The 57671-nt window shown below is 68.1% G+C and carries 52 protein-coding genes (2 of these 52 running past the window's edge); 47 read left to right on the top strand and 5 right to left on the bottom strand.

What is annotated here, in order from left to right:
• The 8 genes in view from I6B53_RS07655 to I6B53_RS07620 are tightly spaced (at most 34 nt apart) and all read left to right on the top strand, a layout consistent with a single transcriptional unit that may run on beyond the window.
• Positions 1–289, top strand: the final stretch of a protein-coding gene (locus I6B53_RS07655) for a glycosyltransferase (protein ID WP_216763683.1). 923 nt of this gene lie to the left of the window's left edge; 289 of the gene's 1212 nt are visible here — the last part of the coding sequence; its start codon lies beyond the left edge, outside the window; it ends in the stop codon at positions 287–289.
• A complete protein-coding gene (locus I6B53_RS07650) occupies positions 286–1407 on the top strand; it encodes a glycosyltransferase family 4 protein (protein WP_216763682.1) in 1122 nt (373 codons plus the stop codon). The genes I6B53_RS07655 and I6B53_RS07650 overlap by 4 nt, the downstream gene beginning before the upstream one ends.
• Before the next feature lie 34 nt (positions 1408–1441).
• Positions 1442–3202, top strand: coding sequence for an ABC transporter ATP-binding protein (locus I6B53_RS07645; RefSeq protein ID WP_216765408.1), 1761 nt, complete (start codon positions 1442–1444; stop codon positions 3200–3202).
• A complete protein-coding gene (locus tag I6B53_RS07640) occupies positions 3192–4319 on the top strand; it encodes an aminoglycoside phosphotransferase family protein (protein WP_216763681.1) in 1128 nt (375 codons plus the stop codon). Before I6B53_RS07645 ends, I6B53_RS07640 begins: the two co-directional genes overlap by 11 nt.
• Complete coding sequence (locus tag I6B53_RS07635; protein ID WP_253954019.1) at positions 4319–5335, top strand: phosphotransferase; 1017 nt, start codon at positions 4319–4321, stop codon at positions 5333–5335. Before I6B53_RS07640 ends, I6B53_RS07635 begins: the two co-directional genes overlap by 1 nt.
• Before the next feature lie 5 nt (positions 5336–5340).
• Complete coding sequence (locus I6B53_RS07630) at positions 5341–6687, top strand: UDP-glucose/GDP-mannose dehydrogenase family protein (RefSeq protein WP_216763679.1); 1347 nt, start codon at positions 5341–5343, stop codon at positions 6685–6687.
• Between the two features lie 31 nt (positions 6688–6718).
• Positions 6719–8218 (top strand): cell wall metabolism sensor histidine kinase WalK, encoded by a 1500-nt coding sequence (locus tag I6B53_RS07625; RefSeq protein WP_216763678.1) that lies wholly within the window; start codon positions 6719–6721, stop codon positions 8216–8218.
• Positions 8219–8236: 18 nt separating this feature from the next.
• Positions 8237–8893, top strand: a complete 657-nt coding sequence (locus I6B53_RS07620; RefSeq protein WP_216763677.1) for a response regulator transcription factor — start codon at positions 8237–8239, stop codon at positions 8891–8893.
• Positions 8894–8950: 57 nt separating this feature from the next.
• On the opposite strand, the gene I6B53_RS07615 is transcribed toward I6B53_RS07620, so the two are convergent.
• The gene (locus I6B53_RS07615; RefSeq protein WP_216763676.1) at positions 8951–9301 is read right to left on the bottom strand and encodes a hypothetical protein; all 351 of its coding nucleotides are present in this window, start codon (positions 9299–9301) and stop codon (positions 8951–8953) included.
• 160 nt (positions 9302–9461) lie between these two features.
• Here I6B53_RS07615 and I6B53_RS07610 point away from each other — a divergent pair, with 160 nt between their 5' ends.
• The 3 genes from I6B53_RS07610 to I6B53_RS07600 all read left to right on the top strand — a co-directional run bounded on the left by I6B53_RS07610 (position 9462) and on the right by I6B53_RS07600 (position 14133).
• Positions 9462–10766 (top strand): deoxyguanosinetriphosphate triphosphohydrolase, encoded by a 1305-nt coding sequence (locus I6B53_RS07610; RefSeq protein ID WP_301554131.1) that lies wholly within the window; start codon positions 9462–9464, stop codon positions 10764–10766.
• A 55-nt stretch (positions 10767–10821) separates the two neighbouring features.
• Positions 10822–12795 (top strand): DNA primase, encoded by a 1974-nt coding sequence (dnaG, locus tag I6B53_RS07605; RefSeq protein WP_216763674.1) that lies wholly within the window; start codon positions 10822–10824, stop codon positions 12793–12795.
• A 258-nt stretch (positions 12796–13053) separates the two neighbouring features.
• Positions 13054–14133 (top strand): hypothetical protein, encoded by a 1080-nt coding sequence (locus I6B53_RS07600; protein WP_216763673.1) that lies wholly within the window; start codon positions 13054–13056, stop codon positions 14131–14133.
• Positions 14134–14359: 226 nt separating this feature from the next.
• Here I6B53_RS07600 and I6B53_RS07595 read toward each other — a convergent pair whose 3' ends face one another.
• Entirely contained in the window at positions 14360–14848 is a 489-nt protein-coding gene (locus I6B53_RS07595; RefSeq protein WP_216763672.1) for a hypothetical protein, read from the bottom strand.
• 119 nt (positions 14849–14967) lie between these two features.
• Between I6B53_RS07595 and I6B53_RS07590 the strand changes: the two genes are divergently transcribed.
• Complete coding sequence (locus I6B53_RS07590) at positions 14968–16389, top strand: amidase family protein (protein ID WP_216763671.1); 1422 nt, start codon at positions 14968–14970, stop codon at positions 16387–16389.
• A gap of 55 nt (positions 16390–16444) precedes the next feature.
• Here I6B53_RS07590 and I6B53_RS07585 read toward each other — a convergent pair whose 3' ends face one another.
• On the bottom strand, positions 16445–17416 hold the full coding sequence (locus I6B53_RS07585) for a hypothetical protein (RefSeq protein ID WP_216763670.1): 972 nt from the start codon (positions 17414–17416) through the stop codon (positions 16445–16447).
• A 241-nt stretch (positions 17417–17657) separates the two neighbouring features.
• On the opposite strand from I6B53_RS07585, the gene rimP reads away from it, so the two are divergent.
• The 7 genes from rimP (at position 17658) to I6B53_RS07550 (ending at position 25580) form a co-directional block, all read left to right on the top strand.
• A complete protein-coding gene (gene rimP / locus I6B53_RS07580; protein ID WP_253953820.1) occupies positions 17658–18140 on the top strand; it encodes a ribosome maturation factor RimP in 483 nt (160 codons plus the stop codon).
• Between the two features lie 7 nt (positions 18141–18147).
• Positions 18148–19203, top strand: coding sequence for a transcription termination factor NusA (gene nusA / locus I6B53_RS07575; RefSeq protein ID WP_216763668.1), 1056 nt, complete (start codon positions 18148–18150; stop codon positions 19201–19203).
• A 15-nt stretch (positions 19204–19218) separates the two neighbouring features.
• Positions 19219–19659, top strand: a complete 441-nt coding sequence (locus I6B53_RS07570) for a YlxR family protein (RefSeq protein WP_367880378.1) — start codon at positions 19219–19221, stop codon at positions 19657–19659.
• 72 nt (positions 19660–19731) lie between these two features.
• On the top strand, positions 19732–22584 hold the full coding sequence (gene infB, locus I6B53_RS07565) for a translation initiation factor IF-2 (protein ID WP_216763666.1): 2853 nt from the start codon (positions 19732–19734) through the stop codon (positions 22582–22584).
• A 317-nt stretch (positions 22585–22901) separates the two neighbouring features.
• The gene (gene rbfA, locus I6B53_RS07560) at positions 22902–23465 is read left to right on the top strand and encodes a 30S ribosome-binding factor RbfA (RefSeq protein ID WP_216763665.1); all 564 of its coding nucleotides are present in this window, start codon (positions 22902–22904) and stop codon (positions 23463–23465) included.
• A gap of 1 nt (position 23466) precedes the next feature.
• A complete protein-coding gene (gene truB / locus I6B53_RS07555) occupies positions 23467–24432 on the top strand; it encodes a tRNA pseudouridine(55) synthase TruB (RefSeq protein ID WP_216763664.1) in 966 nt (321 codons plus the stop codon).
• 134 nt (positions 24433–24566) lie between these two features.
• The gene (locus I6B53_RS07550) at positions 24567–25580 is read left to right on the top strand and encodes a bifunctional riboflavin kinase/FAD synthetase (protein WP_216763663.1); all 1014 of its coding nucleotides are present in this window, start codon (positions 24567–24569) and stop codon (positions 25578–25580) included.
• Positions 25581–25612: 32 nt separating this feature from the next.
• Here I6B53_RS07550 and I6B53_RS07545 read toward each other — a convergent pair whose 3' ends face one another.
• The gene (locus I6B53_RS07545; RefSeq protein ID WP_216763662.1) at positions 25613–26704 is read right to left on the bottom strand and encodes a DUF4432 family protein; all 1092 of its coding nucleotides are present in this window, start codon (positions 26702–26704) and stop codon (positions 25613–25615) included.
• Positions 26705–26895: 191 nt separating this feature from the next.
• Between I6B53_RS07545 and rpsO the strand changes: the two genes are divergently transcribed.
• The 15 genes from rpsO to I6B53_RS07470 all read left to right on the top strand — a co-directional run bounded on the left by rpsO (position 26896) and on the right by I6B53_RS07470 (position 44220).
• Entirely contained in the window at positions 26896–27165 is a 270-nt protein-coding gene (gene rpsO, locus I6B53_RS07540; RefSeq protein WP_216763661.1) for a 30S ribosomal protein S15, read from the top strand.
• A gap of 248 nt (positions 27166–27413) precedes the next feature.
• Positions 27414–29795, top strand: a complete 2382-nt coding sequence (locus tag I6B53_RS07535; protein ID WP_216763660.1) for a polyribonucleotide nucleotidyltransferase — start codon at positions 27414–27416, stop codon at positions 29793–29795.
• Positions 29796–29925: 130 nt separating this feature from the next.
• On the top strand, positions 29926–30090 hold the full coding sequence (locus I6B53_RS07530) for a hypothetical protein (protein ID WP_216763659.1): 165 nt from the start codon (positions 29926–29928) through the stop codon (positions 30088–30090).
• A gap of 373 nt (positions 30091–30463) precedes the next feature.
• Positions 30464–31789, top strand: a complete 1326-nt coding sequence (locus I6B53_RS07525; protein WP_253954017.1) for a pitrilysin family protein — start codon at positions 30464–30466, stop codon at positions 31787–31789.
• Positions 31790–31924: 135 nt separating this feature from the next.
• Positions 31925–32665 (top strand): 4-hydroxy-tetrahydrodipicolinate reductase, encoded by a 741-nt coding sequence (dapB, locus tag I6B53_RS07520; protein WP_216763658.1) that lies wholly within the window; start codon positions 31925–31927, stop codon positions 32663–32665.
• A gap of 18 nt (positions 32666–32683) precedes the next feature.
• Entirely contained in the window at positions 32684–33274 is a 591-nt protein-coding gene (locus I6B53_RS07515) for a GNAT family N-acetyltransferase (protein ID WP_216763657.1), read from the top strand.
• Positions 33275–33437: 163 nt separating this feature from the next.
• Entirely contained in the window at positions 33438–34334 is an 897-nt protein-coding gene (gene dapA / locus I6B53_RS07510) for a 4-hydroxy-tetrahydrodipicolinate synthase (protein WP_216763656.1), read from the top strand.
• 523 nt (positions 34335–34857) lie between these two features.
• Positions 34858–36195 (top strand): MFS transporter, encoded by a 1338-nt coding sequence (locus tag I6B53_RS07505; RefSeq protein WP_216763655.1) that lies wholly within the window; start codon positions 34858–34860, stop codon positions 36193–36195.
• A gap of 9 nt (positions 36196–36204) precedes the next feature.
• Entirely contained in the window at positions 36205–37173 is a 969-nt protein-coding gene (locus I6B53_RS07500; protein ID WP_216763654.1) for an alpha/beta hydrolase fold domain-containing protein, read from the top strand.
• 30 nt (positions 37174–37203) lie between these two features.
• Complete coding sequence (caiA, locus tag I6B53_RS07495; protein WP_216763653.1) at positions 37204–38337, top strand: crotonobetainyl-CoA dehydrogenase; 1134 nt, start codon at positions 37204–37206, stop codon at positions 38335–38337.
• A gap of 29 nt (positions 38338–38366) precedes the next feature.
• Positions 38367–39587 (top strand): L-carnitine CoA-transferase, encoded by a 1221-nt coding sequence (gene caiB / locus I6B53_RS07490; RefSeq protein WP_216763652.1) that lies wholly within the window; start codon positions 38367–38369, stop codon positions 39585–39587.
• Between the two features lie 6 nt (positions 39588–39593).
• A complete protein-coding gene (locus I6B53_RS07485; protein WP_216763651.1) occupies positions 39594–41189 on the top strand; it encodes an AMP-binding protein in 1596 nt (531 codons plus the stop codon).
• 28 nt (positions 41190–41217) lie between these two features.
• Positions 41218–42093 carry a MaoC/PaaZ C-terminal domain-containing protein gene (locus I6B53_RS07480; RefSeq protein WP_216763650.1) on the top strand — a complete coding sequence of 292 codons (876 nt, stop codon included), beginning with the start codon at positions 41218–41220 and terminating at the stop codon, positions 42091–42093.
• A gap of 115 nt (positions 42094–42208) precedes the next feature.
• Positions 42209–43549, top strand: coding sequence for an MFS transporter (locus I6B53_RS07475; RefSeq protein ID WP_216763649.1), 1341 nt, complete (start codon positions 42209–42211; stop codon positions 43547–43549).
• Between the two features lie 2 nt (positions 43550–43551).
• Positions 43552–44220 carry an MBL fold metallo-hydrolase gene (locus I6B53_RS07470; protein ID WP_216763648.1) on the top strand — a complete coding sequence of 223 codons (669 nt, stop codon included), beginning with the start codon at positions 43552–43554 and terminating at the stop codon, positions 44218–44220.
• Here the strand turns inward: I6B53_RS07470 and I6B53_RS07465 are convergent.
• A complete protein-coding gene (locus I6B53_RS07465; RefSeq protein ID WP_216763647.1) occupies positions 44109–44816 on the bottom strand; it encodes a TetR/AcrR family transcriptional regulator in 708 nt (235 codons plus the stop codon). The two genes, I6B53_RS07470 and I6B53_RS07465, sit on opposite strands and share 112 nt — an antisense overlap.
• 118 nt (positions 44817–44934) lie before the next feature.
• Between I6B53_RS07465 and I6B53_RS07460 the strand changes: the two genes are divergently transcribed.
• The 13 genes from I6B53_RS07460 to I6B53_RS07400 all read left to right on the top strand — a co-directional run.
• The gene (locus tag I6B53_RS07460; protein ID WP_216763646.1) at positions 44935–45696 is read left to right on the top strand and encodes an electron transfer flavoprotein beta subunit/FixA family protein; all 762 of its coding nucleotides are present in this window, start codon (positions 44935–44937) and stop codon (positions 45694–45696) included.
• Positions 45697–45713: 17 nt separating this feature from the next.
• A complete protein-coding gene (locus I6B53_RS07455; RefSeq protein ID WP_216763645.1) occupies positions 45714–46586 on the top strand; it encodes an electron transfer flavoprotein subunit alpha/FixB family protein in 873 nt (290 codons plus the stop codon).
• Positions 46587–46598: 12 nt separating this feature from the next.
• Positions 46599–47897: an FAD-dependent oxidoreductase gene (locus I6B53_RS07450; protein WP_216763644.1), complete on the top strand. Its 1299-nt coding sequence runs from the start codon at positions 46599–46601 to the stop codon at positions 47895–47897.
• Positions 47898–47924: 27 nt separating this feature from the next.
• Positions 47925–48221, top strand: coding sequence for a ferredoxin family protein (locus I6B53_RS07445; RefSeq protein ID WP_216763643.1), 297 nt, complete (start codon positions 47925–47927; stop codon positions 48219–48221).
• A 139-nt stretch (positions 48222–48360) separates the two neighbouring features.
• Positions 48361–50049, top strand: coding sequence for a ribonuclease J (locus tag I6B53_RS07440; RefSeq protein WP_216763642.1), 1689 nt, complete (start codon positions 48361–48363; stop codon positions 50047–50049).
• A gap of 50 nt (positions 50050–50099) precedes the next feature.
• Complete coding sequence (locus tag I6B53_RS07435; RefSeq protein ID WP_216765406.1) at positions 50100–50996, top strand: PfkB family carbohydrate kinase; 897 nt, start codon at positions 50100–50102, stop codon at positions 50994–50996.
• Between the two features lie 107 nt (positions 50997–51103).
• Positions 51104–54001 (top strand): DNA translocase FtsK, encoded by a 2898-nt coding sequence (locus tag I6B53_RS07430; RefSeq protein WP_216763641.1) that lies wholly within the window; start codon positions 51104–51106, stop codon positions 53999–54001.
• Positions 54002–54010: 9 nt separating this feature from the next.
• Entirely contained in the window at positions 54011–54634 is a 624-nt protein-coding gene (gene pgsA, locus I6B53_RS07425; RefSeq protein WP_216763640.1) for a CDP-diacylglycerol--glycerol-3-phosphate 3-phosphatidyltransferase, read from the top strand.
• An 88-nt stretch (positions 54635–54722) separates the two neighbouring features.
• Positions 54723–55037: a helix-turn-helix domain-containing protein gene (locus I6B53_RS07420; protein WP_216763639.1), complete on the top strand. Its 315-nt coding sequence runs from the start codon at positions 54723–54725 to the stop codon at positions 55035–55037.
• A gap of 17 nt (positions 55038–55054) precedes the next feature.
• A complete protein-coding gene (locus I6B53_RS07415) occupies positions 55055–55291 on the top strand; it encodes a DUF3046 domain-containing protein (RefSeq protein ID WP_216763638.1) in 237 nt (78 codons plus the stop codon).
• Between the two features lie 222 nt (positions 55292–55513).
• Positions 55514–56635 carry a recombinase RecA gene (gene recA, locus I6B53_RS07410; protein WP_216763637.1) on the top strand — a complete coding sequence of 374 codons (1122 nt, stop codon included), beginning with the start codon at positions 55514–55516 and terminating at the stop codon, positions 56633–56635.
• 19 nt (positions 56636–56654) lie between these two features.
• Positions 56655–57284 (top strand): regulatory protein RecX, encoded by a 630-nt coding sequence (locus I6B53_RS07405; RefSeq protein WP_216763636.1) that lies wholly within the window; start codon positions 56655–56657, stop codon positions 57282–57284.
• A gap of 47 nt (positions 57285–57331) precedes the next feature.
• Positions 57332–57671, top strand: partial view of a CinA family protein gene (locus I6B53_RS07400; RefSeq protein ID WP_216765405.1) — the 5' portion only. Its footprint extends 209 nt past the window's final position; the window shows 340 of its 549 coding nt (coding positions 1–340); the start codon lies at positions 57332–57334; the stop codon falls past the right edge of the window.

The following is a 57671-nucleotide window of genomic DNA, read 5'->3' as shown; positions in this document are numbered from 1 at the left end:
CGACGGCCTGCCCACGGTGGTCCTCGAAGCGATGGCCGTGGGCACGCCGGTGATCGCCACCAGCGTCACCGGGCTCCCGGAAGTCGTCCGTTCCGACACGGGAATCCTGCTGCCACCCGGTGACCCCGCGTCCTTGGCAAACGCCCTCGAAAAGGTCGCCAGAGGCGAGGTCGACCTGCGGGCCCTGAGCCGTGGTGCACGCTCGATGATCGAGACCGAGTACGACTCGGTACGCCAGGCCCGAGTGTTGGCAGCGTGGGAGAGCCCCGAGGCGGGTGAAGCGTCGTGAGGATCGCCTACGTGGTGGCCGATCCGGGTGTTCCCGTGTTCGGCACGAAGGGCGCCTCCGTCCATGTCCAAGAGGTGGTCCGTGAACTGCGCCGACGCGGCCATGACATTCGCGTGCACGCCCTGCGTCGCGGACAGTGCCCTCCTCGGGACATGGTCGACCTGCCGCTCGTCATCACCGAGGTCTCCGGCTCGGGGCCCGAACGGGAGGCAGCCCAACGGTGGTGCGCCGACAAGATCGCCGAGCAGGTGGCGGCGTGGGAACCCCACCTGGTGTGGGAACGGCACAGCCTCTTCTCCACCGTCATGGCGCAGGTCGTGGACGCATCCGGGTGCCCGGGGGTCCTGGAAGTGAACGCCCCCCTCGTCGACGAACAGAAGACTCATCGCCGTCTTCACGACGAAGAGGCCGCTTGGGCCGCCCTGGTCCGCCAAGTCGAGGCGGCCGACGTCGTCGCCTGCGTCTCGGAGCCAGTGGCCCGCTGGGTGGGTGAGCACACGGATGCCACACGGGTCCGCGTCGTGCCCAACGGGGTCAACACGCGGCGCATCCGCCCCGATGACGAGGCCGGAGGGCGCGTGGTCGTGACCTTCGTGGGGACCCTCAAACCGTGGCACGGGGTGGACGACCTGCTCCGGGCCGCAGCCTTGAGCCACGGCGGCTGGCAACTGCGCATCGTCGGCGACGGACCGCAGAGGACCCACGTGGAGACCCGGGCCCGCGAACTGGGTCTCGACGTCGACTTCCGCGGAGCGGTGGCACCCGATCAGGTGCCCGAACACCTCTCCGGCAGTGCGATCGCCGTTGCCCCCTACCCGCGGGTGCAGCGCACGGAGGAGCACTACTTCTCGCCGTTGAAGGTCCTGGAATACATGGCCGCCGGCCTGCCCGTGGTCGCCAGCCGCATCGGACAGATCCCGAGCCTGCTCGCAGGTGCGGGGCTCCTCGTCAACCCCTCGGACCCGCAGGCGCTGGCCGACGCCCTCGACTCACTGGCCGCAGACCCCGAACGTCGACGCCTGCTGGGCGCAAAGGCGCGCGCCACGGCGGTCTCCCTTCACGACTGGTCCCGAGTCGTCGGCACGGTCCTGGACCACGCGGGGGTGCGCGGTGGCTGAGAACCGACGCGCATCCGTGAAACGCATCTTGCGCATGGTCGGGCCGGACGTGCGGCCCCAGATGCTGCTGGTCGTCACGGGAATCATCGTCCTGCTGCTCGAGGTCGTCTTCCGCGTCCTGGAGCCCTGGCCGATGAAGATCGCCATCGACTCCGTTCTGAGCCCCGGGGCGACAGGAATCGGCATCGGCTCCTCACCTGCGGTCGACCTCGCCGCCTGCGCCGCCATGCTGCTGCTCACCGTCGTCATGCGAGCCCTGAGCAACTACGTCGCCACCGTCTGCTTCGCGGTGGCCGGCTCACGGGTGGCCGCTTCCCTGCGGGCGCGAGTCTTCCACCACGTCCAGTGCCTGTCCCAACAGTTCCACTCACACAATCGCAGTGCCGACACGGTCCAGAGGATCGTCTCCGACGTGGCCCGCATGCAGGACGTCGCCGTCACCGCCGGACTGCCACTGCTTGCCAACGGGGCGACACTGCTCGTCATGCTCGCCGTGATGCTGGTCCTCGAACCGGTCCTGGCCCTCGTCGTCCTGGCTGCCATGGTCGTCTTCGTCCTGGTCTCGCGGGGCAGTTCCCGAAAGATCACCGCAGCCTCCCGGCGCACAAGGCAAGGAGAAGGTCGACTGGCCGACGCCGCCCAGGAGACTCTCTCGTCCATCAGAGTCATCCAGGCCTACGGCCTCGAACCCATGGTGGAGCAACGCTTCGCGCGAACCAACACCCATTCGCTGCTCCAGGGAGTCAGGGCAGTGCGGATGGCTGCGGGTCTGGAACGCAGCACTGACGTGATCGTCGGGTTGGTCAGTGCGTCCGTGCTGGTCGGAGGCGGCATCGGAGTACTCGCCGGTTCGATGACAGTGGGGGAACTGGTCCTCTTCGCCAGCTACCTTCGCACCGCCATGAAACCACTTCGGGACATGGCCAAGTACACCGGCCGAATCGCCCGAGCCAACGCCTCGGGCGAGAGGGTGGCCGACCTGTTTGACATGCGCCCGGACATCGTCAGCCCCCCGCGACCCCGACCACTGGGCAGGGTCCACGGCGCCCTCGAATTACAGCACGTCACCACCCATTACGCGGACACAGAGGTGCTCCATGGGCTCGACCTGCGTGTCGCACCCGGTGAGTTCGTCGCCATCGTGGGGCCCTCGGGTGCGGGAAAGAGCACCTTGGTCTCCTTGGTCACCCGCAGCATGGACCCGACTTGCGGGCAGGTGCTCCTGGACGGGATTCCCCTGACCGACCTCGACCTGGCGCAGTTGAGAGGGGCGGTGTCCGTGCTGCACCAGGACGCCGTCCTCTTCGCCGGGACCATCCGCGAGAACATCCGACTGGGCCGACCCGGTGCCACCGACGCAGAGGTCGAGGCCGCTGCACGCGCCGCTCATGCACACGGCTTCACCGTCGAGCTGGCGCAGGGCTACGACACGGTGGTCGGCGAAAGGGGAGGAACCCTGTCCGGCGGGCAGCGTCAACGAATTGCCATCGCACGCGCACTGCTGCGCGATTCTCCGGTGGTCATCCTGGACGAAGCGACGACCGGACTCGACCACGAGTCCGCCGAACAGGTGCTGGATGCGATCCGCGAACTGGTCCGGGGTCGAACCACTCTTGCCGTCACCCACGATGCGCAGGTCGCCATCCGCGCCAGCCGTGTCGTGTGGATGGACAGGGGACGGATCCTCATGGATGCGCCGCCACAACAGCTTCTGGCGGGCAGTTCTCTCTTCCGCGACTGGGTCGCTGCCGGCGACAGGGCTCTTTCCCCAGCGGAGGTGCGCCGTGGACGCTGAACTGGTCGAGGCGGTCGACACGGTTTGCGACCCCGAGGCGCTGGGGGACCTGCTCGCCAGGCCCGTCGTGGCCACCCGGCTGCGGATCAAACCGCAGGTGTCCGTGAGCGCAGCCCTGGCCGACGCCTGCACCCTGGAACCTTGGGGCTGGGTGCAGGTCCTGTGGCCCCGCGCCTGGTCGAAGGGACGCCGACGTGGAGCCGAGGCGGCTGCTCTGGGCCTTCGGAGGCGGACCGTGAATCTTGGCGGCCTGCACCTGCACGCCGGTGGCGTGGCAAGTGACCCGGCATTGCAAGGGGTTGTGGCGGCACGGGGCCTGACGGCGGCGGTGGGGGCCACCGACCACATGCGGATCCTGCGCCACAATCCGCTGCGCCGTCTCGTCCTGGCCGACTCCGAACGGGTGATCCGCCTGACCTCCCTTTCCCAGTACCCTCCCGCAGCCTTGGAGACCCTCGTGGCGCAGCACTGCCCCGTGCCGCCGCGTCTGGACCGTGGAGACGACCCGCACATGAGTGTGCGTGCCAGGGTCGGTCACACGGACCTCGCCGGCAGCCGTGACTTCGAGGCCGTACGAAGGGCGGGCACGCTGCTTGCCCGACTGCACCGCACACCCCTGTGCGAGGTCGGCGCCGCACAAGTTCGCGAATTGCGCGGCAGGGCCCCCGACGTCGTGGCGCGAGCCCACGTCCACGCGAACCTCCTCGACCACCTCGCCCCCGACCTGGCCGCTCGGGTGCGTGCACTGGCCCCATGTCTGCGCCCGTGTCAGGGCCAGGCGGTCCTCAGCCACGGAGATGCCTCACCCGACCAGGTGCTGGTCGAGCGGGGAAGTCAAGCCACGTGGCTGACCGACTTCGACAGAATCTGCGTGGCGCCGCCGGCCGTGGACCTGGGCTCCTGGGTGGCCGATGCCGGCCCCTGGTCTCTCACGCCACTCCTGGAGGGCTATGCCGCAGGTGGGGTGGTGGTCCCCGAGCAGGAGGAGATGCGCAGGGGAGTGCGAAGCTCCTTCGTCATGCGCCTCATGGAGCCTTTGCGCAGTGCTCGACCCGATTGGCGCCCGGCACTTGAGCAGAGGATCGCCCACCTGGAGGAGGTGAGCGCGTGCGACTGATGGCAATCCTGGAACAGCTCCCGGGTGTCCGCCGTGCCTGGCCGGGCAGCGACGGCTCCCTCGTGTGGGAGGGGATCGACGAGGACGGTCTGCTGCGTGCAGGTCGGATCGACTCACAAGGGCGGGTCCATCGCCAACCCCATGGCGTCGACCCCGCCGTGCCATCGCCTCCTGCGGGCCTGCAGGCAACCCTGGTCGTCCACAGACTGGGCAGACGCGCGGTGCGCATCTGGTCCGACGGGGTCGTCAAGAGCGTACGGCCCGGCCGAGCCGACGCCCTCGCGGACGCAATGGAAGCCTTCCGCACACACGCCACTGATGCACTCAAAGTTCCCGCTCTCATCGACCACGACCACGCCCACCTCTTCACCCGGCGGGCACCGGGGGCAGAACTTCGCCGCAGCGGAGCCGAAGGCGTGGACGGATGGCGAACCCTCATGGAGGAGTGGCCGCTGGTCTTCCGCAGCACCGACGACGACCGGCTCCCGCTCCACGAGGGCGCCGACGAAGCCCGTGTCCTCAGACACTGGCTGGAACAGGTGCGAGTGCATGGACTCATCGATCCACACGCCCACGTGGAGACCCGCATCCGCCGTCTCGGCGAACTCCTGACCCGGGCCGGATCCCGGCGGGTCCTGGCCCATCGGGACCTGCATGACGGTCAGATCCTGTGGGACGGCGAAAAGGTCTGGCTGATCGACCTGGACACCGCCTGCCGGGCGGCCCCGGAAGTCGACCTGGCGAATCTACGGGCACACGCCGAGGTCTCCCACCTGTGCGGGCGCTCCGATGCAAGGGTCCACGGGGCGATCCTCGACGGCCTCGACGACCTCGCCACCCGCCTGGACCTCCGCAGCGCCGACATGGACGCCTACCTCGAGGCCGCCCGACTGCGCATCGCCCTCGTCCACGCCTTCAGACCCTCGGACGCCTCTTGGCTGCCGGCATGGGTCGACCACTGTCTTCGCCACACGGGCATCCGCTCGTGGACACACGCATCCACCCAAGGAGAGTGAGAGCAATGAGGATTTCAGTCATCGGCTGCGGGTACCTGGGGGCGGTGCACGCGGCGTGCATGGCCGGCCTGGGTCACGAGGTCGTCGGAATCGAGGTCGACGCCCGGCGCCGGCGTGCTCTGGCTGCCGGTCGAGCGCCCTTCCACGAACCCGGGCTCGACTCCCTCCTGGCACGCGAAGTGCGCCGTCGGCGACTCCGTTTCGTCGAGGACGCCGCCATGGCCGACCTGGACGCCGTCGATGTCCATTTCCTGTGCGTGGGCACGCCGCAGGGGGACCCCGAGGGCAGCGCCGACCTGAGTCACCTCGACCGGGCAGTGGAGGCCTTGGCCAAGGTGCTGCGCCCGGGCAGGCGGACCCTGGTCGTGGGCAAGTCCACGGTGCCAGTGGGCACCGCGCGCCGGCTCGCACAGCGCCTTGCTCCCACCGGAGCGGTCCTCATGTGGAACCCGGAGTTCCTGCGAGAGGGTTTCGCCATCGAGGACACCTTGCATCCCGACCGCATCGTCTACGGACTGCCCGAGCACCAGGATTGCGCGGAGTACGCGAAACAGCTCCTCGACTCCGTCTACGCCCCTTTGCTGGGCGAGGGCATCCCACGGCTCCTCACCGACCTGGAGACAGCCGAACTCATCAAGGTCGCGGCCAACTCCTTCCTCGCCACGAAGATCAGTTTCATCAATGCGATGGCCGAGGTCTGCGAGGCCGCCGGGGCCGATGTCACCGTCCTGGCCGACGCCATAGGACGCGATTCGCGCATCGGGAACCTCTTCCTGCGCGCCGGCGTCGGATTCGGAGGAGGGTGCCTGCCCAAGGACATTCGCGCCTTTCGCGCGCGAGCACATGAACTCGGGGTCGGCGATGCGCTCGACTTCCTTGAAGACGTCGAGGCCATCAACCTGCGTCGACGCCAAAAGGTCGTCGACCTGGTGCGCGAAAAGGTTCCCGGCGGCATCGTCGGGGCGAAGGTGTGCGTGTTGGGGGCGGCTTTCAAGCCCGACAGCGACGACATCAGGGACTCGCCGGCGGTCGACGTGGCCCTGCGCCTCCACGAGGCGGGCGCCCATGTGAGTGTGAACGATCCGAAGGCGCTGCCGACACTGGCTCGCGAGGTCACCGGGCTCGACCTTGAGGAGGACCTCGAAACCGCCCTGGCCGAAGCCGACGTCGTCGTGTTGCTCACCGAATGGGAGCACTTCGTCGCCCTCGACCCGTGGCGCGTTGCCGAGCTGGTTTCCACTCCGCTGGTCATCGACGGACGAAACGCCCTGCCTCGCGCACGCTGGGTGGACGCCGGATGGGAGCACGTGGGACTCGGACGGGCCGGTGTGCAGACCGTCCTCAAGGCGTGACACCCGGGTGGACAGCAGTGACAATGGGCCAATGGGGGTGGCACAGGGCGCGCGCGGAATCACCATCCGCACCCGCATCATGTGGGCGATGTTCGTCGTCGCAGCCTGCGCCCTGGGTACCTCCGGCACAATGGTCACCGTCCTGCATGTGCGCAGTTCGGACGCCGAGGTGACCGAGCACCTGCTGCGGGTGCGCACCCAGGTCCAGGACCTGGCCTCCGGCGGGGTCGACCCGTGGACCGGCCGGCCCTTCTCCGACCCGGCGGCCGTGGTACGCACTCACCTTGCCCACAGTGTCCTGGGTCCCGACGAAGGCGAACTCGGATTCCAAGGTGAACGCCTGCGTTGGGTGCCGGCCAAGGAAGGGCCCATGTCCGGTGAACAGGCGGCCCAGGCGCCTCCTGAGGGGTTCCAACCGGAGGGCGACACGGAACTCATGGCCGCATTGACGCCGATGCTGCGTGGATCGGATTCCGTGGTGGACTCCGTGACAACCTCGTCGGCCCATTACAGGGTGCTCCTGGTCCCGGTCCGGGCAGCGGGTGAGAGCGCGACCTTGGTGCGGGTGGTGGACCTGGACCGACGCAATGCCGAACTCAAGCGGATCATGGTCCTGTACTCCGTGGTCGCCCTGGCCACTTTGCTGCTCGAAGGCACAGTCGCCATGCTGGTCGTCGGCAGGTTGCTGCGACCGATCGGGGTCCTCAGGCGGGCCGCGGACGACATCGACGAGTCCGACCTGACCTCGCGTGTGACGGTGCGCGGCAGGGACGATCTCGCGGGGCTGGCCGGAGCCTTCAACAGGATGCTCGATCGGGTCCAACGGGCCGTGGAGGGCCGCAATGCGCTTCTCGACGATGTGGGGCACGAGCTGCGCACACCGATCACCGTCGTGCGTGGCCACCTCGAATTGCTCGACCCGAATGATCCGGCGGACGTGGCCGAGACCCGGGAGGTGGCCATCGACGAACTGGACCGGATGGGGCGCCTGGTCAACGACTTGTTGGTCCTTGCCTCCTCGCAGTCCGAGGATTTCGTGGTCCCGGTCGAATGCGACCTGGGCCAGCTCACCACACAGGTGGCGGACAAGGCGTGTGCCCTGGGAGCGCGCCAGTGGCAGACGGTGAGCATTGCTCAGGGCACTGTCGTGGTGGACCCGGCTCGTGTGACGCAGGCATGGCTCCAGTTGGCCGGCAACGCAGTGAAGTACTCCGACAAGGACTCGCTGATCCAGTTGGGGTCCCGTGTGGAGGACGGCCAGGTGTTCCTGTGGGTCGAGGACGAGGGGATCGGCATCGCCGCCGGCGACCTGGAGCGGGTCCGACAGCGTTTCGAACGCACTGACGAGGCCAAGCGGCGACGGGCCGGTTCCGGGCTGGGACTGGACATCGTCGAGAGCATTGTCGCTGCTCACGGCGGCACCCTGCAGATCGCCTCTTTGGAGGGACGCGGCTCCCGCTTCACCATGTGCCTGCCGACCCGAATTCCGGCGGACACGAGCCAATGCGGGACCCGCCCCGCGAGACCATGACAGGAACGAGGAGGGACCATGGGGACGATCCTCATCGTCGAGGACGAGGCGCGGATCGCGGCCTTCGTATCGAAGGGGCTCAAGGCGGCCGGTTATTCGCCCAGCGTGACCGAGTCAGGACTCATGGCGGTCGAACTGGTGCTCTCGGGTGGAGTCGACCTGGTCATCCTGGACGTCGGTCTTCCCGACATCGACGGATTCGAGGTGCTGGACAGGATCAGGGGCCAGGGTTCGGGCACCCCCGTCATCATGTTGACCGCCCGTTCCTCCGTGGCGGACAAGGTGGCGGGCCTGGAGGGCGGCGCGGACGACTACATGCCCAAGCCGTTCTCCTTCGAAGAGTTGCTCGCCCGGGTCCGTGCTCGCCTGCGAACGGAGCCCGCGACTCGCGCGGACCGGCTTTCACATTCGGGACTCACCTTGGACCTGCGGAGCCGTCGGGCCGACGTCGGTTCAGGATGGGTCGACCTGTCGGCCCGTGAGTTCGCTCTGACCGAGGTGTTCCTGCGCAACGCCGGTCAAGTCCTCAGCCGTGAACAGCTCTTGGCAGCGGTGTGGGGACTCGACTTCGACCCGGAGTCGAATGTGGTCGACGTCTACGTGTCGTATCTGCGGGCCAAGCTCGGCAAGGAGCGTTTCGAGACCGTGCGCGGCATGGGGTACCGGCTGGCCTGACCCCGCATGGGCGGGTGTTCCGACCGCTTGCGGGCTCTGGCCGAAGCGCCCGACGGATCAGTCGTCCGTGTCGTCATCCACATCGTCGTCATCGGGGTCGTCGAGGTCGATGGGTGGTGGAGGCGGTACTTCTTCGGGTGTCTGCACCACTGGCGCACTTGGTGTCGCCGGCACGCTCGGTGACGTCGGGACACTTGGTTTCGCCGGGACAACGGGCGGCGTCGGCACCCGGGCGCCCGATTGGGATCCACTCGCGGGTGGGGTGGAGCTCTGCTCCAGGACGACTGCGGGCCGACTCACGGTGGGGGAGGCGGGACTCGCCAAGGTCACTACCGCCCAGACCAGCAGGACCGCTGTCAGGGCGATCAGGGCGACCAGGGCTCCGATGCGTAGGCGTTGGGCGTCCATGGTGCCTCCTCGGGTTCGTCTTGCACCCCAGTCAAGCCCATCCGGATTGGAAGCGGAACAGAAGCGCATGAGGAGATTCTCATGAACGGGAGCCCCTGGATTGGGTGGGGTCCTTCGAGTTCCCCGAGGGCGTCACCCCTGAGAAGCTATGCTGCCCGGTGTGAGCACTGGACCCGGCCTTGTCCCCACTCCCCGCGCGAGCGACCAGGACTGGTCCTACGACGCCCGTGACCAAGAACGCTGGGTGCCTGAGGAACCGAAGTCGCCGGTGCGCACGGACTTCGAGAGGGACCGGGCACGGGTGCTGCACTGCTCGGCCCTGCGCCGCTTGGGGGAAAAGACCCAAGTGGTGGGTCCCGCCTCCGACGACTTCGTGCGGACCCGTCTGACCCACTCCCTGGAGGTCGCCCAGGTTGGTCGTGAGCTCGGCAAACTACTGGGCGCCGACCCGGATGTGGTGGATGCGGCGTGCCTCAGTCATGACCTGGGGCACCCGCCGTTCGGCCACAACGGCGAGAAGGTGCTCGATGAACTGGGTCGAGCCTGCGGTGGCTTCGAGGGAAACGCCCAGACGCTGCGACTGGTCACCCGCTTGGAGCCCAAGGTGCTGGGCCCCGGCGGTGTGCCTGCGGGCCTGAATCTCACGCGCGCGACACTGGACGCCATCTGCAAGTACCCGTGGGTTCGTGGCGAGGGGCCCGATCCGGTCAAGTCCCTGCGCAAGTACTCCGTCCACGAGGACGATGCGGAGGTCTTCGAATGGATGCGTCAAGGAGCCCCTGAGGGACGCAGGTGCCTTGAGGCCCAGATCATGGACCTGTCCGACGACGTGGCCTACTCGGTGCACGACGTCGAGGACGCCGTGGCCACCGGCAAGTTCGACCCGGCACGCCTGCGTGACGACTCCGTGGTCGCCCACGTCGTGGACCGCGCCATCGCCTGGTACGGGGATGCGTTGGGGCGTGCGGAGATCGAAGGTGCTGTCGAGCGCCTCGTGGCCTCGCCCCGCTGGTTGTCCTCATTCGACGGGTCGTGGGCTGACCTTGCCCGTCTGAAGGACCTGACGTCGCAGCTCATCGGCCGCTTCTGCGGGGCCGCCGTGGCCGCCACCCGTGAGCAGCACGGTCAGGGGCGACTGGGCCGCTATGGGGCGGACCTCATCGTGCCGGCTTCCACGCGCGCCGAGATCCAGGTCCTCAAGGGCATCGCCGTCGAGTACGTGATGTCTCCGCGCGAGTCCGAGCCGATTTACTACCAGCAGCGCACCCTTTTGGCGGATCTGGTCGATGCGCTGGTCGAGGGAGGGCCGGAGGTGATGGAGCCGATCTTCGCCGACGCGTGGAGGAGGGCGTCGAGTGAGGAGGAGCGCCTGAGGGTCGTCATCGACCAGGTGGCCTCCCTCACGGACGCTTCGGCCTCGCGGTGGCACGCGCGGCTGTGCGGGCTGCTCTCCAGTCAACTGTGAGGCCCGCCCCGACCTCGTCGGGAGTCGTGGGAGGCCCTCTCGGTAGACTGCGGTCATGGCGGGTCGCATCAGGGAAGAGGATGTACGCGCGGTCAAGGACGCGGTGCGGATCGAGGAGATTGTCGGCGAACACGTCACCCTGCGCACCGCCGGAGTCGGATCCCTCAAGGGTTTGTGTCCTTTCCATGACGAGCGCACCCCCAGTTTCCATGTGCGTCCCGCAGTGGGTATGTGGCACTGCTTCGGATGCGGGCAGGGTGGTGACGTCATCGCCTTCGTCCGCGAGATCAACCACATGGGCTTCTCCGAGGCCGTGGAGATGCTTGCCCAGAAGGCCGGCGTGACCCTGCACTACGAGGACGGGGGCCGTCCGGTTCGCACGGAGGAGCCGGGAAGGCGCCAACGTCTGCTCGACGCCCACCGCGCTGCCGAGGAGTTCTACCAGGGGCAGCTCAATTCTCCCGAGGCGCACGTGGGTCGGACTTTCCTGGCCCAGCGCGGCTTCAACGAAGCGATGTGCCGGCACTTCGGTGTCGGCTACGCCCCCAAGTCCTGGGACTCCTTGACCCGCCACCTGCGTTCAAGAGGATTCACCGACCAGGAGCTGGTCACCGGGGGCCTTGCCTCTCAGGGCAACCGTGGCATCTACGACCGTTTCCGAGGACGACTGGTGTGGCCGATCCGCGACGTGTCCGGGGCAACCGTCGGCTTCGGTGCCCGGCGTCTGGACGATTCCGAGGACTCGCCGAAGTACCTGAACACCCCGGAGACCCCCATCTACAAGAAGTCGCAGGTTCTGTACGGGTTGGACCTTGCCCGAAAGGAGATCTCACGAGGGCGACGGGTCGTCATCGTCGAGGGGTACACCGATGTCATGGCCGCCCATGTGGCCGACGTACGCTGTGCGGTGGCCACCTGTGGCACCGCCTTCGGCCCCGACCACGTGCGGATCGTGCGGCGCCTGCTGGGCGACAGCGCGGACCCCGCCGCCGGGGTGGTCCTGACCGACGGGCGTGCCCATGGGGGAGAGGTGATCTTCACCTTCGACGGGGACGCCGCCGGACAAAAGGCCGCACTTCGCGCCTTCAGCGAGGACCAGAACTTCGCTGCCCAGACCTTCGTGGCCGTGGAGTCTTCCGGCATGGACCCCTGCGAACTGCGCATGGCACGCGGCAACGAGGCCGTCAAGGAACTCGTGTCCTCACGCATTCCCCTCTTCGAATTCGTCATCCGCTCGGTGCTGGCCCGCGTCGACCTGCGCACCGCCGAGGGCAGGGTGAGCGCCCTGCGTTCTGGCGCGCCTGTGGTTGCCGGCATCAAGGACCGGGCCCTGCGCAGCGAGTATTCGCGTTCACTTGCCGGATGGCTGGGCATGGATGTGACCGAGGTGAACAGGGCCGTCCGTCAGGCCTCCGCCACCTCGCGACACCGTCAGGACAGTGCGCCCGAGCCGGGGCGTCCGGCCATGGCCGGTGCCGGCAGGCCTGCGCCGCGTGAACGCCGAGGGCCGGAGGACCCGGTCTCCCGCGTCGAACGTCAAGCGTTGGAGGCGTTGCTGCAGCGGCCGATGGACCTCATCGGTTCCGGCTTCGAGGAGCTCGACGGCTCCTCCTTCACGGTACCCACCCACCGCGCGGTGCATGACGCCATTCGAGCTGCGGGCGGCCTGGCCCTGTTCCAGGATCTGCTGGGCCAGGAAGAAACTCGCGAGGGCGTGGGTGAACGCGCAGTCCTCATGGCCACCAGACGTTTCGTCGAGTCCGTGCGCGACTTCGCGGGGCCCGTGGTCGGTGACGCGGTCTCTCAGATGGTGGTGGCCCCTTTGGACCAGGACCGGGAGGAGCAGATGCGTGACTACTGCCGGGGCCTCATGGCGGCGATGGTGCGCATGGACCTCACTCGCCGCACGGGGGAGGCCAGGGCGGCCCTCCAGCGCCTGTCGGAAGAGGATCCGGCCCACGCACAGGCCTTCGCGGAGCTCATGCGCCTGGAGCAGCGGCGCCAACGCTTCACCATCCACGACCAGTGAGCATGGCCCGGATGCCCCTGGTGACGGTGACCGTGCCGCCGACTTTCTGACTTCGGCAGCGCCATCGTGGTCCTGCCACCGACGTCATGACCTTCCTACCGACGGGGCAACGTCGGTAGGAAGGCAGCAGCGTCGGTAGGTGCCCCAGTAATGCCGTCGGCCATCGATTGTCCACAACCCGGCCTCCGCACTTCGCTCGTCCACAGGCCCACCATCCACCACTGGTCCTGTCATTTCCGGATTCACATGCTTGACATCATGGAGCCTCACCCCCACATCATCCGAACCACCGGCACACTGTCCAGATCGCTGTCCTGCGACGGCGAGGTCGTCCGCCTGCGTCGGGGGTACCACCTGCGCATTCCCCGAGCATGCGGCATGGCGCCGTGGGATTTGTGGGATCTGGTCGCCCGTGCGAGGGCGGAGGTGACTGTGGCCGCATCGAAGCAGCGGATCGTCCTCGTCAATGCCAGCGCTCTCGTGGCACACGGCCTCACAGGGTGGGTCCGCAATCCCGATGTGCATGTGAGCGCTCCGCAGACCGTACGGCGAACACGGCTGCCCGCAGTGCACGTCAATGGTGTCACCGTGCCCGAGGTCGTTGTTCGCCAGACGAGGGTGGACCTTGGGGGCGAGGTGGTGGACATTGACGGAATCCTTGCCGAGTCGCTGGAGGACACCGCAATCCGCATGGCTCTGACCTGCGAACCCTTGGAAGCCTTCGTCGCCGTGTGTGCAGTGCTTGCACATCGCACTTCATTCACCCCCTTCGACCTCGACAGTTCTCGACATGCCGAAGCAGAAGTGCGTGCGCGTATGCTTGCGCGCCTCGACGGGCTCGACAGCGCACGCGGTTGGCGTCGAGCCAAGGAGATCGTTCTTGCCGCTGATGCCGGATGCCAGAATCCTGGCGAGGCAGCATTGCTCTGGGCGCTCAAGTCGAGTGGGCGCGATGACCTGAGGACACAGTTCGAGGTCCGAATCGACGGCCAACGGTACTTCATCGACATTGCAGACCAGCGAAGGGATGAGGCTTTCGAGTTCGACGGCATCGGAAAACTCGGCAAGGACCAGGCCGAGTTCCACCGGGCCGTGCGTGAGCAGATGGTTCGCCAACGCACATTGGAAAGGAACGGGTGGAAGGTCACCCGCATCGGTTGGGAAGACTTCGAAGACTTCGAGAGGTTGCGCAACAGGGTCGGTCCAGGTGTTCCATCGGGGAGGCGATTGCGCTGGGAGCAGCACCGATCGGGACTGTGGGCTCCGCCGAGTTGCGACTGTGACGGACCTCGGCGACGCTTCCATGTGCCTCGACCCGGGGCGCGGGCGGCTTGCTGACACTGCCACGGGCTCGCGGGCGGGCTGCCTTGCACGGCTGCTCGGATCCGAGGAACGAACTTGCCGCCGACGCAATGACCTTCCTACCGACGTGGCAGCGTCGGCAGGGGTGCAGCGATGTCGGTAGGGGTGCAGCGATGTCGGTAGGGGTGCTGCAAGGTCGGTAGGAGAGCGGGCTCGGCCACCTCGGCGGCGTTCAGCGCCTCGGCCCAGGATCGGCCGCCATTCAGTCCAGGCCGACGCTTTCACGCACCTCGCGTTCCAGCATCAACGCCTCCTCCTCGGCCCGGGCATCCACGGGACCGTCGGCGGTGAGAACCGAGAACAGCGTCCCATCAGGGGCGCGCCGCACCTGGGCGACAACCCGTGTGCCATTGTGGGTGCGCAGCCGGCGTTGCACGACCTGTGTGCGTTCGACCGATTCGCGAACCCGGACAAGGAAAGCCCGCGGGTCCGTTGACAGGGTCACCGCTCGCGCCGGAGCCAGCCCCGGGTCCGTCCAGGTCACGGTCAGGGCGCGCGAGGTCGCCTCCCAGGTCACGTGTTGAACCTCGTACCACATCCCGGAGGAACGGGCCCCGCCCCCGTCGACGAGGAAGAAGGCGTGTGCCCCGGCCACCGCCCACAGTCCCTCCTCGCAGGGCTCGCAGGGCGCAGCCGCATCAGAAGCGGGAAGCAATGCGGCAAGGTCGCTGGGCAGTGAAGGGGTCGGCATGGCCCCAAGTCTATGGTCGGTCGATCCACTCCGGCGGGTGCGGGGCTCACGCAGCCGGGGGCCCACCTACACTCGACGTGGGCCGACTCCCTTGGGCCCGGCGTGATCGAGGAGGACATGTGAACGGCACCTTTGGCCCCAGTCCAGACGCGGTGACCATTGCCCGCCAGGTCTCCTCCGGCACCACCGCGCCGGGCGAGGCCGTCACTGCGAGTCTGGAGCGAGCCGAAGGGGTCAATGCGCACCTCAACGCCTTCACGCGCATTCGCCGCAAGGAGGCGCTCGCGGAGGCGGCGGCCCTGGCCGCCCGACTGGCCGACCCACGGGCGCACGCAGGAGACCTGCCCTTGGCGGGAGTTCCCGTGGCGGTCAAGGAGGAGTACGACGTCACCGGCGACGTCACCACCTTGGGCGGGCGGGGCAATTCGACCCCTGCCAGCGCTGACTGCGAGGTCGTGCGGCGCCTGCGAGGCGCCGGCGCCGTCATCGTCGCCCGCACCAACATGCCGGAGTTCGGACACTTTCCGACCACCGAGTCCGAACACCACGGCCCCTGCCTGAACCCATGGGATCCGACTCGCTCACCCGGCGGCTCCTCGGGAGGCTCGGCAGTGGCCGTGGCCGCAGGTGTCGTCCCGGTCGCCATGGGCGCCGACGGGGGAGGCTCCCTGCGCATCCCCGCCTCGGCCTGCGGGGTCATGGGCATGAAACCCACTCGAGGGCGCGTGAGTTCGGCGCCACTTGCGCAGCACTGGCACGGACTGGCCACCTTCGGCGCCATCACGCGCAGCGCCGTCGACATGGGCGTGGTCCTGGACGTCATCAGCGGCAATGTCGAGGTCGACCGGTGGCGCCTGGAAGCACCCGAGCGCCCCTTCGCCGATGCCGCGCAGGGCGCGCCCTCCCGCCCACTGCGCATCCTCCACACCGACACGCAGGTCATGCCCGGGATGCGCCTGCCCCCCGATGTCGCGCGCGCCGTTGATGCATTCGCCGTGCAGGTGACCACCCTCGGACAGGACCTTCGACGAGGGCGAGCCGCATGGCCCGTCCCCACCTTCCCTTTCCTCACCCTCTTCGCCGCCGGCATCCACGAGGAGTTGACGCAGGTCGAACACCCGCAGCTGCTGGAAAGGCGTACGCGGGCCAGCGCCCGCATCGGCGCGAGGCTTCCACAGGCGATGGTGCGGGCGGCAGTGACGGATTGTCAGAGGGTGCGCGCCGGGGTGGACGCCGTCTTCGGTGGGGCCGACCTGGTCATGCTGCCGACCATGCCCGTGCTGCCGCTCGGGGCGCACTCCCTTGAAGGGCTGGGTGCTGCTCGCGCACTCGCCAAGTGCACGCCGCTCGTGTCGAACACGGCGATCTTCAACGTGTCAGGTCATCCGGCGATGAGCGTCCACGCGGGGTTCGCCCCCAATGGCATGCCGGTGGGTGCGCAGTTCGTGGCCCGGTGGGGCAGGGAGGACCTGCTGTTGGGCCTTGCGGGGCAGCTGGAACAGGCGGGGATGCTCTGCGCGCCGGTGGCCGAAGTCGACTGAGCGTCGACTGACCTCATGTGATGCCGAGCGAGGCGACCCACGTGCCCTGCCGGCCTCAGGAGGACTGGCCGCCGACCTCGTCGGTGACAGGGGCGGGCACAGTGCCGAAGGTCGGGGTCGAGATCACGGACGGGGCCAATGGGCGCCATGATGCCAAGTCCTCGCGGAAGAGATGAACCCCCAACGCCCGCACCCCGGGAGAGTCCGAGCCGACCAGGCTCAGGTCCGTCGTCAGAAGAGCCGAGGCAAGACCGGACGGGTCGCTGCCCAAGGTGCACCGGAACGCCCGCTGGTCGGCGACCCCCGCGCCGAGGAGGGCGTCGACCCGGGTGAGCAGACGCTCCGAGAGTGCCTCCGACCCGGACAGCGTGTGGTCCACGAGCTCCGCCTTGACAAGGCTTTGGGCTGCGCAGTCCCACACGCGCACTGCTGGTGCCAGACGCGGCTCCGAGGCCAGCGACGCCGGAGTGCCCAAGGACTGTGGCCAATCGGCGCCGAAGTCCCGCGCCTGGCCCGGAAGGTGCCAATCGGCCGCATGGGTGTCGCTCGCCGTCAGGGTCGTCATGCGCTGGGCGGTTGCCCACACGGAGGACTCGGCCGCTTCGGGTTCGATCCCGTACGCGCCTGCCAGCGTGAGTGCAGCCGACCAGCGTCCGGCCGCCACACCCGTCAGGGCGTAGGCGTCGCCCGCACTGGTGTCCGCGGATGCGGCGCTGGCCCAGTCGCGTTCGGAGGAGGCCAGCAGCCAGGCGACCAGAGCCGGGACGGTCGCCGGAGCATCCGCAAGCGCAGGTACGTGGCCGGCGCCCTCATGGTCGGCGCCTTCCCACGGGTCCCACATGCCCCCCAGGGCGTCCAGGCGCTGCTTGGACGAGGTGGCCAAGGACTCCAGGGCCGTGCGACACGAGGCGCAGGACGTGGCGCGGGCAGCGAGTTCCTCTGCGCGACGAGCCGCCGCCGCCTCGGTGCGGGCCGCCACGTCCCGGGACAGGGCAGGTCCTTCGAGGGGTGGCAGTTCGCTGGGCACCACCTTCCCGCTCACCGGCGAGCCGGCGCATGCGCCAAGGCTCACCACCAGGGCGGCGGCCCAGACGAGGGCGGCGCCACGCGGCCTGAATGTAGGGGTCCGACCCCGGTCGTTGACTCGCACCCGGTCATCATCCCACGGGCGGCCCACAGGTACGATCGAGATGTCAATCGTGTCGTCGCCAGAACTGTGCCTGCGCGCAGGCGCGCGCAAGCCCCGCCCTCGTCCCCAAGGAGGACCCGTGTCCGCACCGCGCACGATCGAAGCGATCCACGACCTGCTGGCCCCCGTCGTCGAGGCCGCAGGACTGGAACTCGACTGCGTCACCCGAGCCACACAGTCCGGCATGACCCTGCTGCGAGTGACCGTCGACGCGCCGCCGGGTCGGGCGGGAGTGGACTCCGACACGCTGGCCGAGGTCTCCCGCTGCGTTTCGAAGGCGCTCGACGTGGCCGACCCGATCCAGGAGGAGTACCTGCTGGAGGTCTCCACCCCCGGTGCCGAACGCGAACTCACCCGGCCGCGCCATTGGCTGCGACAGGTGGGGCGCCTGGCCACGGTCAAACTGCGCGACGGATCCCGGGTCGAGGGCCGGGTCGTGGCGGCGGGCGAGGACTGCGTCACGATGGAGGTCGACGGGTCCTCGACTACCATCGAGTACGTACAGGTGAAGAAGGCGCGTGCACGCGTCGAGTTCACGTCGGTCGACGAGCGTGAGGAGTGAGGCGAGCATGGAAATCGACATGACAGCCCTGCGGATGGTCGAGCAGGAGAAGGGCGTCGCACTGGACACCTTGGTCGACGCCATCGAAGAAGCCCTGCTCAAGGCGTACCACAACATTCCCGGAGCCATCACCCGGGCCCGTATCGAGATCGACAAGAAGACCGGCCGCGTCACCGTCATGGCGATGGACGAGGACGAGGACGGCAATCCGATCGGCGAGTTCGACGACACCCCCCGCAACTTCGGGCGCATCGCCCAGGCCACCGCCCGCTCCGTCATCATGCAGCGGCTGCGTGACGCCGACGACCAGAGGGTACTCGGCGACTTCGCGGCCTCGCAGGGAAAGATCGTCACCGGCATCGTCCAGCAGTCACGTGACATGCGCGTGACCCGGGTCCTCCTGCCCGGCGACTTCGAGGCGATCCTGCCCGACACGGAGAAGGTTCCCGGCGAGTCCTGGTCCCACGGGGACCGCATCCGCGCCTACGTGGTGGCCGTCGAGCGTACCGAGAAGGGTCCGCGCATCACCCTGTCGCGCACCCACCCCGGTCTGGTCCTCGGCCTGTTCGAACGCGAGGTCCCGGAGATCCAACAGGGACAGGTCGACATTCGCGCGATTGCCCGCGAGGCCGGGCACCGCACGAAGATCGCCGTGTCCGCCCGCCGTGAGGGCATCAACGCCAAGGGCGCATGCATCGGCCCGATGGGTTCGCGGGTGCGAGCCGTCATGACCGAGCTCGGTGGGGAGAAGATCGACATCGTCGACCACTCGGACGATCCGGCGCGTTTCGTCGCCAACTCCCTGTCGCCGGCACGTGTGACCCGCGTGGTCGTGCACTCGGTGGAGAACCGCAACGCCACGGCAATCGTCCCGGACTTCCAGCTCTCCTTGGCCATCGGCAAGGAAGGGCAGAACGCCCGCCTGGCCGCGCGTCTGACCGGCTACCACATCGACATCCACGCCGACACCGAGACCGGCCAGGAAGAGGGCGCGTCGCGTTCGTCGATGCCCGACCTCGTTGACGGCTATGAGGCCTCGCCTGAAAGCGACCTGGTGCGCTGAGCGCGCCGCTTCGGCGTGAAGCGAGGGAGGGCGTTTCGTGACGATTCGCTCACGACCCCTTGTCGGGCCGGGCGCCCCACTGGACTAGAATCTGTGGTCGTGCCGTACTTTCGAGCGCGTCCTCGCCCTGATACCGGGAGCATTCCCGGGCCGGTGAGGACCTGCGTCGGATGCGGCGCCAGGGGAGCGCGGTCGGAACTCATCCGCATCGCGGCCACCCCGAACGGGTCCGCAACCGTGGACCCGGGAGCGGTTCTTCCAGGCAGGGGGGCGTGGGTGCACGCCGACCTCGACTGCCTGACGAGGGCGCAGCGGCGCAAGTCGCTGACCCGGGCACTGCGACTCCGCCATGAGGTGGGTGAGCATGTGTGGGAACAGCTCCACGACCACGTCATGGCGCAGTGTGCGCCTGACTCGAGTATGGAAGCGGGTCGGAAGCTGATGGGCACCCGATGAGTACCCAGCGATGAGCTGCCAGCAGACCAAGTAGTGCGTCTCCGTCCGGAGATGCGCCCGGACAGGAGAATTGTGGCAAAGTTGCGTGTCCACGAGCTCGCCAAGGAGCTCGGAATCACCAGCAAGGAACTACTCACGCACCTCAAGGAAAAGGGCGAGTTCGTCAAGGGGGCCTCATCGGCCCTCGAACCCCCGGTCGTGCGTGCAGTGCGTGGGCACTTCGAAGCCCTCGCCCCCAAGCCTGCGGCTCCCGAGGCCCCCAAGCCCGCCGCAGCCAAGCCGACCGCGGGCAGGAAGCCCGCCGCCCCCAAGCCCCAGGGCCCGAAGACCTCGGCGGCCCCCGCCCCCGCAGCGCCCACCCCGGGAGCTCCCGCTTCTGCGGCGTCACCGGCAGCGCCTGCACCGTCGGCACCTGCTCCCGCGGCTCCCGCCCGACCCGCTTCGGCAACGCCTTCCGCGCAAGCCAAGCCTGCGGCCCCCGCTCCCCGCGCACCCCAGGGCCAGGCCCAGCCCGGCCCGCGCTCAGGAGCCCCGCGTCCGGGAGCCCCTCGCCCTACGCCGCGACCTGCGGGTCCGCGCCCGGGCAACAACCCTTACGCCTCCAGCCAGGGCATGCCTCGCCCCGGCGGTTCCGGCGGTCCGCGCCCCGGCGCACCTCGTCCAGGCGCTCCGCGTCCCGGCGGTGTCACCGGTGGTGAGCGCGGTGCCCGTCCCGGTGGCCCGCGCCCGGGCCAGTCGGGCTCCGGCGGTCCTCGCCCCGGCGCTCCGCGTCCCGGTGGCAATCGTCCGAACCCGGGAATGATGCCCGGTCAGGCGAACTTCGCCCGTGGTGGTGCTGCCGGCGCGGATCGTGGTCCTCGCCCCGGTGGCGGCGGTCGTGGCCGCGGAACGGGCCCTCGTCCGGGTGGTGCTCCCGGCGCAGGCGCAGGCGCAGGCGCCGGAGCAGGTGCCAGCTTCGGTCCGCCTCGGGGCGGCCGTGGCGGCGCAGGCCGTGGCTCCACCCCCGGCGCATTCGGGCGCGGTGGCGGAAAGAGCCAGCGTGGCCGCAAGTCCAAGCGCGCCAAGCGCCAGGAATTCGAGCAGCAGAACGCCCCTGTCATCGGCGGCGTGTCGATCCCGCGCGGTGGCGGCCAGGAGGTGCGCATCCGACAGGGGGCGTCGCTGGCCGACCTCGCCGAGAAGATCAACGTCAATCCTGCGGCGCTGGTGACCGTCCTCTTCCACCTCGGCGAGATGGCCACGGCCACCCAGTCCCTGGACCAGGACACTTTCGAGGCACTGGGTGCCGAGCTCGGCTACGAGGTCAAGGTCGTCTCTCCCGAGGACGAGGACCGTGAGCTGCTGGAGTCCTTCGACATCGACCTCGAGGCCGAGGAACTCGGCGACGCCGACCACCTGGTCGCACGCCCGCCGGTCGTCACCGTCATGGGCCACGTCGACCACGGCAAGACGAAACTGTTGGACGCCATCCGTCACACCGATGTCGTCGACACCGAGCACGGTGGCATCACCCAGCACATCGGCGCCTACCAGGTCACCGTCGCCCACGAGGGGGTCGATCGTCCGATCACCTTCATCGACACACCCGGTCACGAGGCCTTCACGGCCATGCGTGCCCGCGGTGCGCAGGTCACCGACATCGCGATCCTCGTGGTCGCCGCCGACGACGGTGTCATGCCGCAGACGGTGGAGGCCATCAACCACGCGCAGGCCGCGAACGTGCCCATCGTCGTGGCCGTCAACAAGGTCGACAAGGAGGACGCGAACCCGGACAAGATTCGCGCCCAGCTCACCGAGTACGGTCTGGTCGCCGAGGAATACGGCGGCGACGTGATGTTCGTCGACGTCTCCGCCAAGCAGCGCAAGGGCATTCACGACCTGCTGGAGGCCGTCCTGCTGACCGCCGACGCGGCCTTGGACCTGACCGCCAACCCCGACACCGACGCCCGCGGTGTGGCCATCGAAGCCAACTTGGACAAGGGTCGCGGCGCCGTGGCGACCATGCTGGTCCAGCGAGGCACGCTGCGTGTGGGTGACGCACTGGTGGTGGGCTCCGCCTACGGTCGTGTTCGCGCCATGTTCGACGACGACGGCCAGGAGGTCGCCGAGGCGATCCCGTCGACCCCGGTCCAGGTCATCGGCCTGACCTCCGTGCCGCGCGCGGGTGACTCCTTCCTGGTCGCCCCGGACGACCGCACGGCCCGCCAGATCGCTGACAAGCGTGAGGCCGCCGAGCGTCAGGCCATGCTGGCCAAGCGTCGCAAGCGCGTCTCCCTGGAGGACTTCGACAAGGTCCTCAAGGAGGGCGCCGTCGACACCCTCAACCTGGTCATCAAGGGCGACGTGTCGGGCGCCGTCGAGGCCCTGGAGGACTCGCTGCTTCGCATCGAGGTCGGCGACGAAGTCGCGCTGCGCATCATCCACCGCGGTGTCGGTGCGATCACGCAGAACGACGTCAACCTGGCCACGGTCGACAACGCGGTCATCATCGCCTTCAACGTCCGTCCGGCTGAGCGCGTCCAGGCGCTTGCCGACGCCGAGGGCGTCGAGATCAAGTACTACAACGTCATCTACTCGGCCATCGACGACGTCGAGGCGGCCCTCAAGGGCATGCTCAAGCCGATCTACGAAGAGGTCCAGCTGGGATCGGCGGAGATCCGCCAGGTGTTCCGTTCCGGCAAGTTCGGCAACATCGCGGGTTCGATCGTGCGTTCGGGCACGATCAAGCGCGGTACGAAGGCCCGCCTGGTCCGCGACGGTGTGGTCATCGCCGACAACCTCGAGATCGCCTCGCTGCGTCGCGAGAAGGACGATGTCACCGAGGTCCGTGAGGGCTTCGAGTGCGGTATCACCTTGGGGTACAAGGACATCGCCGAGGGCGATGTCATCGAGACCTGGGAGATGCGCGAGAAGCCTCGCGACTGATGACGAGGCCGGCCTGCGCGCGGAGCCGTCCGCGCGCAGGCCCCCCGGCCGCCGCCAGTGGGGGACATGGGTACGCGTTTGTTTCACTCCGGCGGTGAGAAGTGTCCATGCGTCCTCAAAGGGCACTCCTGAACCTGCTGCGCACAGGGCTGCATGTCCCAGCCGCGGCGGGTGACGAGCCTTGGAAGAACTTTTGTGGATGGTGCCTCGGGCGCCAGGCACTGGGCGTGGGGCCGCAGTGCCCCGGCCGCGTACGATGGGTGGCCTGACAGTGTCGAGGAGGGCGGCCACGTGTCGCCGGACGAAAGGGGAGCGCCATGGCAGACGAGTCGCGCGTGCGCAAGGTCGAAGAGAGGATCCAGCAGACGGTTGCTCGCATGCTGGGCCGACGCATCAAGGACCCCCGTCTGGGCTTCGTGACCATCACAGATGTGCGCGCCACTGGTGACCTGCAGCACGCGTCGATCTTCTACACGGTGCTCGGCGACGAGGAAGACCGCAAGGCCACCGCCCGTGCCTTCGAGTCGGCCAAGGGCATCATCCGCTCCGAGGTCGGAAAGGCCTTGGGCATTCGCCTGACACCGACCATCGAGTTCATTCTGGACGCCCTGCCCGAAACCGCCGCCGCCATCGAGGACGCCCTGTCGGCGGCCCGCGCCAAGGACGCCGAGATTGCGAAGGTGGCGGCCAATGCGACCTATGCGGGCGGTGAGGACCCATACCGCAGGCCCGGTGAGTACGAGACCGACTGGGACGCTGCCGACCAGGGCGAGGCCTTCGACCTCGCAGGTCAAGGCGATCAGGACGAGGGCGCCGAGGACCGCCGGTGCGAGTCCGCCTCCCGTGAGAGCACCCGCGAGGATCGGGCTGGGACGCTCTGACATGGCGCGACGCCCGGACGAGCCGGTGCCGGGGATCCTCGTGGTCGACAAGCCTTCGGGCATGACCAGCCACGACGTGGTCTCGACGGTGCGACGCCTGGCGCGCACCCGCAAAGTGGGCCATGCGGGCAGCCTGGACCCGATGGCCACTGGCGTGTTGGTCATCGGCATCGGCAAGGCCACACGGCTGCTCACCCACGTCACCGCGGACTCCAAGACCTACACTGCGACCATTCGCTTGGGGGTGGGCACCCACAGCGAGGACGCCGACGGGCAGGTGACCTCCGCCCACGGCTGCACCGAGGTCGACCCGGCAGCACTTGAGACGGCAATGGCGGCGTTGCGCGGGCCCATCATGCAGGTGCCCAGCGCGGTCAGCGCCATCAAGGTCGGGGGACGGCGCGCCCACGCCCTCGTCCGAGCAGGGCAGGAGGTCCAATTGGAGGCTCGCCCAGTCACCGTCAATCGCTTCGAAGTCCTGGCGTCGCCTCGCGCCAGCTCCGCCCTCGTCGAAGGGCAGGTGAGGCCCGTGGTCGACGTGGACATCCTCGTCGACTGCTCATCGGGCACCTATGTGCGCGCCCTCGCCCGCGACCTCGGCACCGCCATGGGAGTGGGGGCGCACCTGACCTCCCTTCGTCGCACTCGCGTGGGAACCTTCACCCTGGCAGACGCCTTGGGCCTTGCGGCGCTGGAAGAGGCGCATCCGCGAGACGGTGAGGACCCGCTGGTGGCCCCGCTCGGGTTGGGGCAGGCGGTCAGGCGCATGTTCCCGGTTCTGCACCTGGACCAGGACGAGGCGGCCCGCTTCGCCCACGGCAATGCTCCGAGGAGAACTCCCGAGGAAGTCCGGGCCCTGGCAGAAGAGGCGGCCGGCGGCCCCATGGGGGTGTGCACTCCGGAGGGGCACGTGATGGGGCTGATGCGCTGCGATGACGATAAGGTTCGGACGGTCCTGGTCTTCTGAGGCCCACGCACGCGTAGGTGGTCCGCACATGCGCAAATGCGTGGGCGCGTGGACGGGGCCCCGGCCGACGCCGCCGGCTGGGCGCCGCGCGCGGCGCGAAAGAGGACGACAACGAGACGAGAGGAGCCGGACCGATGCAGATCTGGACCGACCTGGACCAGGTGGCCGATGGTCCCCGCGCCGTGGTGACCATCGGCAACTTCGACGGCATGCACATGGGCCACAAGAGAGTGGTCGGAGCCTGCGTGGAACGCGCCTCCAGGCAGGGCCTGCGGTCGGTCGCCTGCACCTTCGACCCGCACCCTCGGAAGGTCCACGACCCGGACTCGGGCATGGAGCTCATCAACCCCCTGCGTGACCGCCTGGACGCCATGGCGGCCACCGGGTTGGACGCGACACTGGTCATCCACTACGACCAGTCGGTGTACACACTCAGCGCAGAGGAGTTCGTCCGCCGCTACTTGGTCCAGGCCCTGCATGCGGCCGAAGTCGTCGTCGGGGAGGACTTCCGATTCGGCCGTGACAGCTCCGGTGACGTCAACACCCTGCGTGAGCTGGGCAGACAGTTGGACTTCGATGTGGTCATGGTCACCGACATCGAGGCCCCGGAGGGGCGCCGCTGGTCCTCGTCCTGGGTGCGCGACCTGCTGGCCGACGGGGACGTCACCGGTGCGGCCCGCGTGCTCGGGCACCTGCACCGGATCCGCGGCACCGTCGAGCACGGGCACAAGCGCGGCCGGACCCTGGGTTTTCCGACGGCGAACCTGGCAACCGGCATCGAGGGTGTCATCCCCGCCGACGGCGTCTACGCCGGCTGGCTGGTGCGCCGCGTGCCCGGCACGGAGGCCAATGAGTTCCTGCCCGCGGCGATCTCGGTGGGCACGAACCCCCAGTTCGGCGGGACCGTGCGCACGGTCGAGGCCCATGTGTTGGGCCGCTCCGACCTGGACCTGTACGGCGAGCAGGTGGCCGTGACCTTCGTGGCTCGTATTCGCGGGATGGAGAAGTTCGACTCCGTGGACGCGCTGCTGGCCCGCATGGATGACGACCTGCGCAAGACCGCGGCGGTCCTGGGGGTGGGCGTGTCCAGCCGCGTCGACCCGGACAGCGTCACCGCGGGAACGGGGGGTGCTTCAGCGCGCTGTTGACGGGCAGAACCCGCGGCGCAGCGTCGAGGCGGTCAGTCCTGGAGACTGTGGGCGTCCGCCTGCGCCACTCGCGCGGCCCCCTGTTCGCCCTCCAGCACGTCGACGACCACGTGGAAGTCGTGGGTCTGGCCCGGCTCCAATGTGACCAGCATGTCTTCGGCCCGGGCGCCCGCCCGCCCCAGGTGGTGGGCCGTGGAGGGCAGGGCGATGCCGGCGGCCTGCTCGTCACCGGTGTTCGACAGCCACCTCACCGCGTAGGGCAGGTGGTCGGTCCGGAAGCGCACGGAGGGCACCGTCCCGTCGGCGCGCCGCATGAGGAACTCCGTCCAACCGTCCTCGTCGGCAACAGGGGTGACCAGCGCGCAGTACTCGGGGTCCAGTGGAGTCTCCAGGTCGATGGTGTTCGACGAGGCCGGGTCCGCGGTGATCGCCTCGATGTACGCCGCGGTCTCAGGGGTGGCCCCGTCGGTGGGGTGGAAGCGGAAGTGGTCGGCGTCCATCGGCGCCCACTGGTGCAAGGTGGCGGGCTCGAAACGCCAGTTCACATGGCACAGGTAGGAGTATTCGTAGGGTTTCATCCGCAGGTTCGTCACCGTGGGGTGCACGTCCAGGGCGGTCGAGTCGGTCGAGATCGTCAGGCGCGGAGTGAACTCCAGGTCGATGGCGTGGGTGGAACGGATCCGGGTGGTGCCCACCAGGGTGACGCTGTCGGCCTCAGTGCCCGTGCAAACCTCCAACCAGGCGCGTTCGTAGGCGATGTTCGGCAGCTCCCCGTGGTGGGCGTGGGTGTCCTCGGGCTGCGGGTGGCCGATGCCGGTCAGGCCGCAGTGCAGCAGGAAGGGGCCGTAGGTCTGGCCGAAGTCGGTGGAGGCGGTGGGCTGCCCGAAGTGGGTGCGCATCGTCTGGTCGATGCCGTCCACTGCGTAACGCCACACCTGCTGTCCGCGCAGTGGCAGCAGCACCGCTTCGACCCGTCCGGCGCTCACGCGCAGGGCTGCGACCCCGCTGGGGTAGGTGAATGCGGTGACGCTCAGGCGCGCGGTGGTCACGACTTCGCGTTCGTCGGCGCGGAAGAGGTCCGGGTGCAGGGGGACGAGGACGGGGGCGGCGGTGTCAGAACTCATGTGAGGATTGTCCCTCGCCCGCATCCGCGACGTGCCCGATCGCACACCGTGCGTGTGGTGAGGGGTGCCACTGGGGCGCCGGGGGGCGCATTGGTGCGTGCTAGTCTTGCACAGCCGTCAGAACGGCCGCGGATCGTATGCCCGGGGGACAAGCCCACGGGCTCCGCGCAACGAGACATGAGGAGAAGCCAGTGCCGCTGACCAAGGACGTCAAGGACCAGATCATCGCCGAGTACGCCACCCACGAGGGCGACACCGGTTCCCCCGAGGTCCAGATCGCTCTTCTGAGCCGCCGCATCAAGGACCTCACCGAGCACTTCAAGACCCACACCCACGACCACCACTCGCGTCGTGGCCTGCTGCTGCTGGTCGGGCGTCGCCGCCGCCTGCTCGGCTACCTCGCCGACGTGGACATCGAGCGCTACCGTTCGCTGATCGAGCGTCTCGGCCTGCGTCGCTGACCCTGACCGGCCCGTTCCCTCAATGGGATCGGGCCGGTTCACTACGTCCGTCCTCGTCGCCGCCACGATGCGGCGCCGCAGGACGGGCCACCACCCAGAGTCCACCCGGACCGGACGGTTTTCGACAGTGGCTCACGGAAAGTCCCGCGTGCGGCACGTGCCGGCAGCGTGGAGGACCGGGTCCGTGGGCTTCGATCGAAGGCCGACGCCGGGGGCATCCATCACAGAAAACAGGAGACAACCCCGCCATGATGGAAGGCACCGACATCGTCGCCGCAGAGGCGATCATCGACAACGGCCGTTTCGGCAAGCGCACCGTGCGCTTCGAGACGGGCCGCCTGGCCAAGCAGGCTGCGGGCTCTGCCATGGCCTACCTGGACGAGGACACCGCGATCCTGTCCGCCACCACCGTGGGCAAGCACCCCAAGGACCAGTTCGACTTCTTCCCGCTGACGGTCGATGTCGAGGAGCGCGCCTACGCCGCCGGTCGCATCCCCGGCTCATTCTTCCGTCGAGAGGGCCGCCCCGGCACCGAGGCGATCCTCGCCTGCCGTCTCATCGACCGCCCGCTGCGCCCCGGCTTCGTCAAGGGCCTGCGCAACGAGGTCCAGGTCCACGAGACGGTCCTGGCCATCCACCCCGATGACGCCTACGACGTCCTGGCCATCAACGCCGCGTCCATGTCCACCCAGATCGCGGGCCTGCCCTTCACGGGCCCGATCGGCGGCACCCGCCTTGCTCTGATCGACGGCCAGTGGGTGGCGTTCCCGCGCTGGTCCGAGTTGGAGCGCTCCGTCTTCAACATCGTCGTCGCGGGCCGCATGGTCACCACCGAGGACGGCCGCGAGGACGTCGCCATCATGATGGTCGAGGCCGGTGGCGGCGAGAACGAGTGGGACCTCATCCAGGCGGGCGCCCCTGCACCCACCGAGGAAGTCGTCGCCGACGGCCTGGAAGCAGCCAAACCCTTCATCAAGGCCCTGTGTGAGGCGCAGATCGAGGTCGCCAAGCACGCCTCGAAGGAGACCGTCGAGTTCCCGCTGTTCCTGGACTACACCGACGAGCAGTACGCGGCAGTGGAGTCCTTCGTCGGCGACAAGCTGGCCAAGGCCCTGCTGACCGAAGGCAAGCAGGCCCGTGACGAGGCCGTCGACGCGGTGCGCGCCGAGATGCTCGAGGCCTTGGCCGAATCCTTCCCGGAGGCCGACAAGGACCTCAAGGCCGCTTTCCGTTCCCTGGAGAAGGCGACCATCCGTTCGCGCACCCTGCGCGAGGAGATCCGCATGGACGGGCGCACCCCGCGCCAGATCCGTTCCCTGTCCGCCGAGGTCGAGGTCCTGCCCCGCGTGCACGGTTCGGCCCTGTTCCAGCGTGGTGAGACCCAGATCCTGGGCGTGACCACCCTGGCGATGCTGCGCATGGAGCAGCAGCTGGACAACCTGTCGCCGATCACCTCCAAGCGCTACATGCACCAGTACAACTTCCCGCCCTTCTCCACCGGTGAGACCGGTCGCGTGGGTTCGCCCAAGCGTCGCGAGATCGGCCACGGCGACTTGGCCGAGCGAGCCCTCAAGCCCGTCCTGCCCTCGCGTGAGGAGTTCCCCTACGCGATCCGTCAGGTCTCCGAGGCCCTGGGTTCCAACGGCTCGACGTCGATGGGATCCGTGTGCGCCTCGACCCTGTCCCTGCTGCAAGCCGGTGTGCCTCTGCGCGCACCCGTCGCGGGCATCGCGATGGGCCTGATGACCGGCGAGGTCGACGGCGAAACCAAGTCCGTCACCCTCACCGACATCCTCGGCGCCGAGGACGGCTTCGGCGACATGGACTTCAAGGTGGCCGGCACCCGTGACTTCATCACCGCCCTGCAGCTTGACACCAAGCTTGACGGCATTGACTCCCAGCTTCTGCGGGCAGCACTGGCCCAAGCCCGCGACGCTCGCCTGGCCATCCTCAATCTCATCAACGACGCAATCGACGGCCCGGACGAGATGAGCCCCTACGCGCCGCGCATCATCACGGTGCAGGTGCCCGTCGACAAGATTGGTGAGGTCATCGGCCCCAAGGGCAAGATGATCAACCAGATCCAGGAGGACACCGGAGCGGATCTGACCATCGAGGACGACGGCACCGTCTACATTGGCGCCACCACCGGTGAGGCCGCCGAGGCCGCCCGCGCGATGGTCAACCAGATCGCCAACCCGCAGATGCCGGAGGTGGGCGAGCGTTTCGTGGGCACGGTCGTCAAGACCACGTCCTTCGGTGCCTTCGTGTCGCTGACCCCGGGCAAGGACGGCCTGCTGCACATCTCGCAGGTGCGGCGCCTGGTGGGCGGCCAACGCGTGGAGTCCGTGGAGGATGTCCTGCAGGTCGGCCAGCAGGTCGAGGTCGAGATCGCGGAGATCGGCGATCGCGGCAAGCTGAGCCTGCACGCGGTTGTCGCCGACGAGGAAGGCGCCTCCGAGGGCCGGGCCACCTCCGCCGCAGCGTCCCTGATCGAGGGGGAGGAGGGTGCGCGTCCCGAGCGCCGTGATCGCAGCGAGCGTCGTGAGCGTCGCCCCCGCACCCGTACGCGTCGTCGCCGCGAGGACGAGGGCGTTTCGGCTGAGGAGGCGCCTGCCTCCGAGGAGTGAGTCGACCCGAGGATCGTTGCTCGCCGGTCCATGTGTTTGACGAGGTCGGGGCCCGCAGGCGTGATGCCTGCGGGCCCCTGCCACTTGGTCGTACGACACCGGTCGTTCCGGAGCAGGTCGAACTGTGCCCATGACCGGGGTGCAGGTGTCCCGGTCCGGGCCGCCGCCCATGGCGGTGGCCAATGTGCCCATGGTCATCCGCACCCGTCAGATGGCGGCCCAGACCGTCGAAACCAAGACGCGCGCGAAGGCTCAGGCCTGGCGGCCCTCGACCCGCAGACGCTGGGCACCTTGAATGCGAACGTCAATCGGGTGGACGCCTGTGTAGGGCGCTTCTGGCTGACCGAGTGGCGAGGAGTCTCCGAGGGTGTCGCACATGCGGGGCCCTCACCTTCACCTTCCCGGAACGGATGCTCGGCCAGTGGCGTGCGACCAAGGTGGATCTCCACGTGCTCGCGACGCACGTGGAGGCATCGGGGAAGGTGATCGCCTCGAAGGACGCGGTGATCCAGGGATTGACCGCTGGTGGTGGACTCACGTGGGGTGCGGACGTGTCTCCGACACCCGCCCACGCTCAAAAGTGCAGTGCCACCGTCTCCGGCTGGTGGCCGACCGAAGTGGCGAGGTGAGGGGGAGGGGTTGGGCCCCGTAGAATCCCACGGGTGACCTTGACCCATGTTTCTCTGGCCCTGCCCGCGGCCCCCGAGTCCTCCGTCCTGGAGTTCGAGGACGGGGAGACGACCATTCGGCGCACGGTCCTGGAGTGCGGCACGCGGGTCGTCACCCAGCACATTCCGGCCGTGAGGTCAGCAGGTGTGTCCTTCGTCGTGCCGGTGGGTTCACGCGACGAGTCGCCGCGCCACGCCGGATCCACGCACTTCCTCGAACACTTGTTGTTCAAGGGGACACCCACACGCAGCGCCCTGGACATCGCGGTCGCCTTCGACTCGGTGGGTGGGGAGTCCAATGCCGAGACCGGCAAGGAGACGACCTCCTACTGGGCGCGTGTCGTTGACGAGGACGCCCGCATGGCCGTACAGGTCCTGGCCGACATGGTGGCCGACAGTGTCATCGACCCCCGGGAGTTCGAGACCGAACGCGGAGTCATCCTGGACGAGTTGGCCATGGCCGAGGACAGCCCCTCCGACCTGGTCCATGACGCCTTCCAACTGGCGGTCCACGGGGACGTGCCGCTGGGGCGGCCTGTCGGTGGAACCCCGGATGCCATCCGGGCGGTCACCCGCGAGGACGTGTGGGAGCACTACCGTGCCTCATACGGCCCGGATTCACTGGTCGTCGCAGCGGCCGGGAACGTCGAACACGACAAGGTGGTGGACACCGTCGCCGAGGCCCTCGCGGAGTCGACCTGGGCCGAGCGCGCCGCAGGCGCCGCCCCGCCCCGCCCTCGTCGCCCGATCGATGCCACCCATGGACCCGGCGTCACCGAGATCGTGCGTCACCGCGACGTCGAACAGGCCCATGTGGTCCTCGGCTGTCCCTCCATGCGCGCCGACGACGAACGCCGACCCGTCATGTCGGTGCTGCTGAGCGTCCTCGGCGGGTCGATGTCCTCGCGGCTGTTCCAGGAGATCCGTGAGAAGCGGGGCCTGGCGTACACGACCTACGCCTTCGACGCCGCCTACAGTGACGCGGGCGCCTTCGGCATGTACGCCGGCACTTCGCCCTCGCGGGTCGAAGAGGTCTCCTCCCTCATGGTCGCCCAGCTGGAGGAGCTGGCGGCGAACGGCCCCACGGAGGAGGAGATCGCCCGCGTGCGCGGGCAGGTGCGTGGCTCGCTCGCCCTGGCGATGGAGTCCACGTGGTCGCGGATGATGCGGCTGGGACGCGCGGAGATCCAGGGCAAGTACCGCACGGTCGACCACCTCATGCGCCGCATCGAGTCGGTCGAAGCCAGCCAGGTCCAGGCCCTTGCGGCGGAGCTCGCCGGCGGCCCCCACGCCCGTGCCCTCGTCCTGCCCACGGCCACTGCGTGAGATTCGTCCGTCACCGGGCCAGGAACCGACCCCCGTCCACATCCTGCTGGGATCCGCCCCGCCCTCGTCCCCATGGGCGACAATGGGCACCCTGAGCACCTGCCCCCGCCGCGCCGGAAGGAACGAGGAACCCACATGATCACCGTTGCCGTCATCGGAGCCAAGGGACGCATGGGGGCCGCTGTCTGCACGGCAGTCGAAGCCGCCCCCGACATGGAACTCGCCGCACGCCTGGACATGGGCGACGCCGTCGGGCCCGACACGCTCGCCGGAGCCCAAGTGGCCGTCGACTTCACCGTCCCCGACGTCACCGAAGCCAACGTCCATGCGCTTCTGGACGCCGGAGTCGCCGCGGTGGTCGGCACCACCGGATGGACCGAGGAATCCGTGGGCCGCGTGCGTGACCATGCTGAACGAGTCGGCGGACATGTGCTGATCGTGCCGAACTTCTCCCTGTCCGCAGTCCTGGTGATGCGATTCGCGGCCCTGGCCGCCCCCTACTTCGAATCGGTGGAGATCATCGAGATGCACCACCCGAACAAGGTCGACGCCCCCTCCGGCACCGCCGTCCACACGGCCTCGGGGATCGCCAAGGCGCGTGCCGCCGCCGGATGCGCGCCCGTGCCGGATGCGACCACCAGTGACCCGCAGGGCGCCCGCGGGGCAAGGATCGACGGCATCCCGGTCCACGCAGTGCGTCTGCGCGGCCTGACGGCCCATGAGGAAGTGCTGCTGGGCAACCCGGGGGAGCAGATGCTCATCCGCACCGACTGCTTCGACCGTGAGAGTTTCATGCCGGGGGTCCTGCTGGGCGTGCGCTCGGTCGGGCGGCGGCCGGGTCTGACCGTGGGTCTTGACGCGGTCATGGATCTGTGAGGAGGGTGTGACGGCGCCATGACCATCGAGACCGGGCACAGGTGGCCACGGGTTGGGGCTTCGCCGGATCGTTCCGTGCGTGCGGCACTGCCCACCGATGCGCAGGACGTTGCGCGGGTGCACCGGGCGGCGCTGGCTGGGCTGATACGCGGGGTGGGGGTTCCGGACTCCAACCTTCCTTCCACTGAAGAGGTGGTCAGGGCGTGGCGGCACACGCTGGGCGGACCTCGGCCGGAAGGATGCCACACTCTGGTCGCCGTCCATGGGCACGGTGTGGCCGGATTCGCCTCATGCGCGCCGGTGGGCGCCAGTGAGCCGCCGCCCGGTCGGGGAGAGCCTGTGCCTGGCGGAACCGAGATCCTCAACCTGTGGGTGGATGCCGCATTTGGACGCAGCGGACACGGGTCGCGCCTGCTGGCGGCGGTGGCGGAGGTCTCGGGTGCGCAGTGCCTGCGCGTGTGGATCGCGGCGGGCGACCAGGAGCGGATCCGTTTCTTCCAGGGGGCCGGGTTCGGCCCGGCCGGCCTGCGACGTGCGCACAGGGTGGGCGAGGGCGAGGGCGACGTGCTCGTCGAACACCTGTGGTGGTCGATTCGCGAAGGTCAGTGAGGGCGGGCATTGAGAATCTGTTGACGCGGGACGCTCTTCGGTCACACTCACGGTCTCGGTCGCAGTTGTGGCCGACGTGGGTGACCAAATCGGATGACGGACGAATCTCACGCCGTGGCGGACGAATCTCACGGGGAAGGGTGGGAAGGCCTAGGCTCTGGGCATGAGCCACCTTCCTGCCCGCGCCTTCGGTTCCCTCTGCACTGCGATGGTCACCCCCTTCCACCCGGACGGGAGCATCGACCTGGACTCCGCGGCCAAGGTCGCCACGAAGCTCGTCGACGACGGCTGTGACACGATCCTCCTGTCGGGCACCACGGGGGAGTCCCCGACCACCCACCAGCCGGAAAAGGACGAGCTCACCACAGCCGTCAAAGAAGCCGTGGGCCAGCGTGCACTCATCATGTGCGGTGCCGGCTCCAACGACACCGCCCATGCCGTGAGGATCGCCGTGGCAGCCCAAGCCCGCGGCGCCGACGCCCTGCTGGTCGTCTCCCCCTACTACAACAGGCCCTCCCAAAAGGGCCTGGTCGCCCACGTGCAGGCCATTGCCGAAGCCACCGACCTGCCGATCATGCTCTACGACATCCCCGGACGAACGGGCCTGGCCTTCTCCGACGAGACCTTGGACCGCCTGGCCGCGCACCCGCGCATAAAGGGGGTCAAGGACGCGACCGGGAATGTGGAACAGGGTGTGGGCAGGATGCACCGCACTGGTCTGGAGTACTATTCGGGCGACGACGGCCTGAATTTCGCGTGGATGACAGGCGGGGCCTCCGGCTTCGTCTCGGTGGTGGCACATGTGGCCGCGCGGCAGTATCGGCAGATGATCGACCTGCTGGACGCCGACAAGGTGTGGGAGGCGCGCGAATTGTCCTACGGCCTGCGGCCCCTGGTCCAAGCGATCATGGGCGGCGGTCAGGGGGCTGTCATGGTCAAGCATGCGCTGCACCTGCAGGGTGTCATCGCCACGCCGACGCTCCGCTTGCCTCTGGTCACCGCAGACGAGGGCGATGTCGCGCGCCTTTGCCGCGCGATGGAGGATGCGGGCCTGCTCTGAACGGCCGCCACCTCCACCGGGCGCGCAGTCGACCGGTGGAGGGAATGTGTTCAAGCCGGGTGTCCAGCTGCTGGGAATTCACCCATCAGCTGTCTTGTGGATGCCGCACACAACGCGTGAATTCGTCTGACATCAGGCCAATTTGATCTTCGCATTTTCGACGCGACACGTCCGAAACTCCGATGGAGAAATGGACTCAAATCGTCCGAAACGTACGACCATATGGTGTGATTGGCACCGTAACGCGGCGAACGAGGTTTCGGACCAACCGTGTCCGCAACTGGCCGGAGCCCCCTCGGGACCAAAGTCGGGCGGGGCCTGTGGAGCGGTCGATAGCGTATGCGTCACAACATCCCTCATGGGCCACAGGTCCTTGATTCCGCTCGATGACGACTCCAAGGATCGACGGCAGCCGCCGGGCCCCGACACCACCTCTGCGAACTCGTTGACAAACGAGGCTGGACTTCGGTCACCCATTTTTCCGACTCAACCATTCCCACCCCCACTGTGAAAGGCGGTTCCAGTGCTGAGCATTCTTTCTGGTGAGCGACCCGCGCGCGAACTCACCTTCGCCCATCGCGCCTTCCTGCTCATTCTGGTCTCCATCGGCAGCTCCATCGTCTACACGCCCGCATACCTGCAATACGTGTTCGACCAACCCCTCCAGAACGCACTGATCGCCTCCGGCGCCGCGAGCCAGGAGAACGTCGCCACCACCATGGGCACCCTGCTGGGCGCCTACTCGTGGACCGCCCTGATCTGCTACCTGCCCTCCGGCATCGTCGCCGACCACGTGCGCGTGCGCACACTGGCCTGGGTGGGATTCGGATCGACCGCTCTGCTCACGTGGTGGTACGCCTTCTTCCCCTCCTTCTGGGTCCTCATCGGCCTCTTCGTCGGCATGGGCATCACGACGATCCTCATCTGGTGGGGCATCCGCTTCAAGCTCGTGCGCCTCGTCTCCGAAGAGGACGCCTACTCACGCAACATCGGCATCTCCTACGGCTTCTACGGACTGGCCGGCCTGCTCCTGGGCTTCTTCAATGCGTGGATCGTCTCGCTGCTGGCCGACCAGGGCGGCATCGTCCCCATGCGCACCCTGCTGTTGGTCCTCGGCGGCATCATCATGACGCTGGCAGTCCTGTCCTTCTTCTTCATCCCCAAGTTCAAGGGCGAATTCGCTTCGGAGGGAGGCCGCTTCAGCGTCGGCCAACTGGGGCAGGTCCTGTCCAACCCCGTCGTGTGGCTGGCCGCGCTGACCCTGTTCTTCGTGTACTTCTTCTACACGGGCGTCAACCAGACCACCGGCTACATGAATGACGTCATGAAGATCGCTCCAGGAATCGTCCTCATCGTGGGATCCGTGCGCACCTACGGTGTCTCCCTGGTGTCGGCCCCGGCCTTCGGCGCAATCGCCGAGTGGCTGCGTTCCCCCTCACGGGTCATCGGCATCGGATCAGTGGTCGCCGCGATCGGCTTGGCCGTCTTCGCCTACCTCCCTGCGAGCGCCGGCCTGGCCTACGTGGCAGTGATCATGGCCATCGTCCTGGCCTTCGTCGCCAACGGTGTCTTCGGCATCTGCTCCAGCCAGCTCACAGAAGGCAAGGTCCCGGTCGGAGTCTTCGGCACGGCCACGGGCCTGCTCTCCGTCATCGGCTTCCTGCCCGACACCTTCTCCTACATCTGGTTCGGCTCCATCCGCGACGCGAACCAGGACAATCCGGCGGTGGCCTTCAACCAGATCTTCCTCATCCTGGCCGGAGCCGCAGTCATCGCCGCGATCTGCGCATTCGCCCTCGCCTTCGTGGCACGCAAGCGCGGCGCCACCGTCGAAGCGGACGCCACCGCCGAGGAAGCCTGAGGCGTCACCGTGGGACACAAGTACGACGTGCCCGCACTGTGGTGCGAGCAGATGGGACGGGTGGTCGACACCCAGAACGAACTCGCCGAAGGCGCCTACGTCACCGGGCAGAGCCTGCAGGAGATGCGTCAGGCCTACCGCACCGAACGCGCCTTCTGGAACGAGGGCGGCCCCGAGGTCCCCCTGACGGTGGACCGCAAGGTTCCCACGCGCCACGGCCACGTGCGGGTGCGTTCGTACCGACCCGGCGACCAGGGCTCCCTCGCCCTCATCGTGTACGTGCACGGAGGAGGGTGGGTCATCGGTGACGTGGACACCCACGACCGCATCACTCGCACCCTGTGCCACCTGACAGGGGCGGTGGTCGCCAGCATCGACTACACCTTGGCACCCGAGGCGCGCTTTCCCCACCAGATCGAGGAATGCCGCGACGTGGTCGCACACATCCGCCGGCACGCCGACGAATGGGGCATCGACCCGGCGGACGTCTCCTTCGCGGGCGACTCCGCCGGGGCCAACATGGCAGCGGCGACCATGCTCATGATGCGCGACGAAGGCTCCCTTCCCAGCGCCCGCAGCATGCTCCTGTTCTACGGCGCCTACGGGCTCAAGGACTCCATGTCCATGCGCCTGTTGGGCGGACCCTGGGACGGCCTGACCGAGGACGACTACCGCTACTACCTCGACCAGTACTTCGCCTCCCCGGCCGACGCCGACCACCCGCTGTTCAACATCCTCGCCAACGATCTCAGCTGCGGTGTGCCGCCCTGCCACGTGGTCGCGGCGGGACTCGACCCCCTGCGGGACGACTCGCGCACCCTGGCCGAAATGCTCACCCTGGCAGGCGTCCCCCACCTCTTGACCGAGGTCGAGGGCGTCATCCACGGATTCCTCCACCACTCGAAGATGCTCGACCAGACCATGGAGGTCCTCGCCCAGGCCGCGCACTTCCACCTCGAACACCCTCTCGACCGCTGAACCGGCCCACACGCCCGAAGGAGACATGACATGGATTTCTCACTGTCCGAAGACCAGCAACTCATGGTGGACGCCTTCACCGAACTCATGCGTTCACGCGCGTGGGACTCCTACTTCCACGAGTGCGACGAGAAGCACGAGTACCCCATCGAATGGACCCAGGCCATCTGTGAACTCGGCTTCGACCGGATCCTCCTGCCCGAGGAGCACGACGGCCTGGGCGCCGACTGGGTGACGCTGACCGCCGCCTACGAGGCCCTCGGCCGCGAGGGCGGCCCCACGTACGTGCTCTACCAGCTGCCGTGTTGGGACACGGTGCTGCGTGAGGGCACCGAGGAGCAGAAGGAGAAGATCCTCTCCTTCGTCGGCTCCGGCAAGCAGATGCTCAACTACGCCATGACGGAGCCCTCGGCGGGATCCTCGTGGGACGACATGCGCACCACATACACGCGCAAGGACGGCAAGGTCCACCTCAACGGCCACAAGACCTTCATCACCTCCTCCCTGCACGTGCCCTACCTGGTGGTCATGGCGCGAGACTCGGAGAACATGGACACCTACACCGAGTGGTTCGTCGACATGAGCCTGCCGGGCATCACCAAGGAACCCCTGCACAAGCTGGGCCTGCGCATGGACTCGTGCTGCGACGTCTACTTCGACGACGTCGTCCTGGAGGAGAAGGACCTCTTCGGCACCGAAGGAAACGGCTTCCGCCGTGGGGTCGCCGACTTCGACCTGGAGCGTTTCCTCGTGGCCCTGACCAACTACGGGCAGGCCTATTGCGCCTTCGAGGACGCCGCCAAGTACGCGAACCAGCGCATGCAGGGCGGCCAGGCCATCGCCCGCCACCAGCTGATCCAACTGAAGTTCGCCGAGATGAAGATCCACCTGACGAACATGCGCAACATGCTCTACGAGATCGCGTGGAAGCACGACCACGGGCTGCTCTCGCGCGGCGACTGCTCGATGGCCAAGTTCCACTGCTCGCAGGCCTCCTTCGAGGTAGTCGACCGGGCCCTTCAGGTCCTGGCGGGCGTGGGCATCACCGGGGACCACCGCGTCCAGCGCTTCTACAGGGACCTTCGCGTCGACCGCATCTCAGGTGGCACCGACGAAATGATGATCCTCACCGCAGGCCGCTCCGCCCTGTACCCGTACCGCTGAGCCGATTCGACCCAGGAAAGGACTGCACCATGGCACTTCCCACCGAGAAGCCCTCATTCGGCGTCCTGGACGGCGTGAAGGTCGTCTACTCCGCCGTCGAGATCGCGGCCCCCACAGCCGCGGCCATCATGGGCGAATGGGGCGCCGACGTCACGTGGATCGAGAACGTGTGGAGCGGCGACTCGATGCGCGACACGACGTGGGTCAAGGAAATGGAACGGCGCAACATGCGCTCCATCTCCATGAACCCCTTCACCGACGAAGGCAAGGAAGCCCTGCGCGCCATCATCAAGGACGCGGACATCTTCATCGAGTCCTCCAAGGGCCCCATGTACGCACGCAAGGGCATCACCGACGAGTTCCTCTGGGAGGTCAACCCGAAGCTCGTCATCGTCCACGTGTCGGGATTCGGCCAGTGGGGTGACGACTCCCAGGTGAACTCGGCGGCCTACGACCTCACGGTGGCGGCCTACGCGGGCATCGTCGCCCAGAACGGGTCCGCCGACCAGCCGATGAACATCTCCCCGTACCTGGGTGACTACATCAACTCGCTGATGATCATCTCCTCGTCGCTGGCCGCGCTGCACCGCGTGGGCGTGACCGGCCGGGGTGAGAGCATCGACATGGCGATGTACGAGACCTTGCTGCGGGTCGGCACCTACTACATGATGGACTTCATGAACGCGGGGATCACCTACCCGCGTCCGGGAGCCCGCCACCAGAACCTGTGCGGAATCGGCATCTACGAATGCAAGGACGGGTACATCGGCCTGTGCCTGTACGGCGTCTCGCAGAACAAGTACCTGCTGGAGACGATCGGCCTGGGCGAACTGTGGGGCACCGAGGACTACCCGGAGGGCACCTCCGCCCTGTGGCTGTCCAGCCCCAAGGCGGACCTCATCCAGGACACGCTGGAAGCCTGGCTCAAGACCCAGTCCAAGCACGAGGTCCAGGCGGACTTCGTGGCGCACCGGATCGCCGCCCAGGTGGTCAACGAGTTCCCGGACATCCTTGCCGCCGACCACGTCAAGGCCCGCGAGTGCTTCATCGAGTGGGAAAAGGCCGACGGCGGCCGCGTCATGGGGCTGAACACCTTCCCGAAGTTCGCCCGCAACCCGGGAGCCTTCTGGCGGCCGATGCCGGCACTGGGTGCGGACACCCGCGACGTGCTGACGCGCGCGGGCTATGCGCCCGAGGAGATCGACGCACTCATCGCGTCGGGCACCGTCAAGACGGACGACGGGGACTGACCTGCCGTGTCCGACTCGACATTCGTGCCGGAGAACACGACGGTGCCGCAGCTGTGGGCACGGCAGGTGGAGGCCAGGGGTGACCACGAGTTCCTCGTCTTCGAGGACGCGTACTCGCACGAGGTCAGCCGCTTCACCTACCGCCAGTTCGACGTGCTGGTCAACCAGTGCGCGAATGCGCTCGCAGCCTGCGGAGTCGTCGAGGGCACCCGGGTGGCGCTCCACCTCGACAACCGTGTCGAGTTCGTCGAGTGCCTCCTTGCCCTGGCGAAGATGGGTGCTGTGGCCGTGCCCGTCGACGCCACCTCCGTGCCGGTCGAGTTGGCCCGCATCCTTGACCTGAGTGCTTCGGACACGCTCATCACGTGCCAGGACACTTTCGAGAGGGTGCGTGCCTGTCTGCCGCCCGACCTCCGCCGGGTCCTCGTGACCGGGCGGAGGCGGTCGGGCCAGGGTGTCCCAGGCCTCGGGGACGAGGGCGGGACCACACCCGTGCTACCCCTGTGGGAGATCGCCGCACGTCAGAGCGAGGTCTTCGACGACCCGGCCCCCCTGGACCCGCAGGACCTGTGCGCAATCCTCTTCACCTCGGGCACGACCTCGGCGCCCAAGGGCGTGATGATCACCCACGCGAACGTCGTCTTCTCCGGCAACTTCGTCAACTGGGAACTGGACATGAACCCCGAGGACCGTTACATGACCTCCATGGTGGCGGCCCGGGTGAACTTCCAGCTTTCTGCCCTGGCCCCGGTGCTGACCATCGGCGCAACCATCATCATGCTCTCGCACTACCGGGCGAGCTGCTTCTGGAAGCAGGCGCGCGCACACCGGGCGACCCTGGTCCAGGGGATGGCGATGATCGTGTCGACCATGTTGCGCCAAGAGGTCGACCCGATGGAGCGCGACCACAGCGTGCGCGAGATGCACTACTTCCTGCCCCTGTGCACCCGGGACAAGGAAGCCTTCGAAGAACGCTTCGGTGTCACCCTGCTCAACAACTACGGGTCCACCGAATGCCTCATCGGCGCCGTCACCGATCCTCCCCACGGGCCGCGCCGCTGGCCCGCAGTGGGCAAGGCCGCCCCCGGGTACCGGATCCGGGTCGTCGACGAGGCCGGGCATGACCTTCCCGACGGAGAGGTGGGGGAGCTTCTCCTGCACGGGGTCCCCGGAGTCAGTCTCATGGCGGGCTACTGGGACGACCCCGAGGCCACCGCCGAGGTGCTCGACGCCGACGGCTGGTACAGGACCCACGACTACGCCTACGTGGAGGACGGCTGGGTCCACTTCGTCGACCGGCGGGTCGACCTCATCAAACGCTCCGGGGAATCGGTTTCGTCGGCAGAGGTCGAGAGCGTGATCGCCGAGATCCCCGGAGTGTGCGAAACCGCCGTCATCGGCATCCCGGACGACGTGCGCGGCCAGGCCGTCAAGGCCTTCGTCGTCGCCGTCCCCGACGCCGGCCTCGACGCCGTGGCGGTCATCGACCACTGTGCACACCACCTTGCCGCTTTCAAGGTGCCGAGCATCGTCGAATTCGTCGACGACCTGCCGCGAGGCGCCTACGGCAAAGTCCAGAAGAACCTGCTGACACCCCAATGACACCGACCCCATGAAAGGACAGTGAACGATGGCGATCAACACCGAGATGGTCGGCCAGACCTTCGGCCCCTTCGTCCGCGACTACACCTTCCGCGACCTGGAGCTCTTCGCCCTGGGCTGCGGCGCCGGAATCGACGGCAAGGACGGCCTCGAATACCTCAACGAGCACGACGAGAGGGACCCCAAGCTCAAGGTCCTTCCCATGTTCGGAGCCATGCTCATCGTCGACTCCGAGGTGACCCGCACCATCGACTACGGCTACAACTACGCCGGTTCCCTGCACTGGGGATTCGACATCACCTTCCACCGTCCCATCACCAAGATGAGCGACCACCTGGAGACCAAAGTGCGTCTCGAAGGCCTCTACGACCGCGGAGAGGGCCGTGGCCTGCTGGCCCAGCACATCGGCGACACCTACGACTCCGACGGGAATCTGCTCTTCACCAACGAGTCCTGGGACTGCCTCATCTACGACGGCGGCTGGGGAGGCCCCAAGCCCCCCAAGGACATCGTCGACATGCCCGAGCGCCCTGCCGACGTAGAGGTGGTGGAGACCATCCCGGAGAACCAGGCCCTCATCTACCGCCTTTCCGGCGACTACCACCCCCAGCACATCGACTGGGACTACGCCGCCGAGAACGGCGAGCCCCGCCCGATCCTCCACGCAATCTCCTACGCAGGCGTCGTCATGCGCCACGCGATCAACGCCTTCGTCCCCGGCGAGCCCGAGCGGATCTTGCGCTTCAAGACCCGCATCACCTCACCCGTCCACCCGGGCTCGACCCTGAAGACCCGGCTGTGGAAGGTCGGTGAAGGCGAACTGCGCTTCGCCCTCGTCGACGTCGACGCCGAAGAGACCGGCGCCAAGCCCCACCTGAACTGGGGAATCATCGAGTTCCGCTGACCGGCGGGCAGGGCAGCACACCCGCCCTGCAGTGGCGCGGGAGAGTCTTCTCTCCTCGCACTCTCCCGCGCCACACCCCTGGCCACCGCACGACACGCACCATGAACGGAGGGACATGACCGCGAAGGACGACGAGCCCGTCATCGACCTCGAGGACCTCGAGATGACGCCGCTGCTGCGGCGCGTCATCGTCTTCTCCTCAGGCGGCCCCTTCCTGGAGGGCTACGTCCTGTCCATCATCGGCGTCGCCCTGGGAGCCGTGGGCACCGACCTGGTCCTGGACGCCCACTGGAGCGGCCTGCTCGGGGTGGCGGCCCTGGCCGGGCTCTTCCTCGGCGCCTCCGTGGGGGGCTGGGTCACCGACCTCATCGGGCGACGCAAGATGTTCGTCATCGACCTCATCGTCATTGCCGTCCTGTCGATCCTGTGCGCCCTCGTGTCCAGCCCCGTCCCCCTGGTGGTCCTGCGCTTCCTCATCGGAGTGGCAGTCGGAGCCGACTACCCGATCGCCACCTCGATGATCGTCGAATTCTCGCCCCGCAAGCACAGGGCGGCCGCCATGGGTGTCATCGCCGCCGCGTGGTACCTGGGCGCCAATGTGGCGGCCCTGGTCGGCTTCGCCCTGGTCGAGGTGTCCCACGGGTGGCGCTACATGCTGGCCTCGTCGGCCATCCCGTGCATCCTCATCCTGGTCGGTAGGTGGAACATCCCCGAATCCCCCAGGTGGCTGGTGTCCAAGGGACGCATCGAGGAGGCCAAGGCGATCGTGCGTGAGACCTTGGGCGCCAACGTCCGTCTTCCCCAGGACGAGGACGCCCAGACCACCTCCGTGATGAAGGTCCTCCACGGCGTCTACCTCAAACGCGTCATCTTCATCGGTGTCATCTGGCTGTGCCAGGTCATCCCCATGTTCGCCCTGTACACCTACGGCCCTCAGATCATCAGCGCCGTCGGGTTGGGCGAGGGACGCTACGTCCTGCTCGGGGAACTGGTCATCGGCACCTTCTTCATGCTCGGCACCTTCCCCGCCATGTACCTGTGCGAGAGGATCGGCCGCCGCCCCCTCATCATCTGGTGCTTCGCCGGCATGACTGTGGCACTGGCAGTCATCGGATTCTGGCCGGGTGCAGGAATCGGCCTGGTCATGGGCTGCTTCATCTCCTACGCCATCCTCTCCGGCGGGCCCGGCAACCTCGAATGGCTCTACCCCAATGAACTCTTCCCCACGGAGATCCGCGCCACCGCCATGGGCTTTGCCATGTCCCTCAGCCGAATCGGCACCGTCATCTCCATCTACGTGCTGCCGGGCTTCATCGACGAACACGGAATCTCCACCACACTGCTGGCCGGTGCGGGGATCTCCGCCCTGGGCCTGGTCACCTCACTCATCTGGGCGCCCGAGACGCGCGGATACACTCTCGCGCAAACCGGATCTCCAGATTTCAGGGGGCGTTGACCATGTACACCATCGAACGTCGAGTCCTCGGCTCGTGGAAAGCCGTCTGCTACGCGATCACGAATGACGAAGGCACCCTGGTCATCGACCCCGGGGCGCAGGCCGAGGAGGTCCTCGAATGGCTGGAGGGCAAGAACGTCGTCGGCGTGGTCATCACCCACTGTCACTGCGACCACATCGGCGCCGTCAACGAAGTCGTCGAGGCCCACGGCTGCTGGGTGGCCTGCGGTGTCGACGACGTCGACGGGGTGGCGGACCTGCACCGCTCGGGCTTCGACGACGAAGGCATCGACTACACCGTCGACCACATCGATCGCCCCCTTGCCGAGGGGGACGAGATCCGATGGGGCGCAGACGCCCTCAAGGTCCTGCACACCCCCGGTCACACGCCGGGCAGCATCTGCCTGCTCGACGAGGCCCGCGGGATCCTCTTCACCGGCGACATGCTCTTCGCCGGTGCCATCGGCTCCACCCAGTACGTGCTGGGCAACGACCGGGACATGAGGTGCTCATGTGCCCGTCTTGCCCAGATGGACCCGGCGCTGGTCGTCCTTCCCGGTCACGGGCGGGAGACGACACTGGGTGCGGAGGCCGCCATGCTGAGGATGGTCTCGGCGGTGTCCTTCGGCGAGTCCGACCAGTCCAACTGCCGGGAGGGCTCATGGTGGTGAAGCTGGTCGGAGACCAGGTCCGCGACATAGGCGGGGACCTTCTCCAGGAAACACTCGATGAAGTCGTCGCGCAGGCAGAAGGTGCGCATGAGGACGCTGCCTTCGATGGCGTCCAGCAGACGCACCAGCGACGTGTTGCGCGGCAACTCCCCATTGACCTTGAAGTCCCACAGGCGCTCGCGGATTGCCGACAGGGGTTTGACGAACACGTCCTCGTAGATGCGGCAGATCACCGGGTCCTCGGCGTTGCCGGCCTCGACGAAGAGGCGGCGCATGGCCGAACGGTTCGGTCCCAGGTACTCGCGCAGACGGAACTCGGCCTCGTTGACGAGGATCTCCTCGGGGGACTCGCCCACGGGTCCGGGACACACGACCAAAGTAGCGAAGGACTGGCGAAGCAACTCGTCACGGTCACTCCAGCGCGAGTACAGGCTGGACTTGCCGACCCCTGCGGCTGCCGCGATCTTCGTCAGGTTGAAACCGGTCCATCCGACTTCGCCGTACAGGTCCAGGGCCGTGCGGTGGATCCGTTCCTCCAACTGGGGGTCACGAGGGCGACCGGGCCTGGAGGACCCGACGAGCACATAAGGGATCACTGCGTGCACTCCTTCCTCGGGGGCTGCTCTCGGACGATTCTAACGACTGCCGTGACCCTCCTCACGGGATCGACGATCCACACACCACCGAGTACACCTCGTGAAGAAAGGAAAAACGATGAGTATTCTCGTCGCCTACAAGTACGCCGCGAATCCGCAGGATGCCTCGGTCGACGCCTCCGGCGTCGTCGACTGGTCCCGCGCCAAGGCGGCAATCTCCGAGTACGACCCGGTTGCCGTCCAGGTCGGGCGTGACCTGGCCGACTCCCTCGGCACCGAGCTCGTCGGCATCTCGGTCGGCTCCTGCGCCGTGTCCTCCTCCATGGCGAAGAAGGGCGCCCTCTCGCGCGGCATGGACCGGGCCCTGGTCGTCGCCGAGGACGAGACCGCCACGTGGAACGCCACCCGGGTGGCCAGCGCCCTGGCGGGCCTGGTGGCCAAGGCAGGAGATGTCAGCCTGGTCCTGGCAGGGGACTCCTCCGTGGACGAGTCCGCGAAGATCGTTCCCACGCTGCTTGCAGGTTTCCTCGGATGGCCCTGCTTCCAGGAGGTCACCGCAGTCACGGGAGGTGACGGGCAGTGGTCCATCACGCAGAGCGTCGCCGGCGGCACCCGCACCGTGAGCATCACCGGGCCCGTCGTCGTGGCCGTGGCCACCGACGCCGCACCCGTCAAGGTCCCCGGCATGAAGGACATCCTTGCCGCCGGCAAGAAACCCCTTGAGGTGGTACCGGCCGCCGACCTCGACCTGGCAGAGGTCACCCTGGAGACCACCGGGCGGGCCAAGCCCGTGGCCGAGACCCGCCGCAACGAGGTCTTCAGCGGGGACGACGCTCCCGCCCAGCTCGTCCAAGCCCTGCGCAACGCCGGCGCGCTCTGAGGAAGGAAAAAGGAACAATGACGAACACATGGATCCTCACCACTGACGAGCGCATCGCCCACCTCGTCGACACCGCTGCGGCGATCGAGGGGACCACCACCGTCCTCGTCGTGGCCCCCTCCGCGCCGGCAATGGGCGGCGTGGACCGCGTCGTCCACCTGCCCGTGGCCGAGGACGTCCCCGCCGAGGCCCTCGCCGTCGCCGTCGCCGACCTGGTGGCGGGCGCCGAGGTCGACCTGGTCCTCGTGCCCAACAGGCCCGCCGAACGCTCCTTCGCCGGCGCGGTTGCCGCGCGCCTGGCCCTGCCCGTCCTCGTCGGCGCCACCACGGTGGCGGCCGGCTCGGCCCAGGTCGCCCGCTACGGCGGACTGAGCATCGAGTCGGTCTCCTACCCCCGCGCCGTCCTCGTCCTCGAAGGAGGCGCAGCCGCTGGTTCCGGCGACGCACCCGTGGACACCCACGAGGCCACTCCCGCCGCCGCCCGCATCACCAGCGTCCAGCCGGCAACCTCCGGCCCCGCAAACCTGGCCGCCGCGCGCCGCATCGTGGCCTGCGGCCGTGGATTCAAGGCCGAGGAGGACCTGGCACTTGCCCGCGCCCTCGCTGACGCGGTCTCCGGCGAGATCGCCTGCTCGCGTCCGCTGGCCGAGGGCACCGCGTGGCTGAGCAAGGACCGCTACATCGGTGTCTCCGGCATCCACGTCTCCCCGGAGGTCTACTTCGCCTTGGGCATCTCCGGCCAGGTGCAGCACACCTCCGGCATGAGCGGCTCCAAGGTGGTCGTGGCCGTCAACACGGACGCGAACGCCCCGATTTTCCAAATGGCCGACTACGGCATCGTCGGCGACCTGTACGAGGTCGTGCCCGCGATCACGGCGGCCCTTTCCTGAAACGAGCCCGACATGTCCCAAGAAGTCGACTTCGAGGTCATCGTCATCGGGGGAGGGGTGGCGGGCGCGGTCTGCGCCCACACCCTTGCCCAACACGGACGAGAAGTCCTCCTCATCGAACGCGGCGCGGAGCCGGGATCGAAGAACCTGTCCGGCGGCGTCTTCTACTGCCGAGTCATGGAACAGGTCTTCCCCGGATTCGTCGACGTCGCGCCCGTCGAGCGCAGGATCACCCGGAACTGCGTGAGCTTGGTCAATCCCGGATCCCACGTCACCATCGACTACTGGGACAAGCGTCTGGCCGAACCCGTCAATGCGGTGTCGGTCCTGCGCGCCAAACTCGACGCGTGGCTGCTGGAGCAGTGCGAAGAGGCCGGGGTCACCGTCATGCCCGGCGTGCGGGTCGACAGCCTCATCGTCGACGGCGGGCGGGTCGTCGGCGTGCGCGCCCACGAGGACGAGTTGCGCTGCCACGTGGTGGTGGCCGCCGACGGGGTGAACTCCTTCATCGCCAGGCAGGCGGGGATCCGCACCAAGGAGCCCATGAAGCACCTGGCCCTGGGCGTCAAATCCGTCATCGGCTTGGACCGCACTGTCCTGGAGGACCGCTTCCACGTGCGCGGCAACGAGGGCGCCGCCTACGCGATGGTCGGGGACTGCACGCAGGGTGTGGCAGGCGGCGGATTCCTCTACACCAACGACGAGTCCGTCTCCATCGGCGTCGTCATGCGACTCGACGACTTGGAGAAGTCGGGGCTGTCCTCCTCGGACATCCACGACCACCTGCTGGCCCACCCGGCCATCGTGCCGCTCATCGAAGGTGGGACGCTGCTGGAGTACGGGTGCCACCTCACCATCGAGGACGGCCCGGCGATGACCTCCCACGACCTGACCCGTCCGGGCCTGGTCATCATCGGTGACGCTGCCGGATTCACGCTGAACACGGGGCTGACGATCCGCGGCATGGACCTGGCGGCAGGATCGGCGCTGGCAGCGGCCGAGGCGATCCGGCGAGCCCTTGACGCCGGTGACTTCACCCAGGCAGCCATGGACGAGTACCGCAGGCAGCTCGACGCGGGTTTCGTCGGCAAGGACATGGCGACCTACTCCAGGACTCCCGCCTTCCTGGAACGCCCGCGCATGTACACCGACTACGGGCAACTGGCCGCAGACGTGTTCCACGGGGTCTTCAACCACGACCTGACCCCCAGGCGTCGCATGCTTCGGGTCGGACTGGACGCCCTGAAGGCCTCACGGGTGAAACTCACCGAGGTCATGGGGGACGCCCTGGCCGGTGTACGGGCCCTGTGAACGGCATCGTCGAGAGGAATGGGAACAATGGCTGAATTCGTCATCGACTCGGTGCCGGCCAGGCTGGCCGGCAACACGTACAACCTCGACGAGGACGAGTCCCACATCGAAGTCGACCAGGAGCTGGCCCGGCGCACGGGCGCCGGAAAGCTGCTCGAACGCATCTGCCCGGCCCACGTGTACACGGTCGAGGCCGACGGGACCGTCTCCGTCGAGTACGCGGCGTGCCTGGAATGCGGAACCTGCCTGGCCATGGCCCCCGACGGAGTGCTCAAGTGGCACTATCCGCGGGGAAGCTTCGGAATCATGTTCCGCGAAGGATGAACTCTTGCGGGCGCGGTTTCCCCGGGCCGCGCCCGCAAGTCCCCCCTCGCACACGCCGCGCCGCCGGAGTCGGCAAACACCGGCCGGGGCGGCCCCGCCCTCGTCAACGGGGTAGGGGCGGGCAAGTAGGATCGAGTCCATGAAGCCTCTGTACGAAAACCTGTCCGAGCCTGCACCGCTGGCCCAGGGCGCCCTGCGTGTCATCCCCCTGGGTGGTCTTGGCGAGGTCGGACGCAACATGAACGTCCTGGAGCACCAGGGCAAATTGCTCATCATCGACTGCGGCGTCCTCTTCCCCGAGGAGTACCAGCCCGGCGTCGACCTGATCCTGCCGGACTTCTCGTGGATCCGCGACCGCATGGACGACGTCGTGGGACTGGTCCTGACCCATGGGCACGAGGACCACATCGGGGCCGTGCCCTACCTGGCGATGCTTCGCGACGACATCCCCACATACGGCTCCGCCCTGACCTTGGCCTTCACCGAACCCAAACTCAAGGAACACCGCCTGCCCGACGCCGACATGCACGTCGTCGAGGGCGGTGACCGGGTGAGGATCGGCCCCTTCGACGTCGAGTTCGTCTCGGTCACCCACTCCATCCCGGACGCCTTGGCCGTGTGCGTGCGCACCGATGCCGGCACCGTGCTGGTCACCGGGGACTTCAAGATCGACCACCTGCCCATGGACGGGCGCCCCACCGACTTGCAGGCCTTGGCCCGCATCGGAGAGGAAGGGGTCGACCTGTTCATGGTCGATTCGACGAACTCCGAGATTCCCGGGTTCATCCCCTCCGAACGGGAGATCGGCCCCGTCCTGGACCGCCTGGTGGCTGAAGCCACCGGACAGGTGGTCGTCGGGTCCTTCGCCAGTCATGTCCACCGCGTCCAACAGGTCCTCACGGCAGCCCACAAGGCCGGACGCAAAGTGGCACTGGTGGGCCGTTCGATGGAACGCAACATGCGCATCGCCCAGGAACACGGCTACCTCACCGTCCCGCAGGGACTGTTGGTCGACCCGGCAGACCTCAACGAGTTGCCGGCGCAGGAGCGCCTGTGGATGGTCACCGGATCGCAGGGAGAGCCCATGGCCGCCATGGCGCGCCTGAGCGTGGGCAACCACCGCTTCGTCCACCTGGAGGCCGGAGACACCGTGATCTTCGCGGCCTCGCTGATCCCCGGCAACGAAACGGATGTCAACCGTGTCATCAACGACCTCACGCGCATGGGGGCGAAGGTGTTCCACCGCGGCAATGCGAAGGTGCATGTCTCCGGCCACGCCTGCCAGGGAGAGCTGCTCACCTTCTACAACATCGTGCGTCCCGTCAACGTCATGCCCGTGCACGGGGAGGTCCGACACCTGGTGGCCAACGGGCAACTGGCGGTCAAGACCGGCGTGCGCGCATCGAACATCGCCTTGGCGGACGGCGGGGTGACCGTCGACCTGAAGGACGGAGCGGTGCGCATCTCCGGGCAGGTGCCCTGTGAACGCGTCTACGTCGACGGGCGTTCCATCGGCGAGATCTCCGAGGACGAATTGGCCCAGCGCCGCACGCTGGCCTCCGAAGGTTTCGTGTCGATCCACGCCGTGGTCGAGACCAGCACAGGCACCGTCCTGTCCGAGCCCTTCATCAAGGCCGTCGGCATGGCGGAGGACCCGGCCGTCTTCGACGAGATCCGCCCTGAACTGGTCCAGGCACTGCGCGACGCCACCGTGCCGGGCGTCGACGCCCACACCTTGCAGCAGGTCATGCGGCGGGTCCTGGGACGGTGGGTCGCCAAACGTCTGCGGCGTCGACCGATGATCGTCCCCGTCGTCGTGGAGCAGTGAGGTCCGTGGGCCGTTTCATCTCGACGCATTCGGTGGTCCTCATCCTTCCGATGAAGATCGACCGCCTTCCCGACCGCGGCGGGTCCGTCAAGGCCTCTGCCGCCATGTCCCGCCCAGGCAGCGGCTTCACCACCTTGTCGGCCGCCGCCGCCATGGGCGTCTCCGCTGCGGCGGCCTCCCCTTTGGGGACCGGGCCCAACTCCTACACGGTGCGCCAGCAGCTGGCCGAAGCCGGGGTGCGTATTCTCACCGAGGAACTGGTCGGCGACATCGGTGTGGGAATCCAGCTCATCGAGGCCGACGGGTCGATGACGGCGGTGGTCACCGCGGGTGTGGAGTCGGAGCCTTCCCGCGCTGCGCTGGACGCAATCGTCCTGCAGCCCGGCGACGTCATCCACATCTCCGGGGTCGACCTCACCTCGCCCGCCTCCGCCGTGGCCTTGGCCGGATGGGGTGCGGGTCTGCCCTCCTCGGTCCGCCTGGTCGTCTCGATCTCCCCGGCGGTCAACCAGGTTCCCTTCTCCGCTTGGCAGCAACTGCTGCGACGCGCCGACGTGGTGACGATGAACATTCGCGAGGCCGCCGCCCTGACGAAGAACCTGTCGAAGATGGAGGCCGGTACGGGGGTGCGTCACCTCATGCGCCCCGAATCCACGCTGGTCAGACGCCTGGGTGTCATGGGCTGCGAGGTGCAGACGGGCATCGACCAGGAACGCGTCCAGATTCCCGCCTTCACCTCCGACACCGTGGACACCGCCGGTGTGGCCGACACCCATGTGGCCGTCATGTGCGCGGCGATGCTCGAAGGCAAGGACATGGTGGAGGCCTGCCGTTGGGCAAATGCGGCGGCCGCCATCGCCATCTCGCACGAGTCGGCCCTGCCGGTGCCCACGCGCAGCCAGGTCGAGGCGGTCCTGGAACACGGCGGTGTGCCCGAGCAGGAGTGACCTCCGGTGGCCGGGGCCCTGGCGCCGGCGACATGACTCACCCTTGGTGACGAGGGCGGCGCGCCAACAGGCCGATGCCGTGTCTTCGCGATAGCGTCGGAGACATCATGGCCTCGAAGTCGACACCCAAGAAATCAGGCGCCCAGGCGCGCAAGTCCTCTGCTGCGGCAGGGGGCGCCACCCAGGCGCGCCCGAGCGCGGCGGCCTCGGCGGCGGGCGGCTTGGCCGCGTTCTTCTCGGCCTGCGGGCGCTTCGCGCGCGCCACATGGCAGGCATGGCGGGCCGTGGACCCCCAGGTCAAACGCGATGCGTTGGCGTTCGTGGCCATCGCAGTGGCGGTGTTGGTGGCTCTTCGGGAGTGGTTCGGAATCTCCGGGGCTGCCGGAGATGTCATCCACCACATGTCGGCGGGCTCGGTCGGAATCTTCTCCGTGGTCCTGCCGCTGGTCCTCCTGGCCCTGTCGGTGGAACTCTTCCGTGCACGCGCGGGCACCCACGCCCTGCCGCACCACGTGGCCGGTGGCGCCGGAATCACCACGGCCCTTGCCGGTCTGGTCCATGTGACGAAGGGAAACCCGCCCTTCGACCCGGTCGAGGGCATCGAAGCGGCCGGGGGAGTGATCGGTTGGTTCATTGCCCGCCCCCTCACCCACCTCCTGTCCCCGTGGGGGGCGGCGGCGCTCCTCGTCCTGCTGCTCGTGTACTCGCTGTTGCTGGCCACCCGCACGCGTGTGGCCGAGGTTCCGCAGCGCCTGCGCGCCCTCGTCGCCGCGCTTGCCGGGGACGCCAAGCGCGCCTCGGCCGAGGAGTCCCCGGCCCAGGCGCGCAAGCGGATCCGCCGCGAATCGCGCCAGGGGCTGGCAGCGGGGGAGGACCCCTTCCTCGACTCCTATGACGGGGACGAATCCTTCCGCAATGCCGTGGACACTGCTCCCGGCCCCGCCGCCGCAGGCGCCGACCCGGCGGCTCCTCCCACCCCGGTGCTTCCCACCATCCCCGTCCGGGAGGCCACACCGGCCAAGGGAGTCACGGAGGTCCTCGGCGAGGTCGAGTGTCTGACCCGCACCGAGGACGACTGGCAGGACGAGGGCGTGGCGGTGCCGCCCGCTTCCGCGGGCGCACCCTCGGTGCCAGGTGCGGCCGCCTCGGGCACGGAACTGGCGCCCCCGCCCGTCACCGACGAACCGGGCGACTCCTACCAGGACGCCCTGGACGCGGACCTGGCGTACGCGCTGCCCACCGAGGACTTCCTCATCAAGGGCGCCCCCCACATGACCCGCTCGGCCGTCAACGACCAGGTCGTCCAGGCCCTCCAGCAGGTCTTCGCCGAGTTCAACGTGGACGCCAAGGTCACCGGCTTCTCCCGGGGCCCCACCGTCACCCGCTACGAGGTGGTCCTGGGGCCGGGCGTGAAGGTGGACCGCCTGACGAACCTGTCGAAGAACATCGCCTACGCGGTGGCCAGCGCGGACGTGAGAATCCTGGCTCCCATTCCTGGAAAGAGCGCCATTGGCGTCGAGATTCCCAACGCCGACCGCGAAACCGTCGCCCTGGGCGACGTCCTGCGCAGCGGCGCGGCCAAACGGAACCAGCATCCGCTGGTCGTCGGGGTGGGCAAGGACGTCGAAGGCGGCTACGTCGTCACGAACCTGGCCAAGACCCCGCACCTGCTGGTGGCCGGCCAGACGGGCTCGGGCAAGTCGAGTTTCGTCAACTCGATGATCACCTCGATCATGATGCGCGCCACCCCGCGCCAGGTCCGCATGATCCTCGTGGACCCCAAGCGCGTCGAACTCACCATCTACGAGGGCATCCCCCACCTCATCTCGCCGATCATCACCGATCCGAAGAAGGCCGCGGAGGCCCTGGAGTGGGTGGTGCGAGAGATGGACGCCCGCTACGACGACTTGGCCACCTACGGCTTCAAACACGTCGACGACTTCAACAAGGCGATCGAGGCCGGACAGGTCACCGCCCTGCCGGGGCTCGACCGGAAGTTGCGGCCCTACCCGTACCTGCTGGTCGTCGTTGACGAGTTGGCGGACCTCATGATGGTGGCCCCGCGCGACGTGGAAGCCTCCATCCAGCGCATCACCCAGTTGGCGCGCGCGGCCGGCATCCACCTGGTCCTGGCCACCCAGCGTCCCTCCGTCGACGTGGTCACGGGCCTCATCAAAGCCAATGTGCCCTCCAGGTTGGCATTTGCGACCTCGTCCCTGACGGACTCGCGTACGATCCTCGACCAGCCGGGCGCTGAGAAGCTCATCGGCCAGGGTGACGCCCTGTACCTGCCGGCGGGCGCCGGCAAGCCGATGCGTGTCCAGGGTGCCTGGGTGACCGAGTCTGAGATCCACCAGGTCGTCCAGCACGTGAAGTCGCAGATGGAGGCCTCCTACAGGGAGGACGTCGTCGCCCCTGCCCAGACGAAGAAGGTTGCTGAGGACATCGGCGACGACTTGGACGACCTGCTGCAGGCGGCCGAACTGGTCGTGTCGACCCAGTTGGGCTCGACCTCGATGCTCCAACGCAAACTGCGCGTGGGATTCGCTCGCGCCGGGCGACTCATGGACCTGTTGGAGTCGCGGGGTGTCGTCGGGCCTTCGGAGGGCTCCAAGGCCCGTCAGGTGCTCGTCCAACCCGAGCAGTTGCCGGAGGTCCTGGCCATGCTGCGCGGGGAGACCCAGCCGGCTCCCGCCCCCGTGCCGCCGGCACCTGCCGAGTCCGCCTCCGGCGCCCCCGACCTCGCGTCGCCTCCGCCTCCGATGCCGCCGTCGATCCCCCCGTCGCAGGCCACGACAGAGGTCCTCGATCCGGATCCGACTCGTGTGGTTCCGCAGGTGTCCAGGGAGTCCGATCCGGCGATCCCGGTGCTCCCGGAGGATCCTTTCGTCGGCGACGAGGACGACGACCCGTACGCAGGTCACGACTTCGGTGGGGCACATCCACACTGGGTCGATGAAGAACCGGACGAGGGTGAGGACGCCTGGCAGCTGACGGGCCGGTAGGATTCGAGTATGGGCGCTCTTCACGTACGAGGCGGCAGCACCGACCCCGCGGGGCTGGTGAACCTGCCGAACTTTCTCACGGTGTTGCGGCTGCTCCTGGTGCCGGTCTTCATCTGGCTCATGCTGCAGCCGGGAACGATGATGCGATGGGCCGCTCTGGGCGTCTTCATCCTTGCCTCCCTCACGGACTTCCTCGACGGTCAGATTGCGCGTGCGCAGGGACTGGTCACCGATTTCGGAAAGATCGTCGACCCCATCGCCGACAAGGCCCTGACGCTGGGGGCCTTCGTCATGCTCTCCCTGGACACGGAATTGAGCCCGTGGTGGGTGACGATCCTGGTGGCCGTGCGCGAACTCGGCATCACCCTCATGCGGATGGTCCTGTTGCGGCGCGGAGTCGTCGTGGCCGCCAACGCCGGTGGAAAGCTCAAGACGGTCTTGCAGATGGCGTTCATCATTGCGCTGCTGGTGCCGTGGGGTGCGCTGGTCCCGCGCGCGATCCTGGAGTGGATTGCGCTGCCCGTGTACATCTTGGGCGGGGTCATGGTGGCCGTCACCGTCTGGTCGGGCCTGGTCTACGTCCTGGAGGTGTGGAAGTCCTCACGAGGGCGGGGCGCCGCGGATCAAAGTTGAGTCCCAGGGACGCAACCCACAGAGTTTTCACAGGCCCGACACGTGGTCTCGGAGTGCATTTCCGGCCGTGGTCGCCTACAGTCGAAGCATGACTCAGACCCGCCCCGCCGTGCCGTTGCTGCGAACCGAGATCGGTGACGTGCTGCGCGCGCTTCGTCAGCACCAGGGGCGCACACTGCGTGAAGTCTCCTCTCAGGCGCAGGTCTCGTTGGGCTACCTCTCCGAGGTCGAGCGCGGGCAGAAGGAGGCCTCCTCCGAACTGCTCGACGCAATTTGCGGCGCTCTGGGTGTGCCCCTGTGGTTCGTCCTGCGGGAGGTCTCGGACCGGATGGCCGTGGCAGACGGCAGTGTCCTGCCCGCACCCGCTCGGGTCGACATGGTCCCCGTGGCCCTGATCTCCTGACCTCTGGGTCGCCTCACGTGAAGCTCTCCGAGTTCTGGGCGGCGGTCGATGCCGTCCACGGCCCGGTGCTCGGACGCTCCCACGCCACCGATCTGCACCTTCCGCACCTCGGGGCCACTGCCGTCGAGGCGCTGCAACGCGGGGACGACCCGCGCCTGGTGTGGCAGGAGTACGTCCGCGAGACCGACGCCGACGAGTCGGCACTGTGGATCCACCGGGTGGATCCGAAGGACCGCCGACGTCCTCGTCACTGACCCTGTGGACACGCCGCGCCACCCACATGCATCGAACAGGTGTTCTGTCCTATTCTTGTGCGCGGACGACAACCGCCCCCCCGTCCACAGGCATTGGGGGAGACGGTTCCAGATGTGGGTGGTCGCACGTACCGTCGTCCGTGTCCCCTCGGAGAGGGGGGACGCTCCCGCTGACCAGGACAGGCACAGGGCCGGAGAGGCCCACGACGACAGGAGACACCCATGGCCGCACCCCGCAAGTCCGCCCCCGCTTCCGCCGGAAACGACAGGAACAAGGCCCTTGAGGCTGCGCTGTCCCAGATCGACAAGCAATTCGGCAAAGGCTCCGTCATGCGTCTGGGTGACGACACCCGCCCGCCCGTCCAGGTGATCCCCACCGGTTCCCTGGCACTCGACGTGGCCTTGGGCATCGGCGGCCTGCCGCGCGGCCGTGTCATCGAGGTCTACGGCCCTGAATCCTCCGGCAAGACCACCGTCGCCCTGCACGCCGTTGCCAACGCCCAGAAGGCGGGCGGCAACGCCGCCTTCATCGACGCCGAGCACGCCTTGGACCCTGTCTACGCGCGCGCCTTGGGAGTCGACACCGACTCCCTGCTGGTCGCCCAGCCCGACACGGGCGAGCAGGCTCTGGAGATCGCCGACATGCTCATCCGATCCGGCGGAATCGACATCATCGTCATCGACTCGGTTGCGGCACTGGTCCCCAAGGCCGAGATCGAGGGCGAAATGGGCGACTCCCATGTCGGCCTGCAGGCGCGCCTCATGAGCCAGGCGCTGCGCAAGATCACCGGCGCCCTGTCCGCCACGGGCACCACCGCCATCTTCATCAACCAGCTGCGCGAGAAGATCGGCGTCTTCTTCGGTTCCCCGGAGACCACCACCGGTGGCAAGGCCTTGAAGTTCTACGCCTCCGTGCGCATCGACGTGCGCCGCATCGAGACCCTCAAGGAGGCCGGCGCCCCCGTCGGCAACCGCACCCGCGCCAAGGTCGTCAAGAACAAGATGGCCCCACCTTTCAAGCAGGCCGAGTTCGACATCGTCTACGGGCGCGGCATCTCCCGTGAGGGTTCGATCATCGACATGGGTGTGGACGCCGGCATCATCCGAAAGTCCGGCTCCTGGTTCACCTACGGGGACGACCAATTGGGCCAGGGCAAGGAGAACGTCCGACAGTTCCTGGTCGACAACCCGGAGCTGGCCAACGAGATCGAGCAGAAGATCCTCATCCACCTCGGAGTCGGGGAAGCCGCCGCTCGCGCCGCCGAGGAGGAGGCGCGTGCCGAGGCCGGGAAGGCGAAGTCCCGCGGCAAGGCGATCGACCCTTCTGAAGACGCAGGCTTCTGACCGGGCAGGGGTGCCTGCCGTGGTGAAGTACCTGGACCCTGAGGACCATCCCGAACTCGGTCAGGATGAGTGCTCCACCGGCCTCTCGCCGGAGGAGCGTGCCCGCCGCATGCGCGAGCGCAACGCCGCCCTCACCGGAGCCGAGGCGGTGGAGGCCGCCCGGGAGGTGGCCCTGCGACAGCTCGACTCCCGAGCGCGCTCCAGCGCCCAACTGCGTACGGCGATGACGTCGCGCGGGTTTTCCGACGAGGTCTCCGACGAGGTCATCGAACGTCTGACCCGAGTGGGCCTGGTGGATGACGGCGCTTACGCGACCGCCCTCGTGAGGGAGCGATTCGCCGCCTCTGGAAAGGTCGGACGTGCACTGGCCGAGGACCTTCGACGCAAGGGCATCACAGGAGAACTCGCCGAGCGGGCCATGGCCGACATCGACCGGGAGGACGAGGTCGAACGCGCCCGGGAACTGGTCGAGCGCAAGCGGCGCTCACTGTCCGGCGCACCTCGTGAGGTGGCTTGGCGGCGCCTGAGCGGCGCGCTTGCCCGGAAGGGTTATTCGGGGTCGGTGATCTCCTCCGTCGTGGCCGAGGCGCTGGCACGATGGGGTGAAGAGAGCGGAGAAAGTGACGACCAAACGGAGGACTGGGCATGAGCCGGGACGCGCGTGGTGACCACGAGCAGGCGGAGCCGCTGGAGCCCATGGAACAGGCCGACAGGCCGGACCCGGCCTCGCTCATCGCGCGATTGGCCGCCCTCGGCATGAGCGTGGCCACCGCCGAGTCCCTCACTGGCGGGGCCCTGTGCGCGCGCCTGGTCGACGTGCCCGGTGCCTCGGCAGTCCTACGGGGAGGAATCTGCTGTTACGCCACCGACCTGAAGGCCACTTTGCTGGGAGTCGAAGAGCATCTCCTCGCCCGTCGCGGTCCAGTCGACCGCGAGGTGTGTCTCGCCATGGCGCGGGGCGCCCGCAGACTCACGGGAGCTGACCTCGCACTGGCCACCACAGGGGTCGCCGGCCCGGGACCAGCCGATGGCCATC

It is taken from the genome of Schaalia sp. 19OD2882, assembly GCF_018986735.1.
Classification (GTDB): Bacteria; Actinomycetota; Actinomycetes; order Actinomycetales; family Actinomycetaceae; genus Pauljensenia.
Note: the sequence above shows the minus strand (reverse complement) of the source record. Positions and strands in the feature narration are given on the sequence as shown.

Excerpts from the sequence above, each read along its gene's own strand:
- I6B53_RS07645 (WP_216765408.1), top strand. The coding sequence starts at position 1,442 with ATGGTCGGGCCGGACGTGCGGCCCCAGATGCTGCTGGTCGTCACGGGA.
- I6B53_RS07635 (WP_253954019.1), top strand. The coding sequence starts at position 4,319 with ATGGCAATCCTGGAACAGCTCCCGGGTGTCCGCCGTGCCTGGCCGGGC.
- I6B53_RS07630 (WP_216763679.1), top strand. The coding sequence starts at position 5,341 with ATGAGGATTTCAGTCATCGGCTGCGGGTACCTGGGGGCGGTGCACGCG.
- I6B53_RS07625 (WP_216763678.1), top strand. The coding sequence starts at position 6,719 with ATGGGGGTGGCACAGGGCGCGCGCGGAATCACCATCCGCACCCGCATC.
- I6B53_RS07620 (WP_216763677.1), top strand. The coding sequence starts at position 8,237 with ATGGGGACGATCCTCATCGTCGAGGACGAGGCGCGGATCGCGGCCTTC.
- I6B53_RS07615 (WP_216763676.1), bottom strand. The coding sequence starts at position 9,301 with ATGGACGCCCAACGCCTACGCATCGGAGCCCTGGTCGCCCTGATCGCC.
- dnaG (WP_216763674.1), top strand. The coding sequence starts at position 10,822 with ATGGCGGGTCGCATCAGGGAAGAGGATGTACGCGCGGTCAAGGACGCG.
- I6B53_RS07600 (WP_216763673.1), top strand. The coding sequence starts at position 13,054 with ATGGAGCCTCACCCCCACATCATCCGAACCACCGGCACACTGTCCAGA.
- I6B53_RS07595 (WP_216763672.1), bottom strand. The coding sequence starts at position 14,848 with ATGCCGACCCCTTCACTGCCCAGCGACCTTGCCGCATTGCTTCCCGCT.
- nusA (WP_216763668.1), top strand. The coding sequence starts at position 18,148 with ATGGAAATCGACATGACAGCCCTGCGGATGGTCGAGCAGGAGAAGGGC.
- rbfA (WP_216763665.1), top strand. The coding sequence starts at position 22,902 with ATGGCAGACGAGTCGCGCGTGCGCAAGGTCGAAGAGAGGATCCAGCAG.
- truB (WP_216763664.1), top strand. The coding sequence starts at position 23,467 with ATGGCGCGACGCCCGGACGAGCCGGTGCCGGGGATCCTCGTGGTCGAC.
- I6B53_RS07550 (WP_216763663.1), top strand. The coding sequence starts at position 24,567 with ATGCAGATCTGGACCGACCTGGACCAGGTGGCCGATGGTCCCCGCGCC.
- I6B53_RS07545 (WP_216763662.1), bottom strand. The coding sequence starts at position 26,704 with ATGAGTTCTGACACCGCCGCCCCCGTCCTCGTCCCCCTGCACCCGGAC.
- I6B53_RS07535 (WP_216763660.1), top strand. The coding sequence starts at position 27,414 with ATGATGGAAGGCACCGACATCGTCGCCGCAGAGGCGATCATCGACAAC.
- I6B53_RS07530 (WP_216763659.1), top strand. The coding sequence starts at position 29,926 with ATGACCGGGGTGCAGGTGTCCCGGTCCGGGCCGCCGCCCATGGCGGTG.
- dapB (WP_216763658.1), top strand. The coding sequence starts at position 31,925 with ATGATCACCGTTGCCGTCATCGGAGCCAAGGGACGCATGGGGGCCGCT.
- I6B53_RS07515 (WP_216763657.1), top strand. The coding sequence starts at position 32,684 with ATGACCATCGAGACCGGGCACAGGTGGCCACGGGTTGGGGCTTCGCCG.
- dapA (WP_216763656.1), top strand. The coding sequence starts at position 33,438 with ATGAGCCACCTTCCTGCCCGCGCCTTCGGTTCCCTCTGCACTGCGATG.
- caiA (WP_216763653.1), top strand. The coding sequence starts at position 37,204 with ATGGATTTCTCACTGTCCGAAGACCAGCAACTCATGGTGGACGCCTTC.
- caiB (WP_216763652.1), top strand. The coding sequence starts at position 38,367 with ATGGCACTTCCCACCGAGAAGCCCTCATTCGGCGTCCTGGACGGCGTG.
- I6B53_RS07480 (WP_216763650.1), top strand. The coding sequence starts at position 41,218 with ATGGCGATCAACACCGAGATGGTCGGCCAGACCTTCGGCCCCTTCGTC.
- I6B53_RS07475 (WP_216763649.1), top strand. The coding sequence starts at position 42,209 with ATGACCGCGAAGGACGACGAGCCCGTCATCGACCTCGAGGACCTCGAG.
- I6B53_RS07470 (WP_216763648.1), top strand. The coding sequence starts at position 43,552 with ATGTACACCATCGAACGTCGAGTCCTCGGCTCGTGGAAAGCCGTCTGC.
- I6B53_RS07460 (WP_216763646.1), top strand. The coding sequence starts at position 44,935 with ATGAGTATTCTCGTCGCCTACAAGTACGCCGCGAATCCGCAGGATGCC.
- I6B53_RS07455 (WP_216763645.1), top strand. The coding sequence starts at position 45,714 with ATGACGAACACATGGATCCTCACCACTGACGAGCGCATCGCCCACCTC.
- I6B53_RS07450 (WP_216763644.1), top strand. The coding sequence starts at position 46,599 with ATGTCCCAAGAAGTCGACTTCGAGGTCATCGTCATCGGGGGAGGGGTG.
- I6B53_RS07445 (WP_216763643.1), top strand. The coding sequence starts at position 47,925 with ATGGCTGAATTCGTCATCGACTCGGTGCCGGCCAGGCTGGCCGGCAAC.
- I6B53_RS07440 (WP_216763642.1), top strand. The coding sequence starts at position 48,361 with ATGAAGCCTCTGTACGAAAACCTGTCCGAGCCTGCACCGCTGGCCCAG.
- I6B53_RS07435 (WP_216765406.1), top strand. The coding sequence starts at position 50,100 with ATGAAGATCGACCGCCTTCCCGACCGCGGCGGGTCCGTCAAGGCCTCT.
- I6B53_RS07430 (WP_216763641.1), top strand. The coding sequence starts at position 51,104 with ATGGCCTCGAAGTCGACACCCAAGAAATCAGGCGCCCAGGCGCGCAAG.
- pgsA (WP_216763640.1), top strand. The coding sequence starts at position 54,011 with ATGGGCGCTCTTCACGTACGAGGCGGCAGCACCGACCCCGCGGGGCTG.
- I6B53_RS07420 (WP_216763639.1), top strand. The coding sequence starts at position 54,723 with ATGACTCAGACCCGCCCCGCCGTGCCGTTGCTGCGAACCGAGATCGGT.
- recA (WP_216763637.1), top strand. The coding sequence starts at position 55,514 with ATGGCCGCACCCCGCAAGTCCGCCCCCGCTTCCGCCGGAAACGACAGG.